The 57671-nt window shown below is 71.8% G+C and carries 49 protein-coding genes, 1 pseudogene and 1 riboswitch (1 of these 51 running past the window's edge); of the genes and pseudogenes, 24 read left to right on the top strand and 26 right to left on the bottom strand.

Going from position 1 to position 57671, the window contains the following annotated elements; translation table 11 throughout:
* From ACFC96_RS40005 to ACFC96_RS39985, 5 genes are all read right to left on the bottom strand, one after another.
* A protein-coding gene (locus ACFC96_RS40005) for a PadR family transcriptional regulator (protein WP_376617228.1) crosses the window boundary here: on the bottom strand, window positions 1-331 show its 5' portion. It extends 281 nt beyond the left edge of the window; only the first 331 of its 612 coding nucleotides appear in the window; the start codon lies at window positions 329-331; its stop codon lies off the left edge, out of view.
* Between the two features lie 134 nt (window positions 332-465).
* Window positions 466-921, bottom strand: coding sequence for a cyclic nucleotide-binding domain-containing protein (locus tag ACFC96_RS40000; protein ID WP_340458443.1), 456 nt, complete (start codon window positions 919-921; stop codon window positions 466-468).
* 677 nt (window positions 922-1598) lie between these two features.
* Window positions 1599-2255, bottom strand: a complete 657-nt coding sequence (locus tag ACFC96_RS39995) for a DUF3105 domain-containing protein (RefSeq protein ID WP_376253868.1) — start codon at window positions 2253-2255, stop codon at window positions 1599-1601.
* A 120-nt stretch (window positions 2256-2375) separates the two neighbouring features.
* The gene (locus ACFC96_RS39990) at window positions 2376-2828 is read right to left on the bottom strand and encodes a hypothetical protein (protein ID WP_340458440.1); all 453 of its coding nucleotides are present in this window, start codon (window positions 2826-2828) and stop codon (window positions 2376-2378) included.
* Window positions 2829-2892: 64 nt separating this feature from the next.
* Window positions 2893-3966, bottom strand: a complete 1074-nt coding sequence (locus tag ACFC96_RS39985) for a cation diffusion facilitator family transporter (protein ID WP_376617226.1) — start codon at window positions 3964-3966, stop codon at window positions 2893-2895.
* Between the two features lie 113 nt (window positions 3967-4079).
* Between ACFC96_RS39985 and ACFC96_RS39980 the strand changes: the two genes are divergently transcribed.
* Together ACFC96_RS39980 and ACFC96_RS39975 are read left to right on the top strand one after the other, a co-directional pair.
* Window positions 4080-4451, top strand: coding sequence for a metalloregulator ArsR/SmtB family transcription factor (locus ACFC96_RS39980; protein WP_340458438.1), 372 nt, complete (start codon window positions 4080-4082; stop codon window positions 4449-4451).
* 28 nt (window positions 4452-4479) lie between these two features.
* Entirely contained in the window at window positions 4480-4944 is a 465-nt protein-coding gene (locus ACFC96_RS39975; protein WP_376253857.1) for an HIT family protein, read from the top strand.
* A 19-nt stretch (window positions 4945-4963) separates the two neighbouring features.
* On the opposite strand, the gene ACFC96_RS39970 is transcribed toward ACFC96_RS39975, so the two are convergent.
* Entirely contained in the window at window positions 4964-5485 is a 522-nt protein-coding gene (locus ACFC96_RS39970; RefSeq protein ID WP_340458436.1) for a cupin domain-containing protein, read from the bottom strand.
* Window positions 5486-6405: 920 nt separating this feature from the next.
* Window positions 6406-7035 (bottom strand): alpha-ketoglutarate-dependent dioxygenase AlkB, encoded by a 630-nt coding sequence (locus tag ACFC96_RS39965; RefSeq protein ID WP_376253854.1) that lies wholly within the window; start codon window positions 7033-7035, stop codon window positions 6406-6408.
* Window positions 7036-7124: 89 nt separating this feature from the next.
* Here ACFC96_RS39965 and ACFC96_RS39960 point away from each other — a divergent pair, with 89 nt between their 5' ends.
* Entirely contained in the window at window positions 7125-7775 is a 651-nt protein-coding gene (locus tag ACFC96_RS39960; protein ID WP_376617295.1) for a TOPRIM nucleotidyl transferase/hydrolase domain-containing protein, read from the top strand.
* A 115-nt stretch (window positions 7776-7890) separates the two neighbouring features.
* On the opposite strand, the gene ACFC96_RS39955 is transcribed toward ACFC96_RS39960, so the two are convergent.
* Entirely contained in the window at window positions 7891-9333 is a 1443-nt protein-coding gene (locus ACFC96_RS39955) for a VWA domain-containing protein (RefSeq protein ID WP_340458434.1), read from the bottom strand.
* Window positions 9330-10199, bottom strand: coding sequence for an AAA family ATPase (locus ACFC96_RS39950; protein WP_376253845.1), 870 nt, complete (start codon window positions 10197-10199; stop codon window positions 9330-9332). The genes ACFC96_RS39955 and ACFC96_RS39950 overlap by 4 nt, the downstream gene beginning before the upstream one ends.
* A gap of 195 nt (window positions 10200-10394) precedes the next feature.
* Between ACFC96_RS39950 and ACFC96_RS39945 the strand changes: the two genes are divergently transcribed.
* The 3 genes from ACFC96_RS39945 to ACFC96_RS39935 all read left to right on the top strand — a co-directional run bounded on the left by ACFC96_RS39945 (window position 10395) and on the right by ACFC96_RS39935 (window position 12613).
* Window positions 10395-10892 (top strand): helix-turn-helix domain-containing protein, encoded by a 498-nt coding sequence (locus ACFC96_RS39945; protein WP_340458241.1) that lies wholly within the window; start codon window positions 10395-10397, stop codon window positions 10890-10892.
* A gap of 126 nt (window positions 10893-11018) precedes the next feature.
* Window positions 11019-11555 carry an SRPBCC family protein gene (locus ACFC96_RS39940; RefSeq protein ID WP_376617224.1) on the top strand — a complete coding sequence of 179 codons (537 nt, stop codon included), beginning with the start codon at window positions 11019-11021 and terminating at the stop codon, window positions 11553-11555.
* A complete protein-coding gene (locus ACFC96_RS39935; RefSeq protein WP_376617222.1) occupies window positions 11555-12613 on the top strand; it encodes an LLM class flavin-dependent oxidoreductase in 1059 nt (352 codons plus the stop codon). The genes ACFC96_RS39940 and ACFC96_RS39935 overlap by 1 nt, the downstream gene beginning before the upstream one ends.
* A 184-nt stretch (window positions 12614-12797) precedes the next feature.
* On the opposite strand, the gene ACFC96_RS39930 is transcribed toward ACFC96_RS39935, so the two are convergent.
* The 5 genes from ACFC96_RS39930 to ACFC96_RS39910 all read right to left on the bottom strand — a co-directional run bounded on the left by ACFC96_RS39930 (window position 12798) and on the right by ACFC96_RS39910 (window position 17240).
* Window positions 12798-13178 carry a VOC family protein gene (locus ACFC96_RS39930; RefSeq protein WP_376617220.1) on the bottom strand — a complete coding sequence of 127 codons (381 nt, stop codon included), beginning with the start codon at window positions 13176-13178 and terminating at the stop codon, window positions 12798-12800.
* A gap of 206 nt (window positions 13179-13384) precedes the next feature.
* Window positions 13385-14608, bottom strand: a complete 1224-nt coding sequence (rocD, locus tag ACFC96_RS39925) for an ornithine--oxo-acid transaminase (protein ID WP_376617218.1) — start codon at window positions 14606-14608, stop codon at window positions 13385-13387.
* Complete coding sequence (gene ddaH / locus ACFC96_RS39920) at window positions 14605-15396, bottom strand: dimethylargininase (protein WP_376253833.1); 792 nt, start codon at window positions 15394-15396, stop codon at window positions 14605-14607. The genes rocD and ddaH overlap by 4 nt, the downstream gene beginning before the upstream one ends.
* A 144-nt stretch (window positions 15397-15540) precedes the next feature.
* On the bottom strand, window positions 15541-16044 hold the full coding sequence (locus ACFC96_RS39915; protein WP_340458233.1) for an Lrp/AsnC family transcriptional regulator: 504 nt from the start codon (window positions 16042-16044) through the stop codon (window positions 15541-15543).
* Window positions 16041-17240, bottom strand: a complete 1200-nt coding sequence (locus ACFC96_RS39910) for a PucR family transcriptional regulator (protein WP_376617216.1) — start codon at window positions 17238-17240, stop codon at window positions 16041-16043. The genes ACFC96_RS39915 and ACFC96_RS39910 overlap by 4 nt, the downstream gene beginning before the upstream one ends.
* A 123-nt stretch (window positions 17241-17363) precedes the next feature.
* Between ACFC96_RS39910 and ACFC96_RS39905 the strand changes: the two genes are divergently transcribed.
* From ACFC96_RS39905 to ACFC96_RS39880, 6 genes are all read left to right on the top strand, one after another.
* Complete coding sequence (locus tag ACFC96_RS39905) at window positions 17364-17957, top strand: urease subunit gamma (RefSeq protein ID WP_376617214.1); 594 nt, start codon at window positions 17364-17366, stop codon at window positions 17955-17957.
* The gene (locus ACFC96_RS39900; protein WP_376617212.1) at window positions 17954-19639 is read left to right on the top strand and encodes an urease subunit alpha; all 1686 of its coding nucleotides are present in this window, start codon (window positions 17954-17956) and stop codon (window positions 19637-19639) included. Before ACFC96_RS39905 ends, ACFC96_RS39900 begins: the two co-directional genes overlap by 4 nt.
* Window positions 19640-19654: 15 nt before the next feature.
* Window positions 19655-21310 (top strand): amidohydrolase, encoded by a 1656-nt coding sequence (locus tag ACFC96_RS39895; protein ID WP_376617210.1) that lies wholly within the window; start codon window positions 19655-19657, stop codon window positions 21308-21310.
* 62 nt (window positions 21311-21372) lie between these two features.
* Window positions 21373-22734: an MFS transporter gene (locus ACFC96_RS39890; RefSeq protein WP_376253823.1), complete on the top strand. Its 1362-nt coding sequence runs from the start codon at window positions 21373-21375 to the stop codon at window positions 22732-22734.
* Entirely contained in the window at window positions 22731-24404 is a 1674-nt protein-coding gene (locus ACFC96_RS39885; protein ID WP_376617208.1) for a thiamine pyrophosphate-dependent enzyme, read from the top strand. The genes ACFC96_RS39890 and ACFC96_RS39885 overlap by 4 nt, the downstream gene beginning before the upstream one ends.
* A complete protein-coding gene (locus ACFC96_RS39880) occupies window positions 24397-25824 on the top strand; it encodes an aminobutyraldehyde dehydrogenase (RefSeq protein ID WP_376617206.1) in 1428 nt (475 codons plus the stop codon). The genes ACFC96_RS39885 and ACFC96_RS39880 overlap by 8 nt, the downstream gene beginning before the upstream one ends.
* 29 nt (window positions 25825-25853) lie before the next feature.
* Here the strand turns inward: ACFC96_RS39880 and ACFC96_RS39875 are convergent, their stop codons facing one another.
* A complete protein-coding gene (locus ACFC96_RS39875; protein WP_340458224.1) occupies window positions 25854-26384 on the bottom strand; it encodes a hypothetical protein in 531 nt (176 codons plus the stop codon).
* Window positions 26385-26831: 447 nt separating this feature from the next.
* Here ACFC96_RS39875 and ACFC96_RS39870 point away from each other — a divergent pair, with 447 nt between their 5' ends.
* The 5 genes from ACFC96_RS39870 to nhaA all read left to right on the top strand — a co-directional run bounded on the left by ACFC96_RS39870 (window position 26832) and on the right by nhaA (window position 35124).
* Complete coding sequence (locus ACFC96_RS39870) at window positions 26832-27494, top strand: HAD family hydrolase (RefSeq protein WP_376617204.1); 663 nt, start codon at window positions 26832-26834, stop codon at window positions 27492-27494.
* An 80-nt stretch (window positions 27495-27574) separates the two neighbouring features.
* Complete coding sequence (locus ACFC96_RS39865; protein WP_340457655.1) at window positions 27575-28798, top strand: acyl-CoA dehydrogenase family protein; 1224 nt, start codon at window positions 27575-27577, stop codon at window positions 28796-28798.
* A 176-nt stretch (window positions 28799-28974) separates the two neighbouring features.
* On the top strand, window positions 28975-29658 hold the full coding sequence (locus ACFC96_RS39860) for a TetR/AcrR family transcriptional regulator (RefSeq protein ID WP_340457656.1): 684 nt from the start codon (window positions 28975-28977) through the stop codon (window positions 29656-29658).
* 250 nt (window positions 29659-29908) lie between these two features.
* The gene (locus ACFC96_RS39855; protein ID WP_376617202.1) at window positions 29909-33058 is read left to right on the top strand and encodes a GH92 family glycosyl hydrolase; all 3150 of its coding nucleotides are present in this window, start codon (window positions 29909-29911) and stop codon (window positions 33056-33058) included.
* Between the two features lie 164 nt (window positions 33059-33222).
* On the top strand, window positions 33223-35124 hold the full coding sequence (gene nhaA, locus ACFC96_RS39850) for a Na+/H+ antiporter NhaA (protein ID WP_376617200.1): 1902 nt from the start codon (window positions 33223-33225) through the stop codon (window positions 35122-35124).
* On the opposite strand, the gene ACFC96_RS39845 is transcribed toward nhaA, so the two are convergent.
* The 5 genes from ACFC96_RS39845 to ACFC96_RS39825 form a co-directional block, all read right to left on the bottom strand.
* Entirely contained in the window at window positions 35118-36281 is a 1164-nt protein-coding gene (locus tag ACFC96_RS39845; RefSeq protein WP_376617199.1) for an ADP-ribosylglycohydrolase family protein, read from the bottom strand. The two genes, nhaA and ACFC96_RS39845, sit on opposite strands and share 7 nt — an antisense overlap.
* A gap of 77 nt (window positions 36282-36358) precedes the next feature.
* Window positions 36359-37462 (bottom strand): serine/threonine-protein kinase, encoded by a 1104-nt coding sequence (locus ACFC96_RS39840; RefSeq protein ID WP_376268312.1) that lies wholly within the window; start codon window positions 37460-37462, stop codon window positions 36359-36361.
* 207 nt (window positions 37463-37669) lie between these two features.
* The gene (locus ACFC96_RS39835; protein ID WP_376617197.1) at window positions 37670-39640 is read right to left on the bottom strand and encodes an NAD-binding protein; all 1971 of its coding nucleotides are present in this window, start codon (window positions 39638-39640) and stop codon (window positions 37670-37672) included.
* A gap of 99 nt (window positions 39641-39739) precedes the next feature.
* Complete coding sequence (thiD, locus tag ACFC96_RS39830) at window positions 39740-40585, bottom strand: bifunctional hydroxymethylpyrimidine kinase/phosphomethylpyrimidine kinase (protein WP_376268315.1); 846 nt, start codon at window positions 40583-40585, stop codon at window positions 39740-39742.
* Window positions 40582-42021, bottom strand: a complete 1440-nt coding sequence (locus ACFC96_RS39825) for a purine-cytosine permease family protein (protein WP_376617195.1) — start codon at window positions 42019-42021, stop codon at window positions 40582-40584. The genes thiD and ACFC96_RS39825 overlap by 4 nt, the downstream gene beginning before the upstream one ends.
* A riboswitch (TPP riboswitch) is annotated at window positions 42014-42108 on the bottom strand. Its footprint overlaps the gene before it by 8 nt.
* A 213-nt stretch (window positions 42109-42321) precedes the next feature.
* Between ACFC96_RS39825 and ACFC96_RS39820 the strand changes: the two genes are divergently transcribed.
* Entirely contained in the window at window positions 42322-43467 is a 1146-nt protein-coding gene (locus ACFC96_RS39820) for a serine hydrolase domain-containing protein (RefSeq protein ID WP_376617193.1), read from the top strand.
* Window positions 43468-43712: 245 nt separating this feature from the next.
* Here the strand turns inward: ACFC96_RS39820 and tnpA are convergent, their stop codons facing one another.
* Complete coding sequence (gene tnpA, locus ACFC96_RS39815) at window positions 43713-44045, bottom strand: IS200/IS605 family transposase (protein WP_376227931.1); 333 nt, start codon at window positions 44043-44045, stop codon at window positions 43713-43715.
* 47 nt (window positions 44046-44092) lie between these two features.
* Here tnpA and ACFC96_RS39810 point away from each other — a divergent pair, with 47 nt between their 5' ends.
* The gene (locus tag ACFC96_RS39810) at window positions 44093-45223 is read left to right on the top strand and encodes an RNA-guided endonuclease InsQ/TnpB family protein (protein WP_376617293.1); all 1131 of its coding nucleotides are present in this window, start codon (window positions 44093-44095) and stop codon (window positions 45221-45223) included.
* A 73-nt stretch (window positions 45224-45296) separates the two neighbouring features.
* On the opposite strand, the gene ACFC96_RS39805 is transcribed toward ACFC96_RS39810, so the two are convergent.
* Window positions 45297-46625, bottom strand: coding sequence for an MFS transporter (locus tag ACFC96_RS39805; RefSeq protein WP_376617191.1), 1329 nt, complete (start codon window positions 46623-46625; stop codon window positions 45297-45299).
* A 153-nt stretch (window positions 46626-46778) separates the two neighbouring features.
* On the opposite strand from ACFC96_RS39805, the gene ACFC96_RS39800 reads away from it, so the two are divergent.
* From ACFC96_RS39800 to ACFC96_RS39785, 4 genes are all read left to right on the top strand, one after another.
* The gene (locus ACFC96_RS39800) at window positions 46779-48527 is read left to right on the top strand and encodes an IlvD/Edd family dehydratase (protein ID WP_376617189.1); all 1749 of its coding nucleotides are present in this window, start codon (window positions 46779-46781) and stop codon (window positions 48525-48527) included.
* A gap of 55 nt (window positions 48528-48582) precedes the next feature.
* Window positions 48583-49515 (top strand): dihydrodipicolinate synthase family protein, encoded by a 933-nt coding sequence (locus ACFC96_RS39795; protein WP_376617187.1) that lies wholly within the window; start codon window positions 48583-48585, stop codon window positions 49513-49515.
* A gap of 113 nt (window positions 49516-49628) precedes the next feature.
* A complete protein-coding gene (locus tag ACFC96_RS39790; RefSeq protein WP_376617185.1) occupies window positions 49629-50348 on the top strand; it encodes a FadR/GntR family transcriptional regulator in 720 nt (239 codons plus the stop codon).
* Window positions 50349-50476: 128 nt separating this feature from the next.
* A complete protein-coding gene (locus ACFC96_RS39785) occupies window positions 50477-51571 on the top strand; it encodes a pentapeptide repeat-containing protein (protein ID WP_376617183.1) in 1095 nt (364 codons plus the stop codon).
* A gap of 106 nt (window positions 51572-51677) precedes the next feature.
* Here ACFC96_RS39785 and ACFC96_RS39780 read toward each other — a convergent pair whose 3' ends face one another.
* Window positions 51678-52643: a TauD/TfdA dioxygenase family protein gene (locus ACFC96_RS39780; protein ID WP_376617182.1), complete on the bottom strand. Its 966-nt coding sequence runs from the start codon at window positions 52641-52643 to the stop codon at window positions 51678-51680.
* Between the two features lie 631 nt (window positions 52644-53274).
* Between ACFC96_RS39780 and ACFC96_RS39775 the strand changes: the two are divergent.
* A pseudogene (locus ACFC96_RS39775) lies at window positions 53275-53701 on the top strand (arylsulfatase); the annotation flags it as partial.
* A 14-nt stretch (window positions 53702-53715) separates the two neighbouring features.
* On the opposite strand, the gene glgB reads toward ACFC96_RS39775, so the two are convergent.
* The 3 genes from glgB to ACFC96_RS39760 all read right to left on the bottom strand — a co-directional run.
* Window positions 53716-55977 (bottom strand): 1,4-alpha-glucan branching enzyme, encoded by a 2262-nt coding sequence (gene glgB / locus ACFC96_RS39770; RefSeq protein WP_340457671.1) that lies wholly within the window; start codon window positions 55975-55977, stop codon window positions 53716-53718.
* A 64-nt stretch (window positions 55978-56041) separates the two neighbouring features.
* Window positions 56042-57412 carry a phosphotransferase gene (locus tag ACFC96_RS39765; protein ID WP_340457672.1) on the bottom strand — a complete coding sequence of 457 codons (1371 nt, stop codon included), beginning with the start codon at window positions 57410-57412 and terminating at the stop codon, window positions 56042-56044.
* A 55-nt stretch (window positions 57413-57467) separates the two neighbouring features.
* Window positions 57468-57671: alpha-glucosidase C-terminal domain-containing protein (locus tag ACFC96_RS39760; RefSeq protein WP_376617180.1), on the bottom strand; the 204-nt coding region annotated here is incomplete at its 5' end.

Genomic DNA, 57671 nt, shown 5'->3' with positions numbered 1-57671 from the left:
TGTCGAGCGGGGCGGCGAAGCTGAACCTGGCCAGGAAGTCGGCGTCCTGGAAGCGGCTGGGCGGGTCGTAGGGGGAGTGCACCCACTCCATCAGGACGTCGCGCCCCCGTGGTGTCAGCCGGTACAGCTTCGCGTCCGGCCGCCCCTCGCGCGGATCGACCTCGTACGCCACCCAGCCGTCGTCGACCATGCGCCCGAGCAGCCGGTAGATCTGACTGTGATGGGCGCGCGAACGGAGGAACTGCCCTTCTGTCTCCACCCACTTGCGCAGGTCGTAACCGCTGAACGGGCGGTACGACAGCAACGCGAGCAGGACGTACTCGAACTTCACGACCCTCACCCCTATGTGCACAATCACCTATGTGCAGAGATTCATATCGCCGGGGGTGTGGGCAGTCAACAGATCCGGCACGCTCTTGTCGAGGCGTTCACAATCGGCCGGAGGTACGTAAGGGCGCGGCACCGTCAGATCGGCTGCGTCCGGTGGATGGAGTACTGCTCCATGAGCTTGGCGCGCGTCGCCCCGAGCCGGTACGCGAGGATCTCGGCGACGGTGCGGATCAGGGTCATGCCCAGCGCGGGATCGGCATCGCAGAGATTGCGCACCGCACGTGCGTCGAACTCGTAGGCGCGCACGGGGCTGAACGCCTCGGCGCCGAAGTCCCACTGGTGCGGCGGGAACAGCCATGACCAGCCGAGCAGATCACCCGCGCCCAGCGAGGCGACGGTCACCCGCCTGAGCTCCGTGACCTGCTGGTCCAGCGAGACCGCGCCCGAACGTACGACCCAGAACCGGTCGGCGATATGGCCCTCTTCGAAGATCCGCTCGTCCTCGTCGAACGACACTTCCTTGGCGAGCGTCATCAGCCGCTCGCGGTGCTCGTGAGGAAGAGCGGACAGCAGTCGCGTGGCGTTCGTCATGGACAGGCCTCCTCGCCGAGGTTCCCCACCTTCCATTGGAGCCGCCACGGGCCGATTGAGCACCCCGGGGGCGGCACCGAATTCCGGGAAACACGTGGAGCGACCCACCGGCTTCGCAGCGCAGCGGAAAGCCGCTCGACGACACCGGTGGCGTCCTGCGCGCACACGATGAGTGGCCGGGTCGGTCGGTCGCGACGTGCGACAGCGTGCGGACTCCGGAGCAGTCCGGGCCGGCGGTGTCCCGGAAACGGGAGTCCGGCCCCCGGAATGGCGGCGAGCGACCGCCGCAGGGCCGGACATACGTCCTGGCGGATCGCTCGCGCGACCGCGACAGCGAATCGGTCGCGCGGGTCGACGGTCGCCGTCGTGGCGACGCATTCTCCCGGGACGGGACGGGACGGGGCGGGGCGGGGCGAGCCTGGCCCGCCGGGGCGCTGCCGGAGCGGCCGTGACCCGGCGGGCCGTCCCGCGGTCGGCGAGACGACCCCACCCGTGTCAGCGAGGCGACGAACCGGGCGCTCGTGGCAGGTCGGCCATGCGCCTCATCCCCGACTCCTGCGCGTCGACGAAGCCCCGCGCGAGGGTGACGAGGACGGCCGCGCCGACGAAGAGGAGCCGGACCGGAGCGCACCGCCCGGCCGCCTCACCGGTTTCGGCGGTCTCCGCCGACGCCGTCGTCAGCTCCCCTCCAGACCGTTCGTGCAGGCGGCGCCGGGCTCGGGGGTCTGCGCACCCTGCACGTACTTGGTGAAGAACTGCTCGACCCGCGGGTCGGACGCCTTGTCCACGCTGAGCTGGTGGCCCCACGCGGAGAGCATGATCGGCCCCGTCTGGTCGTCGACCGGACTCATCAGCGAGTAGGGGGTCCTGGCGACCTTCTCACCGAGCTTCGCGACGTCGGCGTCACCGGCCTTGCCGTTGTACGTCACCCACACCGCGCCGTGTTCGAGCGAGTGCACGGCGTTCTCGTTCGCTATGGCCTTGGTGTAGACAGTGCCGTCGCACGTCATCCAGGCCTGGTTGTGGTCCCCGCCGACGGGCGGGTTCATCTGGTAGGCGACGGCCTCGGTGACGTGGTCGCGGCCGAGCTTCTTCGCGTCCCAGCTCTTCTCGCCCCGCACGGGCTTCTTCGCCGCGGCTGTGCGCTGCTCGTCCTTGTCGTTCGCGCTGCCGATGGCGTACGCGCCGAAGCCGACGAGCCCGGCGACGATGACCGTGCTGAGCGTGATGGTGATGACGCGGTTGCGCCGGTCGCGGACCTGCTGGGCGCGGCGCATCTCGTCGATACGGGCCTTGCGCGCGGTGGCCGCTGCCTTCTTGCTGGTTCTGCTCATGGGGATGACTCCTCGCCGCCGCGCGGTGTCGTGGCGCGGCGGTTCTGCGGGACGGACGATGGCGTGCGCGAGCGCGCGTGCTGCACGGCGGGGCGATGAGCGCCCCAGCCCGGCATCGGCCTAGGTCCGCTGAATCTGGAGGACGTGGAGGTCAGGGGCGGTGCCGGAGGGCGGGACGCCCGAGGGGCCCTGAGGTGGGATCTCCGGCCGCGCGGCGGCGGGCATCCGGGGCAGCACCGCCGAATGCGGCTGCACGGGAGCGGAGAGCACGGCGCGTACACCACGGGAGGCCGGGTCGCAGCACCTGTCCCCGGCCGGGCAGTCGCCCCGTCGCGCGACGGTCTCCACCGCGTGCGGGTACACGGATTGCGCATGATGGTGCGCCGCGCCGCCGGCCGTGACAGAGGTCGCCGTGGGAAGAGTGCCGTCCGCCATGCCGTCGGCGCCGTGGGCCGCGGGGCCCAGGCACATCACCAGTGCCGCCAGCAGCACGCTCAGGGCAGGGCAGAGCGCGGCGATCCGCGTGGCCCACCACGCGCCGCGCCTCGCACGCTGCGTCCTGCTCCCGGTCATCACCGGTGATGTTAAGTGGTGCCTGTGAAAGCCCTGTTGGGCAGGGGGCGAACCTCCGGGTTCTCTACGCGGAGTGGTGGGCGAGGACCGCGTGGGGGTCGGGGACGCCGGGGTCGGGTGCCGGGTCGGCGTGCACCAGTGCGCCGGTGAGCTTGGGCACGGCGTGCAGCAGGGCGTGCTCCGCGGCGACCGCGACCTCGTGGGCGGCCCGCACGCTGAGCGCGCCGTCGACGACGATGGCGACCTCGGCGCGCAGCCGGTGCCCGATCCAGCGCATCCGCAGTTCGCCGACGGCGAGGACACCGGGTACGTGTTCCAGGGCGTGCTCGGCGCCGTCGACGACGGCCGGGTCCACGGCATCCATCACGCGCCGGAAGACCTCACGGCAGGCGTCGCGCAGCACCAGAAGGATGGCGGCGGTGATGGCCAGTCCCACGAGCGGGTCGGCGAGCCGCCAGCCGACGGCGGCCCCGCCCGCCCCGATGAGCACGGCGAGAGAGGTGAACCCGTCCGTACGCGCGTGCAGTCCGTCGGCGACCAGCGCCGCGGATCCGATGTCACGGCCGACGCGGATGCGGTAGCGGGCGACCCATTCGTTGCCGAGGAACCCGATCACGGCGGCCGCGGCCACGGCCGGCAGGTACGTGATGTCGCGCGGGTTGACGAGCCGGTCGACCGCCGTCCACGCGGCGAAGGCAGCGGAGGCGGCGATGGTGAGGACGATGACGAGCCCGGCGATGTCCTCGGCGCGTCCGTATCCGTAGGTGAAGCGGCGGTTGGCGGCCCGCCGGCCCAGGACGAAGGCGACGCCGAGCGGCAGCGCGGTGAGGGCGTCCGCCGCGTTGTGGACGGTGTCGCCGAGCAGCGCGACCGAACCCGAGAGGACGACGACGACCGCCTGGGCCGCCGCGGTCGCGCCCAGCACGGCCAGCGAGATCCACAGGGCACGCAGGCCCCGGGCCGACGCTTCCAGTGCCCGGTCGGTCTTGTCGGCGGTCTCGTGGGAGTGCGGGGTGAGGACATGCGCGAGCCGGTGCCGCCACCGGGCCGCCGCCGGTGCGGGGCCGTGGTCGTGGTGGTGACCGCCGCCGTGGTGATGCGGGCCGTCGTGGGCTGCGTGTCCGTGCTGAGGGCTCAAGAGTCGGGCCTTCCTGGACGGGGCGGAGTGTGGAGGTCGGCGTCTGGAGGTCGGAGGCTGTGGGATCGGGGCCGTGCTGGACACCGGAAGGCGTCCCGTTCCATTATGTGCGTATGAGCGCACGCATGCACCTGTCACCTGCGCACGGTGCGCACCCGCAAGATCCGAGCGGCGAGCAGCTCGCCTACGCCGCCGACCTCCTCGGCCTCCTCGCCGACCGCACCCGTCTCGTACTGCTGCACACGCTCGGCAGGGGCGAGGCGGATGTCACGACGCTCACCGAGACGTGCGGCGCGGCCCGCCCCGCCGTGAGCCAGCACCTGGCGAAACTCCGTCTCGCGGGCCTGGTGACCGCCCGCAAGGAGGGCCGCCGCATGGTCTACGCGCAGCCCGACGGGCATCTGCGGCGCCTGGTGAGCGAGGCGCTGAACCTCGCGGACCATCACCTCGGCCCCCGGCGCGGCGTCACGGCGCCACGGGCCTAGCGCCGTTCGGGATCCTAGGATCCCCGGTATGACGGATCCCGACTGTTACGCGTGCGGCAAGGAAGCGCGGTTCGCCGGCCTGCCGCCACGCGAGCGCATCGCCTTCGACGAGCACTGGCGAGTGGTCCACGCCATCGGAACGGCGCTGCCCGGCTGGCTGGTGCTGCTGCCGCGACGTCATGTGACGGCCGTCCATGACCTGACCGACGCGGAGGCCGGGACGCTGGGCACCTGGCAGGTCGGGCTCTCCCGCGCGCTGCGCAGTGTGACCGGCTGCGAGAAGACTTACGTGGCACAGTTCGCGGAGGCCGAAGGCTTCTCGCACGTGCACTTTCACGTGGTGCCCCGATCGCCCGACCTTCCGCGGGAGCAGCGTGGTCCAGGTGTCTTCGCGATGCTCGGCCGGCCGGAGGAGGAGTGGGTGACGGACGGCGAGGCGGACCGGATGGCGCGTGCGCTGCGGGCTTGTCTCCGCCCCGATCCGCTCATGTGACCGCGATGGTGACGTGGTGTCAGTTCCCCGTCGGGGAATCCTGGTCGAGTACGTACAGCTCCGGCAGGTTGACGACGATGGCCTCCTGCGTGCTGCGCGCGATGACGACGACCGCCTCCTCGTCGGGGCTCGGGTTCTCCTCGCGGTGCGGGACGTAGGGCGGCACGAAGATGTAGTCGCCGGGTGCCGTGCGGAGCCGGACCTCTTCAGGGGTGCCGGTGGAGTCGTCCAGGAACACGAACTCCGGGTGGCCCTTCACGACATGGATCGCCGTCTCCGAAGCGCCGTGGTGGTGGTTGGAGGAGGCCGTGTCGGGGGCCACGTGTGTCTGGCCCATCCAGATGCGCTCGGAGCCGACCGTGCTGCCGCTGATCGCCGCGAACCGCCGCATGCCCCCGGTCTGCGCGGTGTCGCCGTCCAGTTCGCCCGCGCGGATGTGGTGGAGCCGGGCGCGCAGTGGCGGCTGTGCGCCATGGTCCGGGAGGTCGGGGTGGAACGCGTCGCGCTCGGGGGAGTCGCCGGCGTGTGAAGGTGTGGCCATGGCAGTCCTGCTCGTCGTGGGCGGGCCGTCGGCGGTGGCCCGGCGTGGAATGCGGGGGTGCGCGCCGGTGTTCGGTGCCGATGACGACGGAGACCGAGGTGCTCACGGCTCGCTCGGTGCCGTGAACGCTCAAGATCTTCGGCCGACGGTAGAGACCCGGTCGAATGGATGTCAAGGTTTGTCCGTTGCCGCGGCTTCGGGTCCTGATTCCCGGCCGGAGCTGTGTCTGATGGTGGCCCGGCAGGGGCGACCGATGGGTGGATCTCGAAGTTTCTGACGACTGTTTGATGTGTCGTCAGGAGATGTTGAAGCACGAGGAGTTCAAGGGGGGCGCGGCAGGGGCGACGTACGCTCGCAGCCGGGCGAGCCGGCCGTCGGCGGTGGTCCGGTCGGCGGTGGACGTGGCGGGGGTCTCGACGCGGCGGGGCGCTCGTACAGTCCGATGGTGATGCGCGCGGCCGACTCGGTCCCCAGCGCCGGTGTCTGCTCGCACCCCGCGCCGGTCCTGTTCGCCCGGTCGAGCAGCAGCGCGGCCACTCCGCGTCGCCGGGCGCGCGTGCTGACGAAGTGCCGCTCCGTGGCAGGCACGCGCCGCTCGGGCAGCCGGCGGCCGTGGCCAGGGCGAGTTCTGGCGGGGTGAGTGCCATGTGTCCGACGGCATGGGTGCCCTCTGCGCGACCCCGGCGTCGGTCGTGCCGTGGGGAGTCAGCCGGGTCGGCGGGCCGGCCCACCGGGCAGCGGTCGGGCACCTGGACCCGGCGAGGGCCTCGACGCGGCGGGCGGGTCGGCTTCGGCGCGCGGGCGCACCGTGAGTTCGTTGTGTCGGTCACGCCCGAGATCCCGGCATCCGGTCACCTCGCGGGATCACCGCACCCCGTGCGGGCCCGCCGGATCATCGCACTCCGGGGCGCGCCGGGCGGTCACCGCACCCCGTGCGGCCGGAACTGGATGCTGATCCGGCCGCCGGCGGCCCGCGTCGTCTTCGGGACGGCGTGTTCCCACGTCCGCTGGCAGGAGCCGCCCATCACGATCAGGTCGCCGTGGCCCAGCGGCCTGCGGATCACGTCGCCGCCGTCGCGCGGGCGCAGCAGCAGGTCGCGCGGCGCGCCGACGGAGAGGATGGCGACCATGGTGTCCTCCCGGGCGCCGCGGCCGATGCGGTCGCCGTGCCAGGCGACGCTGTCGCGGCCGTCGCGGTAGTGGCACAGCCCGGCTGTCGCGAAGGGTTCCCCGAGTTCGGCCGCGTAGTGCGCAGACAGCGTCTGCCGGGCCTCGTCGAGGACTGGGTGGGGGAGTGGCTCGCCGGCGCCGTAGAAGGCGAGCAGGCGCGGCACGTCCACGACCCGCTCGTACATCTGTCGCCGCTCGGCCTTCCACGGCACCTCCGAGGCCAGCTGCTCGAACAGGGCGTCGGCGCCACCGAGCCAGCCCGGCAGCAGGTCGATCCAGGCGCCGTCGCCGAGCACCGTCCTGCGGATCCCGTCCAGCGGGCGCAGTCGCACGTCGTCGCTCTGGTCGAACAGGGACCCCTGGAGTTGGTGCGTTGCCATGTGGCCAGCGTACTCCTAGATTCGAACGTATGAGCTAATTGGCTGGACGCGGGCACCGTGTGCCCTGCGAAACTGGGCGTGTGGACGAGATGAGACGGTTCCGTCGGGCGGCCGGAGCGTGGGCGGCGCACGGAGGTGACGACGGGCCGGCCGCGGAGGCGGCCCGTGCGCTGGCCGTCGCGGCCGGTGTGCGCAAGGTCGTCCTGGTCGAGGGCGAGAGCGACCTGGTCGCGGTCGAGGTGCTGGCCCGGCGGCGCGGGCGCAGCCTCGACGAGGAGGGCGTCGCGGTGCTGCCGCTCGGCGGCGCCATGAGCATCGGGAGATTCCTCGCCGTGTGTGGCCCGGACGGGCTCGACGTCACCGTCGCCGGGCTGTGCGACGCGGGGGAGGAGCATTACTTCCGCAGCGTTCTGGAGCGGACCGGCCCGAGCCCCCACCTCACCCACGCGGACATGGAGCAGCTCGGCTTCTACGTGTGTGTCGCGGATCTGGAGGACGAGCTGATCCGCGGCCTCGGCGCGGACACCGTGCAGGAAGTCCTGGGTATCGAGGGCGACTTGAGGTCCTTCCGCACCTTCCAGAAGCAGCCGGCGCAGCGGGACCGGGGCGTGGAGCGGCAGTTGCGCCGTTTCATGGGCACGCACAGCGGCCGCAAGGCCCAGTACGCACGCTCGCTCGTGGAGCGGCTCGACCTCGACCGGGTGCCACGCCCTCTGGACCGGCTCCTCGCGCATGTCTGACTCCGGCGCGTACGTCTGACGCCGGCACGCCACGCACCCCGCTCGGCGCGCACCCCGGCCCCGGAATGCGTGTCGGGCCCCGGCGCACACAACTGCACCGCCGCCGTGAGAGCGGTCAAACGGGCAGCAGCCGCGCGATCAGCGCGCTCAGCTGCTGGGCGTTGCGGCACTCATGCATCTCGACGATCTCCGCGTACGTGTCGGCCGCCGAGTCGCCGGTGTCCCACAGCGAGCGCCGTTCGGGATTGAGCCAGTACACCTTGCGGGCGCGCCCGGCGACGTCCCGCAGCGCCCCCGTGTTGGGGTCGCTCATGTTCGTGCGGGCGTCGCCCAGGACGAACACGGTGCTGCGCGGGCCGACCGCGTCCGCGTACCGCTCGGCGAACTCGCCCAGTGACGTGCCGTAGTCGCTGCTCCCGTGCCAGCCGGTCACCGCCGCCGCCGAGAGGATGCGCGCGCTGAGACCCTCGGGCCCGGCCGCGTCGCGGCCGATGAGGTCGGTCACCTCGTCGACGCGGTTGACGAAGGCGAACACCCGCACCTTGCTGAACTGGTCGTGCAGTGCCTGCACCAGCAGCATCGTGAAGTTGGCGAACCCCGCGACCGAGCCGGACACATCGCACAGGAGGACGAGTTCGGGGCGCGCGGGACGGCGGCGGCGCAGCACGGGCCGCATCGGGACGCCGCCCGTCGACAGGGACCCGCGGAGCGTGCGGCGCAGATCGATCCGCCCGCGCGCTGCCCGGCGCCGGCGGGCCGCGAGGCGGGTGGCCAGCTTGCGGGCCAGCGGCTGAACCGCCCGGCGCAGCTCGTCCAGCTGGGCGCGTCCCGCGATGAGGAAGTCGACACGGTCGGCGGTGGGTGCGATGGCGCGGCGGGCGATCTCATCGGTGCCGCGACGCTCGGCGACCCGGCGCCGCGCCTCGACGCCCACGCGTCCGCGGAACGCCTGGATGCGGCGGCGGATCTCGTCCGCCTGGAGCCGGTCGGTGAACTCGTCCTCGCCGGAGGCCCCGGCCCTGATCCCGGCGAGGATCCGGGCGAGCAGGGTCTCCGGACGCAGCCGGGCCAGCGTCTGGTGCGAGGACCAGCCGTCGGGGCGGTCCGGCCGGCCCGACCCTCCGGACCCGCCCGAGCCGCCCGCCCCGTTCGACGTGCCGTAGCCGCCGAGGCCGTCCACCGCCTCGGCCGCCAACTGGTCCAGCAGTGCCTGGTCGTCGGCGGCGAGCGCGGCGGCGAGCCGCTCGCGCAGGTCGGCCGTGTCGGAGTCCCGCCACGCACGCCCGGCGCCCGGCTCGTGCCGGGTGTCCTGCGGGGCGCCGACACTCCGGGGGAAGTACAGGTCGAAGACGGGATCGAAGACGGACCGCTGCCCCTCGCTGTGCAGCAGTGCCGCCGCCAGGCCCTCCCGCAGGTGCTCGCGGTCGGTGAGGCCGAGCGCCTCGACGGCGAGCCCGGCGTCGACGGTCTCGCCGGTGCCGATCCGGACGCCGTGTGAGCGCAGCGCCTGCACGAGCGCGGTGAGCCGCTCCGGGACGCCGGCCGCCGTCGCGCTCACACGGCGTCCAGATCCAGCTTGGCCGCCGCCTTCAGCACGTCCTCCTGATGCTTGAGGACGACGCCGAGCGTGTCGCGGACGACCTCCTCGTCGAGGGTTCCGGCGCCGAGGGCGAGGAGGGTGCGGGCCCAGTCGATGGTCTCCGCGACCGACGGCACCTTCCGCAGGTCCATCGCGCGCAGCGCACCGACCACCCGCACCACGGCCTGCGCCAGCGCCTCGTCGAGCCCGGGCACCTTGAGACGTACGATCCGGCGCTCCAACTCCTCCTCGGGGAAGCCGATATGGAGGAACAGGCAGCGGCGGCGCAGGGCCTCGGACAGCTCGCGGCTCGCGTTGGAGGTGAGGACGGTGAACGGGCGGCGCGTCGCGGTGATCGTGCCGAGCTCGGGCACCGTCACCTGGAAGTCGCTGAGCACCTCCAGGAGCAGGCCCTCCACCTCGACGTCGGCCTTGTCGGTCTCGTCGATCAGGAGGACCTTGGGGTCGCTGCCGCGGATCGCCGTCAGCAGCGGGCGCGGCAGCAGGAACTCCTCACTGAAGATGTCCGTACGGGTCTCGTCCCACGACTCGTCGCGGCCCGCCGTGATGCGCAGGAGCTGCTTGGCGTGGTTCCACTCGTACAGGGCGCGCGACTCGTCCACGCCCTCGTAGCACTGGAGCCGGACGAGGGTGGCGCCCGCGACCTCGGCGACCGCCTTGGCCAGTTCGGTCTTGCCGACGCCCGCGGGGCCCTCGACGAGGAGCGGCTTGCCGAGGCGGTCGGCGAGGAAGACGGTGGTGGCCACCGCGGGGGACGCCAGGTAGCCCCTCGCGGCGAGCCGCGCGGACACATCGTCGACGGACGTGAAGTACCCGGACGTCATGGGTGAGCCCCTCCTCGTGCGGCGCCTCGCGCCGGTCGGTCCCTGCCACTGGATCAGTTCCGCGACGGGCTCCACAACAAAGACGCGGAGTTTGCGTCGTAGGTCACGTGCCACAGCCGTACGGAACGCCCGAACCGACCTCTCGTCGGGCCCGAACTGCTGGGTCTCAATCCGAGACCCTCGTATGCTGACGGCATGAGGCGGACCTCCTTTGCCAACTGGCCCTGCTCCATCGCCCGCACCATGGACCTGCTCGGCGACTGGTGGACGCCGCTCGTCCTGCGTGAGGCGTTCTACGGGATCAAGCGGTTCGACGTGTTCCAGGAGGAGCTCGGCATCGCGCGCAACACCCTGGCCGACCGGCTCCGGCGCCTCGTGGACGAAGGGCTCATGGAGAAGCGGGCCTATCAGCAGGAGCCCGTCCGCTACGACTACGTCCTCACGGACATGGGGCGCGACTTCTTCGGCGTGCTCGCCGCCATGAACAGGTGGGGCGACCGCTGGCTCGCGGAGGAGGCCGGACCGCCCGTCGTGTTCCACCACGACCGGTGCGGCCGGGAAGGCCACGCCGAGGTCGTGTGCAGCGAGTGCAAGGAGCCGATGACGGCCGACAACACGCGGCCACGTCTCGGGCCGGGTTACCCGCCCCGGCTGGCCGAACGCCCCGACATCAAGGCGCGGTTCGCCGACTGACTTCCTGTGCTCCCGTCCCGGTCCCGCCCTCTTGACGAGTGAGTCTATCTACGCAACTCTCATGCTCAGGGCCGGTTTCCACGGACCGGCACAGTGAACTTCCCGCAGACGGAGAGGCAACCGGCAATGGAGTGGACGGGCGCGCGCTACGCCGACAAACCGACGGTCGAGGTCCGCAGAAGGATCCTCGCGTCGCCGGAGCGGGTGTGGGAGTTCGTCTCCGACATCGACCTGATGCCCACGCTCAGCGCCGAACTCCAGTCGGTCGCCTGGCTGGACGGGGCGGCGGGACCGACGCTCGGCGCGCGGTTCGCCGGACGCAGCAAGCACGAGTCGCTCGGGGAGTGGCAGACCACCTCGTACGTCGTGCGGTGCGAGGTGCCCCGAGTGTTCGCCTGGGCGGTCGAGGACCCCGAACAGCCCAGTGCGCTGTGGAAGTTCACCCTGACACCGCTCGACGACGGCGGCACCGAGCTGGCCCAGTGGATGCAGCTCGGCCCCGGCCGGTCCGGGCTCTCCCATGCGATCGACCGGATGCCGGAGAAGGAGCAGAAGATCGTGTTCGTGCGGCTGCGGGAGTTCGAGCGGAGCATCACCGCCACGCTCGACGCGATCAAGGACCTGGCCGAAGGTGGCCCGGCCCCGGAAGGGCGGGGTGAGTGATGCGTACGTCCACGACGATCGAGGCCTCGGGCGGCAGCTGGCGCGAGACGGTCGACTTCGTGACCGAGGCCGAACGGCTCGGGATGGACATCTGCTGGGTGGCCGAGGCGTGGGGCTCGGAGGCCCCCTCGCCGCTCGGATACCTGGCGGCTCGCACGAAGAGGATGCTGCTCGGCTCCGGGATCATCCAGCTGGCCACCCGCACCCCGGCCGCGATCGCCCGCGCGGCGATCACCCTCTCCAACATCTCCGAAGGCCGCTTCCTGCTCGGACTTGGACCGTCGGGACCACAGGTGATCGAAGGGCTGCACGGGGTCCCCTTCGCGCGGCCCCTGTCCCGTACGCGGGAGACCGTCGAGATCGTCCGGCAGGCCGCGGCGGGAGAGAAACTCGCCTACGAGGGGCGGGAGTTCACCCTCCCGCTGCCCGGCGGCGAGGCGAAGCCGATGCGCCTGTCGATGCGGGCCGAGCACGAACTGCCCGTCTATCTGGCCACGCTCTCCCCCAAAATGCTGCGGCTGACCGGCGAGATCGCGGACGGCTGGCTCGGCACGAGCTTCGTGCCCGAGGGGGCGCAGGGTGCCTACTTCGACCATCTGGACGCCGGGCTCGCCGCGGCCGGCCGTAAGCGGTCCGACCTGGACATCTGCCAGGGCGCGGAGGTGGCGTTCGCCGACGACGAGGACGCGCTGCGCGCGATGGTCGCGGGACGCAAGAAGGAACTGGCCTTCAGCCTGGGCGGCATGGGATCCGCGACCACCAACTACTACAACAGCGCCTACAGCAGGCAGGGCTGGGCCGACACGGCGGCCGAGGTCCGCGCCCGCTGGCAGGCGGGCGACCGCGACGGCGCCGCGGAACTGGTCACCGACGACATGGTCCTGGCCACCACTCTCATCGGCACCGAGCCCATGGTCCGCGAACGCCTGAGGGTCTGGAGCGCCGCGGGCGTCGACACGGTCCGCCTCTACCCGGCCGGCGACACACTGGAGGAGCGCCTGACCACACTGGGCAGGGCGCTGGATCTCGTACGGGACGTGGGGCGCGAGGAGCGCTAGGGTCTTTCGTTTGTCTCAGGCCGGATCAGGGAGCGGGTGCCGGTGCCGTGCGTCGCAAGGGGGAAGAAGGAGCCCATGCGGAGTGTCGGCGACTGACGACCACGCCGCGCGGCGCGGTGCCGGCACTCGCGAGCCCGGCGTGATCCAAACGACAGGTCCTGGTCGGGGCGTGCGGGTCGATCGGCTACGCGTAGTTGCTGAGCTCGATCAGGTTGTCGTCCGGGTCCCGCACGTACACGCTGAGGATGGGGCCGGTGGCGCCGGTGCGCTCCACCGGTCCTTCCTCCAACGGGACGCCGTGGCATGCCAGTTCGGCGATGATCCGGTCGACAGGCTCGTCGACGATCAGGCACAGGTCCGCGCTGCCGGGCGTGGGGCGGGCCGCCTTCGGCTCGAACTCGTGGCCCGCCTCGTGGAGGTTGATCTTGCTGTGGCCGAAGGCCAGGGCGCGGCGCCCGCCCCGGAAGGTGACCGCATCCATACCCAGGACCTTCGTGTAGAAGGCCACTGTGGCGTCGAGGTCGTGCACGGTGAGGACGAGGTTGTCGAGCCGGTCGATGCGCATGGTGCCACCCAATCAAGCAGCGGGCGGCGTGTCGACACGCGCCCGAACACCGTTCGTCCGCTGCGGCGGGCGGCACACCGTGTTCGATCGGGGAGAGCGGAGAGCGGTCCTCACCCACGCCACGTCCGAGGTCATGGACCGGCCACCGGTGACGGCGACCGGGCCACGACCTCGATTCCCAGGGGCCGGCCCAGGGGATCTTCGGGCTAGCCCAGCACCCTCCCCAGTGCGGCGAGCGCCGACTCCAGTTCCTCGCGGGTGATGGTCAGGGGCGGGGCCAGACGGATCGTCGAGCCATGGGTGTCCTTCACCAACACGCCCTCGGCCAGCAGGAGTTCGCTGATCCGGCGGCCTGTGCCGATGGCCGGGTCGATGTCGACGCCCGCCCACAGCCCCCGGGCCCGGAAGCCCGTGACACCCTTGCCGGTGAGGGCTTCGAGCCCGGTGCGCAGCGCCTCGCCCAGATCGGCCGCCCGGCGCTGGAACTCGCCGGTGGCGAGCAGGTCGACGACGGCGGAGCCGACCGCCGCGGACAGCGGGTTCCCGCCGAACGTGGAACCGTGCTCGCCCGGCCGCAGCACCCCCAGGACGTCCCGGCCCGCGACGACCGCCGACACCGGCACGATGCCGCCGCCGAGCGCCTTGCCGAGCAGCAGCATGTCGGGGCGTACCGCTTCGTGGTCGACGGCGAGCGTGCGTCCCGTGCGGCCGAGGCCCGACTGGATCTCGTCGGCGATGAACAGGCAGCCGGCCCGCCGCGTCAGATCGCGTACCCCGGTGAGATAGCCGTCGTCCGGGATGACGACTCCTGCCTCGCCCTGGATGGGTTCGAGCAGGACAGCAGCCGTCGTCTCGTCGACCGCCGCTTCGAGCGCAGCCAGGTCGTTGTAGGGGACCACGCGGAAGCCCGGCGTGAACGGCCCGAACCCGGCGCGGGCCGACTCGTCGGTGGAGAAGCTGACGATCGTGGTCGTCCGGCCGTGGAAGTTGCCGTCGGCCACGACGATCGTCGCCCGGTCCGCGGGGACGCCCTTGATCTCGTACGCCCACTTGCGGGCGACCTTGACGGCGCTCTCCACGGCCTCGGCGCCCGTGTTCATCGGCAGGACCATGTCGAGGCCGGTCAGTTCCGCGAGGCCCTCGGCGAAGCCGGCCAGACGGTCGTTGTGGAAGGCGCGCGACGTGAGCGTGAGCTGGTCGAGCTGACGGTGGGCGGCCTCGACCAGGGCCGGGTGGCGGTGGCCGAAGTTGAGGGCCGAGTAGCCGGCGAGGAGGTCGAGGTAGCGGCGGCCCTCGACGTCCTCGACCCAGGTGCCCTCGGCGCGGGCGACGACCACGGGCAAGGGGTGGTAGTTGTGCGCGAGCACCGGCGTCTCGGCGCTGATGAGCTCGGCCGAGGTACGCGGGGCCTTGACGGGGGCGACGGTCATGAACGGATCTCCTGGGTGCAGCACTTGATGCCTCCGCCGGCCTTGTGGAACTCGGACAGGTCGACGGGGACGGGGACGTATCCGCGGTGGCCGAGCTGGTCGATGAGCCCGGTGGCCCGCGGGGCGACGAACACGTGGCGACCGTCGGAGACGGAGTTGAGGCCGAAGGCCATGGCGTCGTCGCGAGTGGCGAGCACGGCCTGCGGGAAGAGGCGCGCCAGCACCTCGCGGCTCCCGGCCGAGAACGCCTCCGGGTAGTAGGCGACGGTGCCGCCGTCGGGATCGTCGGGGTCGTCGAGGGCGAACAGCGCGGTGTCCAGGTGGTAGAAGTACGGGTCGACCAGACGCAGTCCGATGACCGGCACGCCGAAGTACTCCTGCGCCTCGTCGTGCGCGGCACGCGTCGTACGGAACCCGCTGCCCGCGAGTACGTAGCGGCCCGCCGGTACGAGATCGCCCTCGCCCTCGCAGACCGACGCCGGGTGGTGGACGTCGTAGCCCGCCGCCTTGAACCACGTCTCGTACTCCGCCGACTCCGGGCGGCGCTGTTCTGCGTGGAAGTTCGAGCCGAGGACGCGCCCGCCCACGACGAGCGCCGAGTTCGCGGCGAAGACCATGTCCGGCAGGCCCGGGACCGGCGGCACGGTCTCGACCGTGTGACCGTGCGCGCGGTAGGTGTCGATCAGGTTCTGCCACTGCGCGAGGGCGAGCGCGGTGTCGACCCGCACGTCGTCGCGCATCCACGGGTTGATGGCGTAGTGAACGTCGAAGTATCTGGGCTCACACACCAGATAGCGCCTGGGCACAGACGGGTACCTCCGCTTCCTGCGGGACGACGACCAGAGGGTGTCTCCACGGTAGGAAGCGGCGGTCGCGCTCGACAAGACCAGTTGAATGCGTGTGCCCGCAGTAATGCTGCGTAGAACGTCAGGTCAGCGCTGGATCGCTGCGTCGTCCGGGGCGGCCTCGCGGGCCCCGGCCTCCGCGCTGTCCGGCAGCAGGTGGGAAAGCACCATGTAACTGATCGTCTTGCGGATGAACGGCTCGGCCCTGATGCGTTCGAGCACCTCTTCGAAGTGGCCGACGTCCGTGGCCCTGACGTGCAGCAACGCGTCGGCGCCGCCCGTCACGGTCATGGCGGAGGTGATCTCCGGATGGTTGCGCACGACTTCGGCGAGCCGACGGGGCGGCGCTGCCCCGTCGCAGTACACCTCGACGAACGCCTCGGTGCTCCAGCCGAGCGCGGCCGGCCGGACCGTGGCGGTGTATCCGGTGATGACGTCGTTCTCGCGCAGCCGGTCGGCGCGCCGCTTGACGGCGGTGGCGGAGAGGCCGATGTCCGCGCCGATCTCCGCGAAACTCGTCCTGGCGTTGGCGATCAGGGCCGCGACGATCTTTCGGTCGAGGTCGTCGAACGCCACATGCTTGCTGTTCATGGCCGGAGGTCCTTCTCGTGCTGGTCACGGGCGCGCAGGGCGAGGGCCACCAGGGCGGCGTCCTCGGGACGCCGCACATCGCGGCCGGTCACCTCGGCGAACCGGTTGATCCGCTGCTGGATCGTGTTGCGATGGCAGTACAGGGCGGCCGCGGTGTCCGCCACGGACCCGGTGCCGGCCAGATGCGACCGTACGGTATCGAGGAGGCGCCTCCTCTCACCGGCGGGAACCGCTTCCGCGTCGAGCCCGCTGAGGACGTCGTCGGCGAGATCCCGTCCGAAGCCCTCGGCGCGCTGTACCAGGACGTCGAGCCAGCTGTCCTCGAGTCGTCGGGGCCCCGCCGCGTCCGACGGCAGCACACGCGCCGTGGCCGTCGCGAGAACCACCGCGCGAGGCACCGCGGCAAGGCCCGTCGCGGCGGAAGCGACCCCGCACGGGGTCTCCTGGAGGAGCGCGAGCACGGACTCCGCCGTGCTGCGCCGGCCCAGCTGCACGGCGAGCACCAGATCCGAGGCGACCTCCTGCAACTGGACCGGCGTCTCCGCCGTGCGCAGCGCCGTGGCGGCCCTGCGCAGGCCCGCCCCGTGCTGCGGCGGGGCCACCGCGCACAGGAACCGGTCGTCGGCCTGGAAGCCGAGGGCGAGCGCCGCGTCCCGCACCACCGTCGGATTGCGGCCCTCGCTGTCCAGGAGCCGGGCGAACCACATGCGCCGCTCGTCCGCCGCGCGGCGCCCCATGTCCAGGATGGTGCGCTGATACGCGGTCATGATGCCGGTGACGTGCTTCTCCACGGCTTCCCACACGTGGTAGGCCGACGTGACCAGTTCGGCCTTGTCCTTCTCGCCCGCCTTGTCGACGAGAGCCGCCCAGACGACGCGGAAGTCGAGGCGCGCCGCCGCGAGCAGGGAGTCCAGCGGGACACCCTGGCGGGCGCGCCGCTCCCCGACCTGTTCGGAGACGGAGGCGATGCGCTCGGACAGGGGCAGCCCGGCGACCGTGCGCAGCAGGAACTCGAACGCCTCCCACGCCGTGGCGCGGAAGTCCTCCTCCGAGACGCGCTCCGCGTAGGAGGCGCGGACCGGCCGCACGCACTCCACCCAGAGGCCGACAAGGCTGTCGATGTCCTCCAGGCAGCGCCGGGCCAGCTCGGTCACCCGGGGATCCGGGGGCGGGAAGAGAATGGACTCACTGTTCATGTGCACAATCCTGGCCGTCCCATCGGCGCCAAATCAACGTTGGCTTCGCGCCACACCCCGTGAATTCTTGGAGTGTCCGGCAGGCCGTGGCCGGAATTCCACCGCATGGAGGGCCGGGAAACTGTGCATTTGACCCCTCGCGAGCTGGAGCGGATCCAGCTGTTCACCGTCGCGGAACTCGCGCGCCGCCGCAGGGCGCGCGGGCGGAGGCTGAACGCCCCGGAGGCGATCGCCCTGATCTGCGACGAGGTTCTCGAAGCCGCCTGGGACGGCCTGACCCTCGACGAAGTGATCGCGGCGGGCCGCAAGGTCCTCACCGAGGACGACGTCATGGACGGGGTGCCGCAGATGGTCACCACGATCCAGGTCGAGGCGCTGTTCCCGAGCGGTACGTCGCTGGTGGCCATCGACCACCCGATCCCCACCGCGGGCGGGAGCGGCGAGCCGGGGCCGGGCGCCGTGCACACCGCACCCGACCCGGTCCTGATCAACACGGGCAGGCTCCGCTCGAGGCTGACCGTCCGCAACAACGGAGACCGCACCGTCTACCTGTCCTCGCACTACCCGCTCGCCGAGGCGAACGCGGCCCTGGAGCTCGACCGCGAGGCCGCCGCGGGAATGCGGCTCGACATCCCGGCAGGCACCGCACTGTCCTTCGAACCCGGCGCCGTACGCGAAGTCGACGTGGTGACCGCACGCCATGAGGAGACGTCATGACACAGGTCGACCGCCGTACGTACAACGCCCTCTACGGGCCCACGACCGGCGACCGGATCCGGCTCGGTGACACCTGCCTGTGGGTCGAGGTGGAGCAGGACGACGGCACCCCCGGCGACGAACTGCTCGGCGGCTGCGGCAAGACGGTCCGCGACGGGCTGCTGGCGTCGCCGCGCTCCGACCGGGACTCCGCGCTGGACATGGTGGTCGCCGGAGTGGTCCTGATGGACCCGGTGCTCGGCGTCCGCAAGACCGACATCGGCATCAAGGACGGCCGGATCGTCGCCGTCGGCGGCGTCGGCAACCCGGACGTCATGGACGTCGACTTCGCCATCGACTCGCACACCTCCGTCATCCCGGGCGAGGGCCTGATCGCCACCCCCGGCATCGTGGACAGCCACGTCCACCTCTCCTCGCCCGAGGTGGCACCCGCGGCGCTGTCCGCCGGAGTCACCACGCTCGTCGGCATGGGCCTGGGCGGCGTGTGGGAGATCGGCTGCAACCCGGCGCACAACCTGCACACCCTGATGGCGTCCTGGCGCGGCACCCCGCTCAACATCGCCTTCCTCGCCCGGGGTTCCTCCACCTCGCGCGCCCTGCTCGACGAATCCGTGCTCGCGGGCGCCGGCGGCTTCAAGATCCATGAGGACTTCGGGGCCACCCCGCGCATCATCGAGACGTGCCTGGGCACCGCGGAACAGGCGGACCTGCCCGTCGCCATGCACACCGACTCCATGAACGAGTCCGGCTATCTGTGCGACACCATCGGCGCCACCCGAGGCCGCACCGTGCACGCCTATCACGTGGAGGGCGGCGGCGGTCACCCCGACCTCCTGGAGATCCTCTCCGAGCCCAACGTGCTTCCCTCGTCGACCACCCCGACGGTTCCGTACACCGCCAACACCGTCGGCGAGCTCTTCCCGATGACGATGACGGTGCACCGGCAGAACCACCATTCGCCCAGCGACATCGAGATCTCCAAGGGCCGCATCCGAGGCCACGCCATCGCCGCCGAGAACGCCCTGCACGACCTGGGCGCGATCAGCATCGTCAACTCCGACTCCATGGGCATGGGCCGGATGGCCGAGACCGTGCGCAGGACCTGGCAGCTCGCCCATGTGCAGGCCCTCGCGAACGGCGCCGGGGGAGTGGAACACCCCGCCAACGCACGGGCGTTGCGCTATCTGGCGAAGATCACTCTGAATCCGGCGATCGCGCACGGCCTGGCCCACGAGGTGGGATCCCTCCAGCCGGGCCGCATGGCCGATCTCGTGCTGTGGCACCCCGCGTGGTTCGGCACCAAGCCCGAACTCGTCGTCAAGGGCGGCTTCGTGGCCTGGGGCAACACCGGATCGGGCTCCGGCTCCACCCGACTGACCCAGCCCCGCACCTACCGCCCCTACTTCGGGGCACTCGGCGACGCCCCCGCACGCCTGTCACGGATCTTCGTCGCGCAGGCCGCACTGGAGGACCGGGCCGCCCGCGCCGCGCTCCCGCAAGGTCTGCAGTACGCGCCGATCGCCGGCGCACGCGGCCTGACCCGGGCCGACATGCTCTACAACACCGCAACGCCGCGTGTCCACGTGCCGCGCCACCCCGCGCCCGTCCTGGTCGACGACGTCCCCACCGGAACCGACGCCGTCACCGAACTGCCCCTCGCCCAACTGCACCACTTCGCCTGAGGGACGGACCGCCCCATGCTCCTCGACCTGCTGGTGCGCAACGCGCGCATCCTCACCCTCGACGACGACCGGCCCACCGCCCGCACCCTGGGAGTCCTGCACGGCAGGATCGCGGGACTCGACGACGACGTCGAAGACCTGCCCGCGCGCCGCGTCCTGGACGCGGGTGGCGCCACCCTCGTCCCCGGCTTCAACGACGCCCACTGCCACACCGCGTGGTTCGGCCTCACCCTCGCCCAGCTCGACCTGTCCAAGGCCCGGTCGGTGGACGAGGTGTACGCCGCCGTCGCCGACCACGCGGAAGGAATGCCACCGGACGCGTGGGTGATCGGCGCCGGGCTGGACCACCACAAACTCGGTGGCGTCCAGCCGCACCGCGACGCCCTCGACCGTGCGGCGGGCGGCCGCCCCGTGTGGCTCAAGCACACCTCCGGACACGCCTGCGTCGTCAACTCACCCGTTCTGGAGAAGGCCGGCGCGCTCGCCGTCGGGTTCGCCGACCCCACCGGCGGCGTCGTCTCCCGCGACGCGGACGGGCGGCCCGACGGACTCCTCGAAGAGACCGCGCAGCAGCTCGTGCAACGCCAGGTGCTGCCCTACCCCGTGGCCACCCTCGCCGACGCCATCGGCGCCGCCACCCGGCACTACCTCGCCGAGGGCATCACCAGCTTCACCGAGGCAGGCATCGGGGGCGGCTGGATCGGGCACAGCCCGGTGGAGCTCGCCGCCTACCAACTCGCCCGCGACAGCGGCGCGTTGCACACCCGGGCCCAGGTGATGGCCGCCTCCGACGTGCTGCACCCGCTCACCGCTCACGCCGACGACGCCATCACCCTCGGCCTCGACCTCGGCATGCGCACCGGCTTCGGCGACGACCGGCTCTCGCTGGGCCCCGTCAAGATCTTCCTCGACGGCTCGCTGCTCGGCCGCACCGCCGCCGTGACCGAACCCTTCTGCGGCTGCCCCCACGACACCTGCGCCACCGGATACTTCCAGGGCGATCCCGAGGCCATGGCCGACACCGTGGTGGCCGCCCACCGGGCCGGCTGGACCGTGGCGGCCCACGCCATCGGAGACCGGGCCGTCGACCTCGCGCTCGACACCTTCGCCCGCGCCCAACGTACCCACCCACGCCCCGACGTCCGGCACCGGATCGAACACGCCGGAGTCGTACGCCCCGATCAGCTGGCCCGCTTCGCCGAGCTGCGCGCCGTGCCCGTGCCGCAGCACAACTTCCTGTACGCCTTCGGCGACGCGATGTCGGCGGCGCTCGGGCCGGAGCGCACCCCGTGGTCGTACCGGCTGCGTTCGCTGCTCGACCTGGGCATCGTCGTACCCGGCAGCAGCGACCGGCCGGTCGCTCCCGGCGCCCCGCTGCCCGCGATGCAGTCCATGGTGGAACGCCTCACCGAGACCGGCGCGGCCTACGGCGCGGACGAGAGCGTCACGGCACTCGCCGCCCTGCGTGCCTGGACCGTCGGCTCCGCGCACGCCACCGGCCACGGCGACCGCAAGGGCGTCCTCCGCCCCGGACACCTGGCCGACTTCACCGTCCTGGACGCCGACCCCACCCGCGTCCCGCCGGACCGCATCGGTGCGATCCGGGTCCTGGCCACGTCCGTCGGCGGCACCGTCGCCCACGACCCGCTGGGCCTGACCGCCTCCCCTTGAAGCACCCTCCCCGCTCCACCGTCCCCCGACCGCCCAGCGGTCGCCGTCCCCCGGGAGATTCCGTGAGCTCCAACAGCACGACGCCGCCAACAGGCCGCACCCTGGCAGGTACCGCAGACATCAAGCGCCTCCTGTCCGCCGCGTTCATCGGCACCGCCCTCGAGTGGTACGACTACTTCCTCTACGGCACCGCGGCCGCGCTCGTCTTCAACAAACTCTTCTTCCCCTCGCTCGACGCCACGACGGCGACCATCGCCTCCTTCGTGACCTTCGCCGTCGGCTTCGCGGCCCGGCCCATCGGCGCCGCGGTCTTCGGCCACATCGGCGACCGCTACGGACGCAAGGCCGCGCTGATCATCACGGTCGTCCTGATGGGCGTGGCGACCGGCTGCATCGGCCTCCTCCCGTCGTACGACACCATCGGCATCTGGGCCCCCGTCCTGCTCGCCGTACTCCGCTTCGTGCAGGGCATCTCGGTCGGCGGTGAGTGGAGCGGCGCGATGCTCCTCACCCTGGAACACACCCCGAAGGAGAAGCACGGAACCTACTCGGCCGTGCCCCAACTCGGCTCACCCGTCGGCACGTTGCTCTCCAGTGGCGCCTTCGCCCTCGTCGGCCTGCTGCCGGACGACGCCTTCTACGCGTGGGGCTGGCGCATCCCGTTCCTCGCCGCCTTCGGCCTGCTCGTCTTCGCGCTCTACCTGCGCCTGCGCATCGAGGAGTCCCCGGTCTTCCGCGCCATGATCGAGGACGCCGAGAAGAACGGCCCCGCGCCCGCGCCCCTCGTCGAGGCCTTCCGCCAGACCTGGGGCCGGATGATCATCAGTGTGCTCGCGGCCTTCCTCGGCATCGGCGGCTTCTTCCTGCTGACCACCTTCATGATCTCGTACGGCACCGAACAGCTGGGCGTCGCCAAGTCCGTGATGCTCAACGCCACCCTCCTCGCCGCCGTGGCCGAGATGGTCGTGATCTACATCGGCGGCCGGATCGCCGACCGCGTCGGCCCCTGGAAGGTGTGTGCCGTCGGCGGTGTGCTGTCCGTCCTGGTGGCCTTCCCCGTCTTCTGGCTCGTCGACACCGGCCGGACCGCCCTCGTCGTCTTCGGTGTGACGCTCGGCGTCGCCGTCATCTCCATCCCGTACGCCACCATCGGCGCCGTCGTCACGGGCCTGTTCCCGGAGACCTTCCGCTACAGCGCCGTCGCCATGTCGTACAACCTCTCCGGTGTCCTCGGCGGCTTCGTCCCGCTCGTGGCCGCCTGGCTCACCGGCGTCACCGACGGCGCGTCCTGGGGTGTCGCCCTCCTCCTCGTCCTCATCGCCGCCTGCACCGCGGCCGGCTCCTTCCTGGCCGGCCCGCTGCTCGGCAGCCGGTCCGCCACCCCGTCCGAGAACACCTCCGCACCTCAGAAGGCCACCGCATGACCCAGCACCACCCCGCCCGTCCCGGCGGCCAGGTCCTCATCGACCAGTTGTCCGCCCACGGCGTCGAGACCGTCTACGGCGTGCCCGGCGAGAGCTACCTCGCCGCGCTCGACGCTCTGCACGACGCCCCTGTCCACATGGTCGTCTGCCGCCACGAAGGCGGCGCCGCCTACATGGCGGAGGCCCATGGAAAGCTCACCGGGCGCCCCGGAGTCTGCTTCACGACCCGTGGCCCCGGGGCCACCAACGCGCTGGTCGCCCTGCACACCGCGTTCCAGGACGCCACGCCGATGGTCCTCTTCATCGGCCTGGTGCCGCGCGGCCACACCGACCGCGCCTCCTTCCAGGAGCTCGATCTGCGCGGCACGTTCGGCGCGAGCGCCAAGCTCGTCGAGACCGTCGACGACGCCGCACGCATCCCCGAGTACGTCGCCCGCGCCTTCGCCGTCGCGAGCGGCGGCCGGCCGGGACCCGTGGTCCTGGGCCTGCCGGAGGACATGCTCACGGACGTCGTCCGCGTCGCCGACGCGACCCCGCTGCCCGTCCCCGGTGGCGGCGTGACCCCGGACGAACTCACGTGCTTGGAAAGGCTGTTGACGACGGCCGAACGTCCCCTCCTCTTCCTCGGTGGCGGCCGCTGGACCCCGGACGCCCGCACGGCCGTGCGGGACTGGGCCGAGGCGTGGTCCCTTCCTGTGGCGGTGGACTTCCGCTGCCAGGACCTCATCGACAACGAGTCCGAGGTGTACGTCGGCCCGCTCGGCTACGGACGCGACGACGCGCTCGCCCGGCGGGCGCGCGAGGCCGACCTGCTGCTGGCCGTCGGGACCGCGCCGGGTGACGTCGCCACCGACGGATTCACGCTGCTCCCCACCGACGGCACGGGACCGCGGCTCGTCCAGGTGCTGCCCGAACCGCAGCCGCCGGGCGCCCTGTACCCCGCCGAACTCAGCCTGCTCGCCGCCCCCGAGGCGTTCGCCGACGCGGTACGCACCCTGCGCCCTGGAAGCCCCCTGCCGTGGGCCGTGCGGACCAAGCAGGACAGGGCCGCCCATCTGGCGTTCCGCACCCCGGTCCCGGAGGAGGATCCGCTCGACCTCGCCACCGTCTTCGCCACGCTCGACGACCGGCTCCCCGAGGACGCCGTCATCACCTTCGGCGCCGGCAACCACGCCATCTGGGCGCAGCGCTTCCTCACCTACCACGACGGCACACGCCAACTCGCCCCGCGCAACGGGTCCATGGGCTACGGCATACCCGCCGCCGTGGCCGCCGCGATCCACGATCCGGACCGCCGGGTCGTCTCCGTCGCGGGCGACGGCTGCTTCCTGATGAACGGCCAGGAGCTCGCCACCGCCGTGGCCGAGGGTGTCAAGCCACTGATCATCGTGCTGAACAACGCCAAGTACGGCACCATCCGCCAGCACCAGGAACAGGCCTACCCGGGACGGGTCAGCGGCACCGGCCTCGGCAACCCCGACTTCGCCGCCTACGCCCGTGCCTTCGGCGCCCACGGCGAAACCGTCACCGTCACGGACGAGTTCGGGCCCGCGCTCCAGCGGTCCCTCGACAGCGGCAAGGCCGCCCTCATCGAGCTGAAGGTGACCGACGGGCGCCTCGCCCCCGGCGTCACCGTCGCCTCCCTGCGCAAGGAGAGCTGCCATGTCTGACCTGACCCTGCACAACATCGTCGACGGCCGCAGCGCCGAGGTCGCCGACCGCATGGAGCTGACCGACCCCGCCACGGGAGAGGTCTACGGCACCGCGCCGCGCTCCTCCGCCACGCACGTGGACGCGGCCGTCGCCGCCGCACGGCGCGCCCTGCCCGCCTGGCGCCGGAGCACCCCGGCCCGGAGGCAGGAGGCACTCCTGCGCCTGGCCGACCTGGTGACCGAGCACGCGGAGCGGCTGGTCGACGCCGAGGTGCGCAGCACCGGTAAGCCACGCGAGGCGACCCGGACCCTCGAAGTCGGCCGTGGCGCGGACCAGTTGCGCTTCTTCGCGGGCGCCGCCCGGGTCCTGGAGGGCGTCGCCGCCGGCGAGTACGCGGAGAACCACACCTCGTACGTCCGGCGCGAGGCCGTGGGGGTCGTCGCTCAGGTCACGCCCTGGAACTATCCGCTGATGATGGCCGTGTGGAAGCTCGGGCCCGCGCTCGCCGCGGGCAACACGGTGGTCCTCAAGCCGTCCGACACCACACCCTGGTCGACCGTCCTGCTGGGCGAACTCGCCGCGCGGGTCTTCCCGCCGGGCGTCGTCAACATCGTGTGCGGAGACCGGGACACCGGACGCGCGCTCGTCGCCCACCCGGACGTCGACATGGTGGCCATCACCGGCAGCACCCGGGCCGGGTCCGAGGTCATGGCCGAGGCCTCCCGCGAGGTCAGGAACGTCCACCTGGAGCTCGGCGGCAAGGCCCCGGCCGTCGTCTTCGCCGACGTCGACCCCGTCCGCACGGCCCGCGCCCTCGCCGACGCCGCCTTCTTCAACGGCGGCCAGGACTGCACCGCCGTCACCCGGATCCTGGTCCAACGGGAATCCCACGACGCCCTGCTCACGGCTCTCGTCGACGCCGCACGCGCCACGACGACCGGCGCGCCGGACGAGGACGCCTTCTACGGCCCCCTCAACAGCGCCGCCCACGCGGCACGCGTCGAGTCCGTCATCGCGACGCTCCCCGAACACGCCCACGTCGAGACAGGGGGCACGCGTCTCGACCGACCCGGGTACTTCTTCCCGCCCACCGTCATCTCCGGCGTCCGGCAGGACGACGACGTGGTCCAGGGAGAGATCTTCGGCCCCGTCGTCACCGTCCAGCCCTTCGACACCGAGGAAGAGGCCGTGGCCCTGGCCAACGGCGTCGACTTCGGTCTGGCATCCAGCGTCTGGACCGCCGATCTGGGGCGCGCCATGCGGCTGAGCGCCGAGCTGGACTTCGGCTGCGTCTGGCTGAACTGCCACCAGGTGGTCCTGGCCGAGATGCCCCACGGCGGATACAAGCAGTCCGGCATCGGCCGCGATCTGAGCCGCTACGGCTTCGACGACTACACGCGGATCAAGCACGTCATGGCCGCGCACGCCGCGCCCTGACACGCACCGCCGTCGCCGCGCTCGGCCTGCTACTTGATCAGTGCGTTCGCCACGACGACGATCAGGCCGAGCAGCGCGTCGCCCAGACCGAGGAACAGCGACCGGGCCCATGTCCGGCCGCTGACCCGCGCCGCCGTCAGACCCCAGCCGAAGAGCAGGGCGACGTTGAAGCCGAGGGCGACGTACTCGATCCCCGAGTAGTTCCACCAGTCGAGCCCCGCCCCGAACAGCATCACGAGCGTCGGCAGCGTGCCGAGGAGCAGCGGCCACTCCTCGGCGAGCGCCCGCACCGCGGCGACCGCCCCGTGGTGGGTCTCGTCCCCGCGCTGGGCGATCAGGTGCGCGTACCCGTGCGCCAGGGCCGAGGCCAAGGCGGTGATCAGGAGCCACTTGGCGTCGTACAGGCGGTCCGCGCGTGACGAGCGCCCGTACTGGGTGAGGGCGGCGACCATGGAACTGGCGAGGACGGCTCCGTAGACGCCGCCGAACAGCACGTTGGGCCGGGCGGCGCCACGGCTCAGGGCGCGGCAGCAACGGCGGAGGTTCTGGCGGGTGTTCATGGCGGGATCCTCGGGGGCGTCCGTGGGGCGCTTGGCTGGGCGACGGTGCGGGCGGAGGAGTGGGAGGGGGCCCGGCGGCCAGGGCCGGTCGTCACATTCCCGTCTGCCCGGCGGCGTCTGGCACGCACGCTCGCGGCGTTGCCGAAAAGCCCTGGTAGCTCCGCTACAAAGACTCTCCGGCGCCTTGCGATCGCACGCACCGGACGCCGCCGGGCCCGCCCCTCGGGCGGACGACGGGAATGTGACGACAGGCCCTAGAGGTGGCAGGTCGGCTGTCCGGCCACTTTCGCCCGGATCCGGTGGGGGCGGGCCGGAGCGACACGCGTGGAATGCGCCGGTTTCTCCAGATTTCCGGGGCGCCCGGGCCGGGGTGCGTGTCATTGAAGTTGAGTCCGGGTTCAGGTACGTTGCGCAGGCCTGCCGAATCCGCGACCAGGAGGCTGCCTCTTGAGTACCCGAATCAGCGCCGTCCTCTTCGACTTCGGGGGAGTGCTGACCACCAGCCTGATCGAGGCGTTCGAGGCCTTCGGCGCCACACTCGGCGTGGATCCGCGGCTCCCGCTCCGGCTGCTCGCGAAGGACGAGCGCTCCAGCGCCCTCCTCGTCGAGCACGAAGAAGGCCGGCTCGGCCAGCGTGCGTTCGAGGACGGCTTCGCCGAGCGGCTGCGCGCGCACGGTGCGGATGTCCAGGGGCCCGGCCTCCTGGCCCTGATGCAGGCCGGACTGCGCCCCGACCGGGCGATGCTCGACCTCGTCGCCGAGGTGCGCGGCGCGGGCCACCGCGTGGGCCTGCTCTCCAACTCCCTGGGTGACGACTGCTACGCGGGCTTCGACCTGGAGTCCATGTTCGACGCCGTGGTCATCTCCGGCGAGATCGGCGTACGCAAACCGTCCCGACGCGCGTACGCCATCGCATGCGAGCGCCTGGGCGCCGAGCCCGCCGAGACCGTCATGGTCGACGACCTCGAACACAACATCGTCGCGGCACGACGCGCCGGCCTCGCAGGCATCCTCCACCGTGAAGCGGCCACGACCGCAGCGGAGTTGAGGGCCTTGCTGCGGCCGGACGTGACGACGACGCCAACGCACGCAGCACAGGCAGACGCGTAGTACGGCCCCCGTTCCCGTCGGCCGGCCGCGCCGCGCGCTGCCGCGCCGGACTCTGAAATCCATTCCGTGAGGAGAACCACGTGTTCGAGCTGACCGACAGGGCCAAGGAGTACCAGGAGAAGCTGCTCGCCTTCATGGACGAGCGGATCTACCCGGCGGAGCCGGTCTACGAGGCGCAGATGGCGGAGTCGGGCGATCCGCACTTCCACCCGCCCATCCTCGAAGACCTCAAGGCGGACGCGAAGAAGCGCGGGCTGTGGAATCTCTTCCACCCCCACCCCGAGTGGGGCCCCGGACTCACCAACCTCGAATACGCCCCGCTCGCCGAAATCATGGGCCGCAGCGCGCATCTGGCCCCCGAGGCCACCAACTGCAACGCGCCGGACACCGGCAACATGGAGGTGCTGACGCTCTTCGGCACCGACGAGCACAAGGAGAAGTGGCTCAAGCCGCTCCTCGACGGCGAGATAGCCTCCGCCTTCGCGATGACCGAGCCCGCCGTGGCGAGCTCCGACGCCACCAACATCCAGCTCCGGATGGAGCGGGACGGCGACGACTACGTCCTCAACGGACGCAAGTGGTGGACCTCCAACGCCCTGCACAAGAACTGCAAGGTGCTCATCGTGATGGGCAAGACGGAGCCGGAGGCCGCCACGCACCGTCAGCAGAGCATGATGGTGGTGCCCATCGACACCCCCGGTGTCACCGTCCTGCGCAACCTCCCGGTCTTCGGGTACAAGGACCGCGAGGGGCACGCGGAGGTCGTCTTCGAGAACGTCCGGGTGCCGGTCACCGCGCTGCTCGCCGGAGAGGGCGACGGCTTCATGATCAGCCAGGCCCGGCTCGGCCCCGGCCGCATCCACCACTGCATGCGCGCCGTCGGCATGGCCGAGCGTGCCCTCGACCTGATGATCGACCGCGCACAGGCCCGCACCACCTTCGGCGAGCCCGTCGCCAACCGCGCCAACATCCAGGACTGGATCGCGGAGGCCCGCATCGAGATCGACATGGTCCGCCTGCTCACCCTCAAGGCCGCGTACCTGATGGACACCGTGGGGAACCGGCACGCGCGCACCGAGATCGCCGCGATCAAGGTGGCGGCACCGGAGGTCGCGCTCAAGGTGGTCGACCGGGCCATCCAGGTGCACGGTGGGGGCGGCGTCTCCGACGACTTCCCGCTCGCCAGCATGTACGCGCATCTGCGCACCCTGCGCCTCGCCGACGGCCCCGACGAGGTCCACAAGCGCACCATCGCCATGCGGGAGCTGCGCCGCCGGGAGCCGCAGTGGGGCCGCACCCGCTGACCGTCCGGCCCCCGGTGCGGGGCCCTGCCAAGCCGAGGGGGAACGGAGGCGATCGGCGCACGCGGGTGTGCGAAGATCGCCTCGCTCCCGTACGGCCGGTCACAGGTGAGGCACGGCCCGGCGGGCAGAACCGGCGAGCAGCAGCACGAGCCAGCAGCAGAGGAAGGCCCTACGACATGACCACCCGCGGCCACGCATCCGACGGGGAGGGTATCCCCTCGCTCGCGGACACCTCCGCCCTGCGTGAACCGCCCGCCACGGCGCGCGGCGCCCGGACCCGCGCCGCGCTCGTGGCCGCGGCCCGCGTCGTGTTCGAACGGGACGGTTATCTGGACTCGCGTCTCACCGACATCACCGCCGAGGCGGCCTGCTCGACCGGCACCTTCTACACGTATTTCGCCGGCAAGGAGGAAATCTTCCAGGCCGTGCTCGAAGTCGCGCAGGACGACATGCTGCACCCGGGCATGCCGCGCCTCGACCCCGAGGACAGCTCGCCCGTCGGCGTGATCGAGGCCAGTAACCGGGCCTACTTCGAGGCGTACAAGCGCAACGCGAAGCTGATGCTGATCCTCGACCAGGTCGCCGCCGGCGACTCCGGGTTCCGGGAGGTGAGGCGACGACGGAGCCGCGCGTTCGCCGACCGCAACGCCCGCGCCATCAAGGACCTCCAGGACCGTGGGCTCGCGGACCGCGACCTCGACCCCCTCATGGCGGCGCGGGCGCTCTCGGGCATGGTGAGCCGCATGGCCTACTACGCGTACGGGCTCGGTGAGGACCACACGCTCGACGAGCTGGTCGAGACGTCCACCGCGCTCTGGGCCAACGCCCTCAAGCTCGACAGGAACGCCGAGCGGGCGTGAGAGGAGCGCCGGGCAAGGAGAGCCGCGGCGGCCCAAGGGGCAATCGCGGCAGGCCCCTTGACCGAACGGCACCCGCTCCCGGAGTGTGTGGTGGCTGAGCCGTCCATCTTCCACGGAGGCATGTGTGACCCGTCCGAGAAGTCGTAGAACCCGTAGTGCGGCGGCCGCCGCACTGGCTGCCGGGTTGTTGATGGGGGCGTCGACGGTGGCCTCCGCTGATCCGACAACGTTGTCAGCAGCCAAGACAACGTTGTCCACGTCAGTCGGCTCCCCTGCCTCCGCCGCGAAGCCGTCACTGGTGGACGATCCCGCCGCCTACGTGGACCCGCTCATCGGCACGGGCCGGGGCGGCGAGAGCGTCGGCGAGATCAACAACTTCCCGGGCCCCGCAGCCCCGTTCGGCATGATGCAGTTCTCGCCGGACACGGCAGGCTCGTACGCCGGGTACCAGTACCACAGCGACAAGATCCGCGGCTTCAGCCTCGACCACGCCTCGGTCGGCTGCACGGCCTTCGGCGACGTGCCGATCCTGCCCGTGACCGGAGACGTCGGCCCGGCCCCGTGGGACCGCACCGAGTCCTTCTCGCACGACGACGAGAAGGCCGAACCCGGCTACTACGCGGTCACGCTGGGGGACTCGAAGGTGCGGGCCGAACTGGCCGCCACCACGCGTACGGGACTGGCGCAGTTCACGTTCCCCGAAGGGGCGGACACGGCCCAGGTGCTCGTGAAGGGCGGCGCCAGTCTTGCCGGCGACAAGCGCGCCGACCTGCGCGTCGTCGGCGACCGGCAGGTGACCGGGTCCGCGACGACCGGCAACTTCTGCGGCAAGGGCAACGAGTACACGGTCCACTACGCGATCACCTTCGACCGCCCGTTCACCGCGCACGGCACCTGGGACGGCAAGACCGTCTTCAAGGACAGCGACACCGTGGACGCCCCCAAGGCCGGCGCCTACCTCACCTTCGGCACGGCCGACTCGCGCACGGTGCGGGCCAAGGTCTCCATGTCCTACGTCTCCGTGGACGGCGCCGAGGCCAACATGGCGGCCGAGGTGCCCGGCTGGAGCCTGGACGCCCTGCACCGGCAGACCCGCGACCAGTGGGCCGCCGCGCTGGGCAGGATCCGCGTCGCCGGGCGCGACACCGGTGAGCTCAAGACGTTCTACACCGCGCTGTACCACTCGCTGATGCACCCGAACACGTTCAACGACGCCGACGGACGCTACATCGGCTTCGACGACAAGGTGCGCACACTGCCCTCGGGCCACAACCAGTACGCCAACTTCTCCGACTGGGACACCTACCGCTCGCTGGCGCCCCTCCAGGCGATGCTGTGGCCGAAGCAGGCCAGTGACATGGCGCAGTCGCTCGTCAACGACGCCGAACAGGGCGGCTGGTGGCCCCGCTGGCCCCTGGCCAACGACTACACCGGGCAGATGACGGGCGACAACTCCGTCCCTCTCATCGCGAACCTGTACGCCTTCGGCGCCCGCGACTTCGACCTCAAGAAGGCGCTGAAGTACCTGGTCAAGGGCGCCACTTCGGTGGACGACACCCCGGGCGCGTACAAGGAGCGGCCGGGGATCGGCGAGTACGTCGAGCGCGGCTACATGCCCAACAACGACGCCTCGCGCGGCGACCACCAGCGGGTGGGCGGCTCCGTCACCCTGGAGTGGGCGATCGACGACTTCGCCATCGCGCAGCTCGCGAAGGCCGCGGGTGACAAGGACACCGCCGCGACCTTCACCCGCCGGGGCCAGAACTGGCAGAACATCCTCAACCCCGCCACCGGCTACCTCCAGCCCCGCGGCGAGGACGGCCGCTTCCCGGACGGCCCGGCCTACCAGCCGCCGCCCCCGGGCAAGTTCGGCCAGGACGGCTTCGACGAGGGCAACGCGGCGCAGTACAACTGGCTCGTCCCGCAGAACACCGAGGGCCTGATCGCGGCCATGGGCGGGCGCGACGCGGCCGCCGACCGTCTCGACACCTTCTTCACCAAGCTGAACGCGGGTCCGAACGAGCCCTACATGTGGGCGGGGAACGAGGTCGACTTCGGCGTGCCGTGGGTGTACAACCACCTGGGCATGCCGTGGAAGACGCAGAAGGCCGTGCGTGACGTGGCCACCACCCTGTTCAGCCCCACGCCCGACGGCGAACCCGGCAACGACGACCTCGGAGCCCAGTCCTCCTGGTACGTGTGGGCCGCGCTCGGCCTGTACCCGTCGACACCCGGCACTGCCGATCTCGCCGTGCACAGCCCGCTCTTCGAGCGCGCGGTCCTCGATCTGCCCGCCGAGGGAAGGGAGTTGGACATTCGCGCCCCGCAGGCGTCCGCCGACGCGCCGTACGTCCACGGGCTCGCGCTCGACGGACGCACCTGGGAGCGCACCTACCTCCCGCAGTCCGCGGTGAAGAACGGGGCGCGCCTGGACTTCACCCTGTCCGGCACGCCGGACAAGACCTGGGCGACGTCGGCGAAGGCCGCGCCGCCCTCGTACCGCTCGGGCGAGCGTTCCTTCCTCGCGAGCGCGACGCCCAACGCGGCGTCGGCCGTTCCCGGCGGCGACGGGGCGAAGGTCACCGTCCACGGGCAGCGTCTGGCCGGCCACGACAAGACGCTGACCGTCACCACGAAGGCCCCCGAAGGGCTGACCGTCTCTCCCGCGGGCGGGCCGCTCGGCCTCGACGCGAAGACCGGATCAGGCGCGCTCACCCTGTCCGTGAAGGCCGCGGCCGGCACCGCCGAGGGCTACCACGAGATCCCGGTGACCGTCCGTGGGAAGGGCGGAGCGGACAAGCCCGTTCAGCTCTCCGTGTTCGTGCTCGTCGCCCCTGAGGGCGGTCTCGCGGCCGCGTACGACAACACCGGTTCCTCCGACGACGCCGACCGCGGCCAGGGTGACTACGACGGCGACGGCAACACCTACTCGCGCCAGGGTCTCGAAGCCGCCGGTCTCAAGGGCGGCACGCGCGTCGAGGTGGCCGGCACGTCCTTCGAGTGGCCCGCCGCGCCGCAGGGACGGCCCGACAACGTCGCCGCCGCGGGTCAGCGCATCGACCTGGCGGACCGGGCGAAGGACGCCGGGAAGCTGCTGTTCGTGGGTTCGGCGACGCACGGCGACCAGCGCGGCAGCGCCACGGTGACCTTCACCGACGGCTCCACCGCGACCGCGGACCTGTCGTTCGGCGACTGGACGCTGCCGGGTGGCGGTACGGACCCCGTCTTCGGCAACACCACCGTGGCCCGGACCGACCACCGCAACCAGTCCGGGGGCGCCGGGCCCGCCGCGTACGTCTTCGCCACCAAGCCCTACGACGTACCGGAAGGCAAGCACATCAAGAGCGTGACGCTGCCGGACAACGGCAACCTGCACGTCTTCGCGGTCGGCCTCGGCTGAGGTCACCGGTCCGATCGAGTGCCCGCCTCACGAGGCGGGCACTCGAACGCGGCCGCCGTGTCGATTCGTCCGCGCCGCCGTGCGTCAACTACCGTCGCACCGCGCTCGGGCGCCCGCCCGGGACGCCGCCGGCCATGGTCCGCGCGGGCCATCGAGAGACGGGAATGCCGCCGATGAGCTCGGGGTTCGACGGGCAGACAACGTGCGGTGACGAGCTGCGCACGCCGCTGCGCGACTTCCTGCGCACCGAGACCGGCAGTGCCTCCGTGCTGCTCGTCGCGGCCCTCGCAGCGCTGGCCTGGGCGAACATCGGCCCCGGCACGTACGAGGCGTTCTGGGCAACACACTTCTCCGTGCGGATCGGTACCGCCGGGGTGTCGCTGGAACTGAGGGAGTGGGTCAACAGCGGCCTGATGACGTTGTTCTTCTTCGTCGTCGGCCTGGAGGCGCGGCGCGAGTTCGACATGGGGGAGCTGCGCGAACGCCGCCGCGTCACGCTGCCCCTCGTCGCGGGACTCAGCGGCATGCTCGTCCCCGTCGCCGTCTACCTGGCCGTCAACGCAGGACAGGGCACGGCCCACGGCTGGGGCGCCGCGATGTCCACCGACACGGCGTTCGCCCTCGGCATGCTGGCCCTGTTCGGCAACCGGCTGCCGGGCGGCCTGCGCATCTTCATCCTGACCGTGGCCGTCGTCGACGACTTCGTGGCGCTGATCGTCATCGCCGTCGCCTACAGCGGCCACATCGACGTTCCGGCCCTCCTGGTGGCACTCGGACTGTTCGGCGTGATCCTGCTGGTACGGGCCACCGGCACCCGGCGCGGCTGGGTGTTCGCGCTGTTGGCCGTCGCGACCTGGGTGGCGCTGCTGGAGTCGGGGGTGGACCCCGTCGTGATCGGCCTCGCCATGGGGCTGCTGACCTTCGCGTACCCCGCGAGCCGTACCGCGCTGGAGCGGGCGAGCGGCCTGTTCCGGCTCTTCCGCGAGCAGCCGACCCCCGAACTGGAGCGATCGGTACGCGCCGGCATCGCCTCGGCCCTGTCCCCCAACGAGCGGCTTCAGCGCCTGTACCACCCGTGGACCAGCTATGTGATCGTGCCGCTGTTCGCCCTCGCCAACGCCGGCATCGAGATCAGCGGCGGCGTACTGGCCCGCGCGTTCAGCTCGCCGATCACCCTGGGCATCCTCATCGGCTACGTCCTGGGCAAGCCGCTCGGCATCGTCGGCTCCTCCTGGCTGACGACCCGGCTCAGCCGAGGCCGGCTGCGCCCGTCCGTCGGCTGGGGCGCCACCGCGGCCGGGGGAGCCATCGCGGGCGTCGGGTTCACCGTGGCGCTCCTGATCGCCACCCTCGCCTTCGACGGCGACCAGCTGGCCGAGGCGAAGATCGGCATCCTCAGCGCGGTGGCCGGCGCGTTCCTCATGACCTGGCTGGTCTCCTGGGTCATCGGAACCCTGCCCCGCCCCGTCCGGATGCGTGCCCTGCTCGGAACGGCCGAGGGCATCGTCGACCTGGCCGTGCCGGTCGACCCGGACCGCGATCACGTGCGCGGACCACGGCACGCACCGGTGACGGTCGTCGAGTACGGCGACTTCGAGTGCCCCTACTGCGGACAGGCCGAACCCGTCGTGCGGGAACTGCTCGCCGGCTTCGGCGACATCCGCTACGTGTGGCGGCATCTGCCCCTGAACGACGTGCACCCGCACGCCCAGCTCGCCGCGGAGGCGGCCGAGGCGGCGGGGGAGCAGGGTGCGTACTGGGAGATGCACGACCTGCTGTTCAGCCACCAGGACGCCCTGCGGGCCGCCGACCTCCTGAAGTACGCGGGCGAACTCGGCCTGGACACCGACCGGTTCCACAAGGACCTGCGGGCGCACAGCGGCGGGGGACGGGTCGCGGAGGACCTCGAGTCGGCCGACCTCAGCAGCGTCTCGGGCACACCCACGTTCTTCGTCAACGGACGGCGCCACCACGGGGCGTACGACATCGAAGGGCTGTCGGCGTCGGTGCGGGCGGCCAAGGAGCGGGCGGTGCTGGCCGGCAGGCGGGGGCGCGGGCGTCAGTAGTTCCAGGGACGCTTCTCGCCGGGCCGGATCTCGGCCGCGATGTCGTCGCCGAGCCGGGCGACGGCGGTCCGTCCCTCGATCTCGGTCAGCCACCGGGGTGGCAGGTGTACGTCGCCGTGCAGCGCGCCGAGGATGTTGCCGCACACGGAGCCCGTGGAGTCGCTGTCGCCCGAGTGGTTGACCGAGAGCAGGAACGCGGCCTCGATCGGTGTGCGCGGCGGCTTCGGGTCGCACACCGTGCCCTGCTTGCCGACGTGGAAGGTCTGCGGCCGGGTGCGGGCGAGCGCCGCGTACACGCCGATGGCGAGGGCCTCCTCCGCCACCCAGCCGGCGCCGAGCGTCTCCACCTTCTCGGGAGTCGCCTCGCCCTCTTCCTCGGCGAGCGCGACGGCCCGGCTCAGCGCGGCCGTGGTCTCCTCGTGGCCCCGGTAGCCGGAGAGCAGACGCAGCGTCCGCAGTACCGCGCCCTCCAGGGACTCGCCGTCGACGAGGTGGCTGATGAGGGCGGCGAAGGCGCCGGAGGCGAGATAGCCGGTGGGGTGACCGTGCGTGATCTGGGCGCACTGGGCGGCGAGTTCGAACGACCGGCGGGCGCCCAGGTCCGTCAGCCCGAAGGGCGCGGAGCGCATCACGGCGCCGCAGCCCTTGGAGTCCGGATTCACCGGCCCCGGCTCACCGGTGGGCTTCCCGTACGGATCGGGGGTGAATCCCGCTTCGACGCCGCTCAGGCAGGCGTTGCCCGGCGCGCGGCGCGCGTACAGCCAGGGCTCGTGCCGCAGCCACCCGATGCGGTGGCGCAGGTACTCCTCGGGCGGCGGCCCGGGGTGGTTCTGCGTCTCCAGCCACCGCAGGTACGCGTCGTGCACGATGGCCGCCTCGGCGCCGCCGATGCCCCGGTCCCGGGCGCGGCAGTACCCCCGCAGATGCCCCTCGGCGGTGAACAAAGTCATCTGAGTGTCGTCGCTGACCCGGCCCGTCACACCGTCCGCGTCGGCCACCAGGCCGGTGACCCCGGCCGCGCCGTGCGTGGCGCGGATGGCGTCGAGGGAGAGGAACTCGACGGGGTACCCGAGCGCGTCACCGATCGCGCCGCCGAGGAGACAGCCGCGGACGCGGCTGCGGTGGACGGCGAGATCGGCCCAGGAACGTGTGTGCACGGTGAGCTCCATGGTGGTCGGTCGAAGGCGTCGCACCCATCATCGCCGCAGCGTGTCCCGCGGGGCCGAGCGCCCCGTCAGCGCGCGGACGCGGACGGCGAAGGGGCGCCCGTCGGTGCGTTCGCGGCGCTGTCGTCGGGGGAGAACCACGCCATGCCGATCAGAAGGGACGCGACGAACAGGGCGGCCGCGGCGACGGCCCCGATGACTCTCGGTCTGCGTCTCGCCGCCTCCAGGACGCCGCCGCGCCGGGCCGCCCCGCGGCGCGCCGCCCGGCCGGACGACGGCAGCTGGTAGGTCGTGGACGTGGTCCGGATCTCCGGGGAGGTCTGGAAGTGGGGGGCGGGTGTCGGCGCAGGGGCCACCGGCACAGGCTCCGGGAGGGGTTCGGGGCGGCCCTGCCAGGAGCCCGCACGGAACCAGTCCGTGACCTCCTGGGCCGTCGGCCGGTCCTCCGGCTGCTTGGCCAGCAGGCCGAGCAGATAGTTCTCGAACGACGGAGGCAGCCGGACGCCGAGCCGGCCGGGGGCCACGGGCGCGGCGTCCACGTGCTGGTAGAGCAGGCTGGTCGCGGTGTCGGCCCGGAAGGGAGGGTTTCCGGTCAGGAGTTGATACAGCACGCAGCCCAGCGAGTACACGTCGGACGCCGGGCCCGCGTTCTTGCCGAGAGCGCGCTCGGGCGCGAGGTACAGGCCGGTCCCCACGATCTGACCGGTGGTGGTGAGCCCGGCGGCGGGATCGTCGAGGAAGCGGGCGATGCCGAAGTCGCCCAGCTTGACCGTGCCGTCGGGGGTGAGCAGCAGATTGCCCGGCTTGATGTCCCGGTGCACCACGCCCTGGCGGTGGGCGGCGGCGAGCCCGGCGGCAGCACCGGCCGCGATGTCCGCCACCCGCTCCGGCGCCAGCCGCGCGCCGCCCCCGGTCTCCTGGGCCAGGCTGCCGCCCTCGACGAGTTCCATGACGAGGTAGAAACGGTGCTCCCAGGAGCCGAAGTCGTAGACACCCACCACGTGCGGGTGGCTGAGCGACGCCGAAGTCTGCGCCTCCATACGGAACCTGGCCGCGGCCGAAGGGTCCGCGTCCTGGGTGATGAGCAGTTTCACGGCCACGGGCCGGCCGAGCATCTCGTCGGTCGCCTGCCACACCTCACCCATACCGCCGCGGCCTATGGCCTTGTGCAACCGGTATCGATCCGCCAGCAACAACCTGCGCACCACCCTTGAAAGACAGCCCCGTCAAATTGGTTGCCACGGAACGTAGTTCGCCCCGCGCGAGCGCGAGGACGAGCGGGAGGGGTGTGGCGGGATCAAGGATAAGGCGCGCGGAGAGCCGATGATCACATCGGGCCCGGTGGCTCGTACCGAAGGCGAGAGGCAGTGAGCACACCTTCACGGTGCCTCGTCGGAGCCCCCTGCGCGGGTACGGGCCAAAGGGCCGTGTCGCAGGAGTTCCGCCAGGCCCTGGCGCGTGGCGGCCAGCACCACGCGGTCCTGCGGGCGCAGCACGTACCCGGGGTGGAGGTCCCACACGAGGCCGGCCGGGCGGTCGGGGTCGTCGTCGTCAGGCGACGCGGCCAGGTCGGGGCGGCGCTCGCTCGGCGCCGTGGCGTCGAGCGCGATCACACGCCAGGAGCCGGCCCGGAACGAGTCGGCGACGGTCCGGCCGTCGAGCAGCGGATGTCCCGCCACGTCGAGGGCGGCGAAGAGCAGGACGCTGCGCTCGACGGGGATCGCGCCGAGGATCTGGCGGCCCATCATGGCGCCGGCGAACGCGGGCGCGGCCAGGGTGGAGACACTCCGGCTGCGGGTCAGGGCGAGCGGATGCGCGGAGCGCAGCGTGCGGTAGACGGCGGTCGCGAAACCGTCGTCGAACAGGCGCAGCGCCACCCGCAGGTCGGGCTTGACCGACCGCGCGTGCAGCGCGGCCTCGAGATTGGTGATGTCGCTGCTGGTGAGGGCGAGCAGGGCGTGGGCGCGGTGCACCTTCGCCGCTTCCAGGACGCCTTCCTGCGTGACGTCACCGATGACAGTCGGTACGCGCAGGCGCCGGGCCAGGGCGACGCCGCGTGCCTCGGGGTCCTCCTCCACGCACACGACGGGAATGCCGAGTTCACGCAGGCGGGCAAGGACCCGAGTACCGATCTTGCCGAGGCCCAGCAGCACGACGTGGCCCGACAGCCCGCGCGGCGGGCGGCGCAGGGCCGACGCCGTCCGGAAGGTGCCGAGGGCTTCGAGCACCGCCGCGAGCAGCACGGGCAGCAGGAGCAGCCCGGCGAGCCCCGTCAGGAGTTGGAGGAGCTGGCGGGCGAGCGGCTCCCCGATCGCCGGGTCGTCGATGGCGAACAGGTCCAGGAGCGTGAGGTATCCGGCGTGCAGCGGGTGGTCGCCGGTGGTGGCCCAGGACGCCACGGCCAGACCGAGGACGCTCGTGACGAGTCCGGCGAGGGACCAGCGCAGCCGACGCGAGAACAACGAGCTGAGAGGCATACGGCGGCTGGTCGTGCGGCCGTTGGGTGCGGCGACGGCGGGGGAGACGGCTTCCAGGACCACCGTGCCGCGCCCGGTGGCCGCGGCGACCGTGCGTTCGTCGGGCAGCAGCAGAGGGCCCTCCGCGCCGCCCACGTCCGAACCCTCCGCGCCCGCCGGATCGTTGGCGGTCGCGGACAGCAGGGCGAGGGTGCACAGGCCCGGGTCGGCGACCTCGCCCCGGCCCGGCGGCGTGCGCTCCACGGCGCGCAGCAGGAGCCCGTCGGCCTGGACGACCTTGCTGGTACCGGCGACGGCGGTGGCCGCGAGCGCCGGCGCCGCGGTGTCGGCGTCGGACAGGACGGTCGTCGTGGTGTCCAGTGCCTCGGGGTCGACGCCGGGGGCGGAGAGCGCGGCTGCCTGATCGAGGAGGTGTTCCAGGTGCTGGCCGAGCTTGCGGTTGTAGAGCCGGATGACCAGGCGCAGCTGGGGGTTGAGACGGCGGGCGGCCAGGGCGGCCCGGATGTTGGTCTCGTCGTCGCCGTGGACGAGGGCCAGCGCGGCGGCGTCGGACACGCCCGCCTCGGCCAGCGCCTCCTCGTCGAGTTCCGGTGCCTCCAGGACCCGTGGCGGCGGAACGCTGTCGTCGGCCACGGCGGACACCGTACGGTTCACGACCGCCTGCATCCGCGAGAGCAGGGTGGCCGCCCGCGCCCGCCCGACGGGACCGGCACCCTGTCTGGTGACGCGCACGGAGGGCACGACGACCGTGACCCGCTCGCCGTACACGGCGCGCAGTTCGGCGGCGAGCCGCTCGGCGAGCGCGTCACCACCGCACACGATCATGTGGCCGGTCGGCGGGGCCTGTTGAGGCTGGCGGGGCAGGGTGGTCATGGCAACAGTCAAGTGGACGGGAGCGCCGGGTCACACATCGGGCCCCGATTTGTGTGCGTGCGGGCGTGTCGCGCGTGTGCCAGGAGGACCCGGCGGCTCTCAGTCCGTACGCCCCGTGGCCCCGGACCGGTCGCCCGGCAGGCGCCACCCGTGGTCGACCGGGCCGATGCCCGACCCCAGCGCGAACCCGGCGGCGATCGCCCCCGTGACGTACTCCTTCGCCAGACGGACGGACTCCGGAACGGGCAGGCCGTGGGCGAGACCCACGGCGACGGCCGACGCCAGGGTGCATCCGGTGCCGTGCGTGTGCCGGTTGTCGTGGCGGGGAGCGCGCAGCCAGTGCTCCTCGGTGCCGTCGGTGAGCAGATCCACGGCCGCCCCGGGCAGATGGCCGCCCTTGACGACCACCCAGCGCGGGCCGAACGCGAGGAGCCGTTCCGCGGCACGGCGCATGCCCGCGTCGTCGGCGACGGCGAGGCCGGTCAGCTGAGCCACCTCGTCCAGGTTCGGCGTGGCCACCGTCGCGACCGGCAGCAGCTTGGTGCGCACCGCGTCGAGCGCGTCCTCGGCGAGCAGCGGATCGCCGTGCTTGGAGACACTCACCGGGTCCACCACCACGGGGGCGTCCGTACCGGCGAGCAGTTCTGCCACCGTCTCGACGAGCACCGGCGACGAGAGCATCCCCGTCTTGACCGCCTGGACGCCGATGTCGTCCACGACGCTGCGGTACTGCGCGCGCACCGCGTCGACGGGGAGCTCCCACGCTCCCTGGACCCCCAGGGAGTTCTGCGCGGTGACGGCGGTCAGGACGCTCATGCCGTGGGCGCCGAGCGCCAGCATCGTCTTGAGGTCGGCCTGGATCCCGGCGCCACCGCCCGAGTCCGAACCGGCGACGGTCAGGACGCGGGGCGGCGCGACGCGTCGGGTGCTCACGGGCACGGTCATGTGCGGGCCTCCTCGTGCGGTGCGGTCCGGGTGTCGGCGGTCGGGCGGCGCAGCCTGAGGGGCGCGTACACGACGAGTGCGGCGACGAAGGCCACGTAGTACGCGAGGTCGGCGCCGTGCAGGGCCTTCGCGACCGGCCCCACGTACAGGCCGCTGTCCATGAACGGGACCGCGGCGGCGAAGGCGGCGACGAAGGCGAGGAGTCCGGGCCACCAGGGCTGCGGCCGTGCGCTCTCGGCGGCGAGGTCGACCGGCGCGCCGCCCCGGGCCCTGGCGCGCGCGAACCAGTCGACGGCCACGACCGCGACGAAGCCGGGGATCCAGTAGCCGACGAACAGCAGGACGTTCTGGAAGCGGGCCGCGGTGTCGGCCGCGTGCATCCACAGCACCAGCGGGAAGCCGAGCACCGCGGCGAGCGCCGCGGCGAGCGGCCGCGGGACCCGGACGCCGATCGTCTGCAGGGCCAGCGAGCCGCTGTAGTCGTTCATGGCGTTGCTGCACAGGGCCGCGAGCGCCACGGCCAGCAGCCCGAAGGAGCCGAGCACGCCCCCGCCGAGAAGCTCGTCGACCCCGCGCGCGGTCTGGTCGGTGAACACGGAGGCGCCCCACAGCCCGAGCGCCTGGACGGCGACGAAGGAGACCGTGACGCCGAGGAGCGTGAACCAGAACATGCGCTGACGGGAGGTGGCGGCCGGAAGATAGCGGCTGAAGTCGCTGGCGTAGGGGGCCCAGGACAGGGACAGGCTGAGCGCGATCGTGCTCGTCAGGACGAACGCGCCGGCCCGGTCGGCGCCGTGCGCGGCCCCGGTGGTGACCGGATGGACACCGTCGAGAAGCTTGACGGCCAGGACCACGAACGCGGCGGCCAGGACGAAGGTCATCAGCTTCTGCAGGCGGTGGACGGCCTCGTAGCCGAGCACACCGAGCGCACCCTGCGCCAGCATCATCACGAGCACGCCGACCCAGAAGGGCCAGCCGCACAGCCTGGCGAGCGCGTCGCCGCCGAACAGGCCGATCAGCGCGTCCCAGGCGACCGACGACAGCCACTGCAGGGCGCCGGGCACCGCGACGGCCCGGCCGAACGCGAGCCGCGCCAGCGGAAGCTGTCCCGCGCCGGTCGCGCTGCCCCACGTACCGAGATACGCGGTGGGCACGGCGCCGACGAGCGTGCCGAAGACGACGGCGGCCAGCGCGGTGGCGAAGTCCAGGCCGAGTGCGATGCCGACGGTGCCGGTGAAGACCCCGGTCATGGTCAGGTTCGGGGCGAACCACACGGTGAACAGGCGCCCGGCGCCGCCGTAGCGGTGGCTCTCGGGGACCGGCGCGATCCCGCGCGCCTCGACCCGCAGGTCACCGGGCGCGGCGGGCATCCGCCCGTCGAAGACGGAGCGCGGTCCGGTGGACCCGGTGCTGCTCGGGGCATGGGGCAACGACATTGGCTGACATCCCTCCGCCAGTGCTAACTGGTTCAGGTTCGACGGGTGTGATCTCAGCCCTCGTGCGGGGCACCCCGTGTCCGGTACGTCGGCAAGGGTAGCTTCCCTGTCCCGGGAGGCAACCCCGGGGGGAGGGGCGACGTCCGCTGCGTGGGTGGCGCGCACCCGCCGCGTGAAATTCGTTCGAGGAGTGCCGCACACCCCCGTACCGTGATCGATTCGAATGATCGCGGACGGTCCGGGCACCCCTGCCCGGCGGTCCGCGTCCCCAGGGACATGCGAAGGAAAGGACGGGACACGATGGAGCAGCGCCACGGTGAGGCCGACGAACGGTTCGGGGCCGTCGCCGACGCGTTCGCGCGGAACTTCACGGAGTTCCCCGAACTCGGCGCCGCCGTCACGGTGTTCGCCGAGGGACGCAAGGTCGTCGACCTGTGGGGCGGAGTCGCGGACGAGCGGACCGGGCGTGCCTGGGAACAGGACACCACCGTCCCCGTCTTCTCCGTGGCCAAGGGCCTGGTGAGCGTCAGCGCGCAGCTCCTCGCCCAGGAGGGGCGGCTCGACCTCGACGCGCCGGTCGGCCGGTACTGGCCCGAGTTCGCACAGCACGGCAAGGAGACCGTCACCACGCGCATGGTGCTCGGGCACCGGGCGGGAGTCCCCGCCCTCGACCCGGTGCTCTCCTTCGAGGAGATCGCCGCGTGGACGCCGGTGATCCGCGCGATCGAGGAGCAGAAGCCGCTGTGGGAGCCCGGCACCGCGTACGAGTACCACGGCCATGTCTTCGGCTTCCTCGTCGGCGAGGTGATCCGGCGGATCACGGGCCTCACCCCGGGCGCGTACTTCCGCCGCGCGGTCGGTGACCCGCTCGGGCTGCGTGCCTGGATCGGGCTGCCCGCCGGAGAGTCGGCACGCGTGGCCCGGCTCGCCGAGGCCGAGGGGCGTCCCGCGATGCCGGGGCCCGAGCATCTGCTCACGCGCATCGTGACGATGAACGGCGCGCTGGCCTTTCCGGGCCTCGACGAGCCGCACGGCTGGAACGACCCCGAGCTGCACGCCGTGGAACTGCCCGGGGCCGGCGCCGTCGCCTCCGCGAGCGGTCTCGCCCGTCTCTACGCGGCGGCCGTCACCGGGGTCGGGGGCCGCGAACGGCTGCTCACGGCGGACACGGTGACCGACGCGCTGCGCGAGCTGTCCTCCGGCGAGGGCTGGCTCGGCTTCGACGCCGGAGCGGGCTGGGGCTCGGGCTTCCTGCTCGACTCGCCGTCCTTCCGCCCGATGCTCGGCGCCCGCAGCTTCGGGAACGACGGAGCCGGAGGCCAATTCGCCTTCGGTGACGACGAGTTCGGGGTGGGCTTCGCCTATGTGGCCAATCGCATGATCGGCCACGGCGACGCCCGAGCCAACCGCCTGATCGCGGCGGTGCGCGCGTGCCTCGGCGCGTGACGCCGTCGCGGTGGGGACGTCCCGTCGTCCCCACCGCGTTCAGCTGGTCTAGCCGTATTGAGCATGAGCGTTGTTGATACGCGCGGGAGGAAGCGGTTGTCTGGACTGTTCTGACCTGCCGGTTCCCGCGGGCCCGCATGGTCGGCCTCAGCTGGGATGTCTCTGGTTGTCGAGGTATTCCTTGTTGCTCGACGGCGGGGCGCCTCCGCACGTGGCGGCAAAGTTTTGAGGGTGACCAGATGTGGTCACCTCAGAGGTACGTGCGGATATGCCGGGGAAGCTCCTGGCGGAGTCTGCGGGCGGAGATGCCCCTTGGGGGGAGCCGACCAGCTGGGACCGGAGACCTTGGGCGGGTGGTGCACCAGCAGGTGCACGTGGTCGGTCGCACTGTTGAACTTGGCCAACTCTGTTTCGAAGTCCGCGCAGACGGCGCGCATGACTTCCTCGCGGCGTTCAAGGATCTCGTCGGTGAACGGTCCGCGCCGATACTTGAGTGTGAAGACCAAGTGGGCGTGGAGAGTGTGGACGACCGTGCAACCCCTACGAATATTGGGATTTGGCTCCCAGTGTGGTGACATAGATCGTTACGATCGCCCGTGTGAAGGTCGTGACGCAGGTCAAACTCATGCCGGATGCCGTGCAGGTATCCGCGCTTAAGCGCACCCTGCGCACGGTCAATGACGCCGCGAACTGGGTTTCGGCGGTGGCGTTCGAGCGCGGTGTGCCGCGTGAGTATGAGCTGCGCAGGCACACCTACGCCGAACTGCGGTCGCGAGGGCTGGGGGCGCAGGCAGCGCAGCACGTGATCAAGAAGACCCGCGATGCCTACACGACGCTCAGGGCCAGCATCCGCGCTGGGAATCTCGGCAGGCCTGGATCGAAGCGTCGTACCAAGGCTGAGTCCAAGCCCATCGTCTTTAGGCCCCAGGCTGCGCAGCCGTATGACGACCGGTGTTTGAGCTGGCAGTACGAAGCGCAGACGGTGAGTATCTGGACAATCTCCGGGCGTATCAAGAACGTCCGCTTTGCCTGTTCGGCTGGCGCACTCAAGACGCTGCAGGAGCACCGGCAGGGTGAATCGGACCTGGTCGAACGCGACGGCGTGTTCTATCTGCTGGCGACCTGCGAGGTGCCCGAGACCGAGCAGTACGAGCCCGCCCATTTCATCGGCGTGGATCTGGGAATCGTCAACATCGCCACTACGTCCACCGGCCACAAGAGTGCCGGGCGGGACCTGAACCGGCACCGTAAGCGGCACCTCGATCTGCGCAGGAAGCTGCAGGCCAAGGGCAGCAAGTCCGCCAAGCGGCTGTTGAAGAAGCGTAACCGGCGTGAACAGCGTCACGCGAAGAACCAGAACCACATCATCGCGAAGACGATCGTGACCGAGGCTGAACGCACCTCGGCCGGGATCTCCCTGGAGGAACTCAAGGGAATCCGGCAGAGGGTACGGCTCCGCAAGCCCCAACGGGTCGCACTGCACTCCTGGGCGTTTGCCCAGCTCGCAGGCTTCATCGTCTACAAGGCCCGCAGGGCCGGTGTCCCCGTGGTCTTCGTCGATCCCGCCTACACCTCGCAGCAGTGCTGCGAGTGCGGCCACATCGACAAGAAGAACCGGGCAAGCCAGGCCCTGTTCACGTGCCGGAACTGCGGGGTCGTTGCCCACGCAGACCGGAATGCTTCCCGCAACATCGCCCGCAAGGGCGAGGCTGTGTGGACTGCGGGGCGTGAGTCACGCGTCCCTGCCACCCTGTAAGGGTGGCTGGACGGAGGAGCCCACCCGACAGCCAGTCGGGCGCTACCTCCAAACCCGGTCCCATAGGGCCGGGTCAAGTTGACACCTTCGTACTCCCCGTGGCCGTGGCCGGCGCGTCGGGCGTGTGGGCGACCACGGGCCCGCCCTCGACGAGCCGCCGGATGCCCGGTGTGGCGACGGCCGCGACGGCCATGGCGGCGACCAGGAACCACAGGCCGCCCACGGCCGACCCCGTGCGGTCGACGACCACGCCGATGCCCATCGGTCCGAAGCCGCCGCCCAGATTGCCCACGGCGTTGATCACCGCGATGCCGGAGGCCGCCTGAATTCCCGTCAGGAAGCGTGAGGGGAGCGTCCACAGCACCGGCTGCCCCGCGAAGATGCACATCGCGGCCACGCTGATGAAGGCCATCTGCAGCACGTGGTTGCCGGTCAGGGCGCTGGCCGCGAGGCCGAGGGCGCCGGCGGCGGCGGTGCCCGCGATCCACGGGTAGCGCGCACCGCTTCGGTCCGCGAGTTTCGGCACGACGTACAGGCCGACGGCCACGAAGACGTACGGGATGGCGGTGATGAAGCCGGTGGCCGTCGTGGAGAGGCCGCCGAAGCCGTCGACGATCGTCGGCAGCCAGAAGCTCAGCCCGTAGGCGCCGAGCGGGAAGCACAGGTAGAAGAGCGACAGCAGGACCACTCGCCTGTCGCGCAGCGCGCGCAGCGGACTTCCGTGTCCGCGCTCGCCCAACGCGTCGGCCTCTGCGGCGAGTTCACCGGCGATCCAGGCCCGTTCCTCGGCCGTGAGCCGGCGGACGCCTTCGGGGCCGTCGGGCAGGAAGCGCAGGGTCACGAAGCCGAGCACGATCGCCGGCACGCCCGTCGCGATGAAGATCCACTGCCACCCCTCGAGCCCGAACGTGCCGTCGAGGTCGTCGAGCGCGCCCATCACGGGGTTGCCGATGATGAAGGCGAGGGGCGCGGACATCATGAACCAGCCGGTCATGCGTGCCCGGTAGCGGCACGGATACCACTTGGTGAGGTAGTAGAGGACTCCCGGGTAGAAGCCGGCCTCGGCGACGCCGAGCAGGAAGCGCGCGGCGTAGAACTGCCAGTCGTTGCCGACCAGCGCCGTCAGGACGGTCACCACGCCCCAGCTGAGCATGATGCGGGTGAACCAGCGGCGCGCGCCGAATCGGTCGAGGTAGACGTTGCTGGGCACCTCGAAGATCGCGTACGCGATGAAGAAAGCGACCTGGCCGAAGGTGAACGCGGCGTTCGACAGGCCGAGTTGGTCCTGGAGCGTCAGCTTGGCGAAGCCGACGTTCGACCGGTCTATGTACGCCACCAGATACAGCAGGACCAGGAACGGCATCAGCCGCCGGGTCACCGCCTTCATGACTGTCGATTCCACGGCTCTCCCAGGTCGTTCGTGCCGGATCCGCGTCGATCCTCTGGACACGCCGGGACCGTATCGTGATTTGATAGCACCATTGAAGGGGTGCGTCGGACACGGCTTGATCACGGCCGCGGTCACGGCCCTGGCATCGCACCGGAAGGACTACACATGGCCGCGCTCGAACCCACACCCGACGACAGCGAGGCGCCGCTGCGCTCCCGCGCCTGGTTCGGCGACGGCGGCAAGAACGGCTTCATCTCCCGCCACCATCTGCGCGCGATGGGCCGCGGCGGTCACAACTTCGACGGCCGCCCGGTCATCGGCATCTGCAACACCTTCTCCGAACTGACGCCTTGCAACGGCCACCTCCAGCTCATCGCGGACGCCGTGAAGCGCGGCGTCCTCCAGGCCGGCGGCTTCCCCCTCGAATTCCCCGCCATGTCCCTGGGCGAGCCGTTCCTGCGCCCCACCTCGATGCTCTACCGCAACCTCGCCGCGATGGAGATCGAGGAACAGATACGGGCCAACCCCCTGGACGCCGTCGTCCTGCTCACCGGCTGCGACAAGACCACCCCCGCCGCCCTCATGGGCGCCGCGAGCGCGGGTGTCCCCGCGATCGTCTTCACCGGCGGCCCGATGCTCAACGGACGTTTCCAGGGCCGCAACGTCGGCTCCGGCACGGACATCTGGCGCATGACCGAGGAACTGCGGGCCGGGACCGTCACCCAGGAGGAGTTCACCGAGTTCGAGAGCTCCCTCAACCGCAGCGCCGGTCATTGCATGACGATGGGCACCGCCTCCACCATGGCGTGCCTGACCGAGGCCCTCGGCATGATGCTCCCCGGCGGCTCGGGCCTGCCCGCGGTCGACGCACGCCGCGGCACCCTCGCCGAGGAGACCGGCGCCCGCGCCGTCGCACTCGCCGGCAGCGACCTCACCCCGGCGCGCATCATGACGCGCGCGGCCTTCGAGAACGCCGTCCGGATCAACGCGGCCATCGGCGGCTCCACCAACGCCGTCGTCCACCTCCTCGCCATCGCGGGCCGGCTCGGCGTGCCGCTCGCCCTCGACGACTTCGACCGTCTCGGCGCCGAACTCCCGCTGCTCATCGACCTGATGCCGTCGGGGCGCTTCCTCATGGAGGAGTTCGCGTACGCCGGCGGACTGCCCGCGCTCGTCAACGACCTGCGCGACCAGCTCCACCGCGACACGGTCACCGTCACCGGACGCGGCCTCGTCGACAACTGCGAGGGCGCGCAGGTCCATGACCGCGAGGTGATCCGCCCCATGGACCGCCCGGTGCAGCCCGCCGGCACCGGCACCGCCGTCCTGTGCGGCAACCTCGCGCCGAACGGCGCCGTCATCAAGCAGTCGGCCGCCGACCCGAAGCTGCTCAGCCACACCGGGCCCGCGCTCGTCTTCGACTCGCTGGAGGACTACCTCGCCGTCGCCGAGGACCCCGACCTGGACGTCACCGCCGACACCGTCCTCATCGTCCGCAACACCGGCCCCAAGGGCTACCCCGGTATGCCCGAGGTCGGCAACCTCCAGCTCCCGAAGAAGCTCCTGGACGCCGGGGTGCGCGACATGGTCCGCATCTCCGACGCCCGCATGTCCGGCACCGCCTTCGGCACCTGCGTCCTGCACGTCGCGCCCGAGGCCGCGGTCGGCGGCCCGCTCGCCCTCGTGCGCACGGGGGACGACGTACGCCTCGACGTGCCCGCGCGACGCCTCGACGTGCTGGTCGAGGACGCCGAACTGGAGCGGCGCCGCAGCGAGTGGCAGCCGCCGACGCCGCCCGCCGACCGTGGCTGGACGTACCTCTACACCCAGCACGTCACCCAGGCCGACACCGGCGTGGACCTCGACTTCCTGGTGGGCGCCAGCGACTCCGCCCCGCCCCGCCAGGCGTTCTGAGGGCCCCGTCATGAGTACCGAAGAATCAGAGAAGCAGGCGAAAGGTGCACAGCAGGTGACGAAGGACGTCGACTCCCTCGTTCGCGGTGTCTCACCCGTACTCGAAGTCCCCTTCCGCGACGACGGCGCCCTCGACCCCGACGGCTTCGCCACGGTGGTCGACCGCGTCCTCGCCACCGGCGTCGGATCCGTGATGTTCCCCGGCTTCGCAAGCGAGTTCCACAAGCTCGACGCGGGTGAGCGGGACCTGCTCACCGGCCTTCTCCTGGAGCGCACGCGCGGCCGGACGGACGTCGCCGCGATCGTGTCCGTCCCCGACCACGCCACCCGGCACGCCGTCGCCCAGGCCGTCAGCGCCGCCGAGCGAGGCGCCGACGCGGTCAACGTCCTGCCGCCGCATTTCCTCGGCCCCTCACGGGACGCGGTGCTCACCCACGTACGGTCCGTGCTCGCCGCCGTGGACCCGCTGCCCGTCGTCGTCCAGTACGCCCCCGCCCAGACAGGCACCGCCCTGGACGCACCCACCCTGCACACCCTCGCCGCGGAACACCGCAACCTCCGCTGGGTGAAGGTCGAGTCGGCCCCGCCCGGACGCCTCATCGCGGCGCTGGCCCAGGGAGAGCGCCCGCTGCCCGCCCTGGTCGGATACGCCGGACTCCAGCTCCCCGACGCCCTGCGCCGCGGCGCGGTCGGCGTCCAACCGGGCTGCTCCTTCACGGAGTTGTACGTGGAACTGTGGCGCCGCTGGGAGCGCGGCGACGAGACCGGCGCCGTCGCCCTGCACACCCGTATGACGCCGTACCTCTCCTACTGGATGCAGGGCGTCGAGCTGATCGTCGCCGCGGAGAAGGAGATCTCCGTGCGCCGAGGCTGGTTCGGCTCCGCGCACTGCCGGGCACCCGGGCACACCCTGGACAGCGAGGAGTTCGCCATGATCGACCGGTTCTGCGCCGAGTTCGCCGAAATGATGCCTGAGCTGCTGCGATGATCCCGCGGGAAGCGTCACACCCGGTGCTCCGATTCCCGCCGCAGATGTGACAATCGACAACGCACCGGGCGGGACCGCCGGCACACGATGCACACGACGACACAGGGAGTGGCGTGGAACTTCAGGGCCTGCACGGGCAGGTGGTCGACCGGATCGGCCTGTCCCTCGCGGCGGACGAGATCCGCGCCGGGGAGGTCCTGCGCCTGGAGGACGTCCAGGAGCGGTACGGCGTCTCGCGCACGGTCGCGCGCGAGGCCGTCCGGGTGCTGGAGTCCAAGCGGGCGGTGACCAGCCGCCCGCGCATCGGCATCACGGTCCGGCCGATGCCCGAGTGGAACCTCTACGACCCCCAGGTCATCCGCTGGCGCCTGGCCTCGCCCCGGCGCGAGGTCCAGCTGCGCGAACTGGCCGAGCTGCGCGCCGCCGTGGAGCCCTCCGCGGCGGCCCTGGCCGCGGCGAGCGGTGACGCCGAGGCCCGGCAGGCGCTGTCGGAGCACGCCCGCGCCATGGCGAGCGCGGCCCGGGCCGGCGACAGCGCCGGCTTCGTCGAGGCGGACGCGGCCTTCCACCGAGCGCTGCTCGGCGCCTCGGGCAACGGCATGTTCGCCCAGCTCGCGGAGGTGACGGAGGAACTCCTCGTGGCCCGCCGCGAGCTGTCCCTGATGCCGCACGACATCGACATGGCGGCAGTACGCCGCCATCAGGAAGTGGCCGACGCGGTAGCCGCGGGCCGCCCGGCCAAAGCGGCGCAAGCGGTGACGGCCATCGTCGACGCCGCCCACAGCGAGGTCGAAGACCTCCTGGCGGGCGGATCCTGCGGGTACGGGGTCTGAGGGTGGGGCGCGGCCGGTCCCTTGATCGCTTACTGGACGGCGCCTAGGCTTCCGTGCCCATGGGGACGGGGGAGCAGGGCAGCGGGCGGCAGGCGTGGCACGACCGCTTGATCAGTCGTCGTGGAGCCGTGGCGCTACTGGCCGGGGCGGCGGGGCTCGTCGTTCTGGGTGCGGTGTTCGTCCTGTTGCCGGGGCTGGTGGTCGACCACGACCTCGCCGGGGCGAGCGTCGCCGCTCAGGACCGCCTGAAGGCGGTGAACGATGTCCGTACGGCGCTTCTGCAGGCGATCGGCGGTCTCGTCGTACTTTTCGGCGCTTATGCGACATGGCGGCAACTGCGGGTGAGTCAGGACGGTCTGCGTGCCACCCAGGAGGGCTACGTGACCGACCGGTTCAGCCGGGCGGTCGACCAGCTCGGCAGCGACAAACTGGATGTACGCATCGGCGGGCTGCACGCGCTGTGGCGGATCGCGGAGCAGTCGGCTCGCGATCGCGAGGCCGTCATCTCCATCCAGGCCGCGTATCTGCGTACGCACCTGCCCTGGCCGCTCACCGGTCCCGAATCGCCGGCGGCGGACGTGCCCATCAACGACATCGCGCCCCTGGAGACCCGCGCGGCCGACAGCCAGGTGGCGCTGACCGCGCTCGGTGTCCTGTGCCGGCACCGGGAGCAGTCCTGGGTCAACCTCAGCAGCACCGACCTGCGACGGGCCGACTGCGACGGCCTGTGGTTCCCCGAGGTCAACCTCGACCGTGCCTGCCTGGAGGCGGCGGGCCTGTACCGCGCCCATCTGACGCAGGCGTCCCTGGTCTCGGTCGACCTGCGGCACGCCGACCTCGCGACGGCGATCCTCCGCCGCGCTCGCTGCACCCTGGCCGACCTGCGGGGCGCGAGGCTGGTCGAGACCGATCTGCGTGACGCCGATTTCACCGAGACCGACCTGCGTGAGGCGAACCTGCGCAAGGCCGACGCCCGCGGCGCGGTGTTCCGCCGCGCCGACCTGCGCATGGCCGACCTGCGCGGCACGGACCTGACGACCGCCGACCTCGCCGAAGCACGCCTGACCGGCTCCGTGGCCAGCGAGCAGACGCGCTGGCCCGCGGGGTTCGACCTCTCCGCCGCCGGCGTCGTCGACTCCGAAGACCCCGGCCCCGAGCCCTCGCCCCTGCTCCAGCCACCGGGGATGACGCGGCAGGCACCGCCGCTGCGGTCCACTCCGTGACCCCAGGTTGCCGCGCCGGGGATCGCATTCACGTCGTGATGCTCACCGGCGGCCGGTGAGCATCACGGGAGCCCAATGGTGCGTGCGAACCCCGGGCCGGCAGGTCCTACGTCGCCGAGTTCCCCGAAGCGATGCCGAACGCCGGGTCCGGTACTGACTCGGGGGACAGGAGTACCGAGGAACGGCCGTCGACACCCACGGGCACGTCACCGTCGATCGTCACCCGGCGCAGCTTGCGCTCGTGGTCGTCGGAGTCGTCCACGCCGTAGTGCTGCGTGGCGCGGTTGTCCCAGATGGCCACGTCCCCGGCCCGCCACTGCCAGCGCACCGTGTTCTCAGGGCGCTCGACGTGCGACTGGAACAGGTCGACGAGCGCGCGCGAGTCCCGGCCGGTCAGCCCGACGACGCGCTGCACGAAATTGCCGAGCAGCAGCACGCGCTCACCGGTCTCCGGGTGCACGCGGACCACCGGGTGCTCGGTGAGGAACTTGGTCGACGCGAACACCTCACGGAACCGCTCGAGCTGCTCCGGCACGGCGTCCGGGCGCAGCGCCGCGTAGTCGTAGTCGTTCGAGTGCACGGCGCGCAGGCCGTCGGCGAGCGCGCGCAGCGACTCGGGCAGATGCGTGTAGGCGGTGGCGGTGTTGGCCCACAGGGTGTTGCCCCCGTAGGGCGGCACGGTCACGGCACGCAGGATGGAGAACGCCGGATAGGCGGGGACGAAGGTGACGTCCGTGTGCCACTGGTTGGCGCGTCCGCCGTGATCCGAGTCGATCGGGAACGAGTAACGGCCGTCCGCGGACGGGACGGTGGGGTGGGCGACCGGCGTGCCGAGGAGCCGGCCGAACGCTTCGTGGCTGTCCTCGTCCAGGTGGTCCTGGCCACGGAAGAAGACGACCTTGTGCCGCAACAGCGCGGAGCGGACCGCAGCGACTGTCGCGGGCGGCAGGTCGCCGCCGAGACGTACGCCGGAGAGGACGGCGCCGAGCCGGCCACCGACCTTCTCGACCGCGACGCCGGGGTCGTCGGAGTCCTGGGCGGGGCGGGTGTCGGTGGCGGGTGCGGGGGTCATGGTGAGAGTCCTTTCGGGAGGCGCGAAGGAGCGTTCGTAACCCGTCGCGGCCAATTGGCCTTGCAGCGGAAGCAATTGAGGCGGCAACGCACAGCCGCTACGGATGAGGTCCCGAGGGGGCGGGTGTCCCTGGGGCGACGGGTGTGGTGCCCGTCAGACCTGGTGCCGCGCCGGACGCGGAGTGCGTCGAACGCGGCGCGCGCCGAACGTGGCGTGTGTCGGATCCCGACGGGGTGCGTCAGATCCGGAAGGTGGCCGGACAGCGGCCCGTACACGCCACCGGCGCATCGCGCCGGGCATCGACGGGCCGTGACGTGGGAGCGGTCGTCGCGGACATGGTCCGGAGCGTCGCAGCGGCGGCGAGGCACCGTCAAGCGTGATCCGGGCCCCGCCACCGCGTCGCCTGATGGTTGCATCGGCGCCTGCGCACAAGGCGGCGTCCCATGCTCCGTCTCCCGTCAAACCCCATGTGACCAGCGGAGTTTCGCGCGAACCGCGCACGGTCACCCACCTGTGCGGGAGTGCACCCCGGACGGCGTCGGGCGCCCCGCGCGAATTCACGCCACCGCAATGTTGCCGCCGTCGCAACGGCGGAACCGCACGGAGAGGGACACGATGACGCACGCCACCCGTCGTCGTGGACGCGCCGGGCGACGGCGTCCTCGTCTCGCACGGGGACCAGGGCGGCGGCTACGTCCTCTATGTGGAGGACGGCCGACCGCACTTCGCGTACAACGAGTACGGCGTGCTCCAGGAGAGCGACGCGGGGCCTGTGCCCCGGGGTCCGCACGAGATCGCTGTCTCCGTGACCGCCGAGAAGGGCCCGCGCCGGCGGTTGTCGGTCGCCGTCGACGGAGTGGAGCGCGCCGCGCCGGACAGGGTGCACCAGCTCATCGGCATGGCTCCGTTCCAGGGCATCAGCGTCGGCGTCGACCGCGTCGCCGGTGTCCTGGCCGCTGCACCAGCGCCACGGCGGCTTCCGCCACACGGAGGGACTCAGGTCCGTGACCTACCGCCCGGGGGCTGCCGCGCCCGACTCCCCGGCGGCCTTCGAGTGACGTCCCGACGGTCCTCAGGCCGGACGCAGCCACACCGTCGCCAGTGGCGGCACCGTCAGACGGAGTGAGACGGGCCGGCCGTGGCTCGGTTCCGGGTCCGGCTTGAGGACACCGGAGTTGACGACGTCGCCGCCGCCGTACCGCGCCGCGTCCGTGTTGAGGACCTCGGACCAGCCGGGGACCGAGTCGGGCACACCGAGCCGGTAGCCCTCGCGGACCGCGGGGGAGAAGTTGCTCACGGCCAGCAGCGGCGTGCCGTCCGCCGCGTACCGCAGGAACGCGAGGACGTTGTCGTCGGCCGCGTCCGCGGTGATCCACGAGAATCCCGCGGGCGTGTTGTCCCGCTCCCAGAGGGCGGGAGCCGCCGCGTACTCGTGGTTGAGGTCGCGTACCAGGTCGAGCACCCCGCGGTGGTCCGGCTCGGCCTCGTAGGCCGGGTCGAGGAGCCACCAGTCCGGGCCGTGCGACTCCGACCACTCGGCTCCCTGCGCGAACTCCTGCCCCATGAACAGGAGTTGCTTGCCGGGGTGGGCCCACATGAAGCCCAGGTACGCGCGGTGGTCGGCGCGCCGTTGCCACCAGTCACCGGGCATCTTCGACACGAGGGCACGCTTGCCGTGCACCACTTCGTCGTGCGAGAGAGGGAGGAGGTAGTTCTCGCTGTAGGCGTACACCATCGAGAACGTCAGCTCGTTGTGGTGGTATTTGCGGTGAACGGGCTCGTGCACGATGTACGCCAGCGAGTCATGGCTCCAGCCCATGTTCCACTTCAGGCCGAAGCCGAGGCCGCCGAAACCGCCGGGTCCGATGTGGTGGGTCTGTCGTGTGACGCCGTCCCAGGCGGTCGACTCCTCGGCGATGGTGACGACACCCGGGCAGCGCCGGTACACCGTCGCGTTCATCTCCTGGAGGAAGGCCACAGCGTCGAGGTTCTCGCGGCCGCCGTGCTCGTTGGGAGACCACTGACCTTCCTCGCGCGAGTAGTCGAGGTAGAGCATGGAGGCCACGGCGTCGACCCGCAGGCCGTCGATGTGGAACTCCTCGCACCAGTAGACGGCGTTGGCCACCAGGAAGTTGCGGACCTCCTTGCGGCCGTAGTCGAACTCGAGGGTGCCCCAGTCGGGGTGCTCGGCGCGGCGCGGGTCCTGCGGCTCGTACAGGGCGGTGCCGTCGAAGCCCGCCAGCGCCCAGTCGTCCTTCGGGAAGTGGGCCGGGACCCAGTCCATGATCACGCCGATCCCCGCCCGGTGCAGGGTGTCGACGAGGTGGCGGAAGTCGTCGGGGGAGCCCATGCGGGACGTCGGGGCGTAGAAGCCGGTGACCTGGTAGCCCCACGACCCGCCGAAGGGGTGCTCCGCCACCGGCATGAACTCGACGTGGGTGAAGCCCAGATCGCTCACGTAGGCGGCGAGCTGGTCGGCGAGCTCGCGATAGTTCAGTCCCGGCCGCCACGACGGCAGATGCACCTCGTACACCGAGAAGGGCGCCTCGTGCACCGGACGCTGCCCACGCCGCTCCATCCACGCCGCGTCCTCCCACACGTGGGACGACTCCGTCACGACGGACGCGGTCGCGGGCGGCACCTCCGTACGCCGGGCCAGGGGGTCCGCGCGCACGGTGTGCGAACCGTCGGGGCAGGTGATGTCGAACTTGTACAGCGTTCCCTCGCCGATGCCCGGCAGGAACAGCTCCCACACGCCCGACGAACCGAGCGACCGCATCGGGAACGCGGTGCCGTCCCAGGCGCAGAAGTCACCGCAGACGCGCACGCCCCGGGCGTTCGGCGCCCACACCGTGAACCGGGTGCCCGCGACCCCTTCGTGCGTCATCGGCTGGGCGCCGAGAGCGGTCCACAGCTCCTCGTGCCGCCCCTCGCCGATCAGATGCAGGTCGAACTCCCCGAGCGCGGGCAGGAAGCGATAGGGGTCCTCGACCTCCCTCTCGTCCCCGTCGTACGTCACGAGCAGCGTGTACGCGGGAATCGCGTCGAGGGGCAGCACGGCGGTGAACAGACCGTCACCCTCGTCGAGCAGCTCCACGCGCCGGCCCTCGACCGACACGGCGACGGCCTGGGCGTACGGCCGCAGCACCCGGAACGCGACACCGCCGTCCACCGGGTGCGCGCCCAGCAGGGAGTGCGGGTCGTGATGCTCACCCCACAGGAGACGTCCGCGGTCCGCCCCGTCCAGCGCGGGGGCGGGCGGGACGGTGGAGCGACCGGGGCCGAGCTTGCCGGGCTTGGCAGTCTTGGGGGCGGTGGTCTTGCGAGCTGCCACGGTTCTGTCTCCTCGGGCGGGATGGGGGTTCGGCAGGCGGACGGCGGAGTTGCCGCCGCCTGGTTCAACGGGGTTCGGCGAGGCGGCTGATCGCCGCCATCGGCACGGGCAGCCAGTCGGGCCGGTGCCGTGCCTCGTACAGGACCTCGTAAAGGGCCCGGTCCGTCTCGTAGGCGCGGAGCAGGTCGGGTTCCTCGCGCGGGTCCGACTTGGACTCGGCCGCGTAGCCGGCGCAGTACGCGTCCCGGCAGCGCAGCGACCACTCCGGCCGCCAGGGCAGGCGGGTGCGGGCCGCGTAGTCGAAGGAGCGGAGCATGCCCGCGACATCGCGCACGGGAGACTGCGCGTGGCGGCGCTCGGCGAGCGGGCGGGCCGGCTCGCCCTCGAAGTCGATGACGAACCACTGCTGCCCCGACCACAGCACCTGCCCCAGATGGAGGTCGCCGTGGATGCGCTGCGCGGGCCGCGCCGAGTCGAGGAGCGCGAACGCGTCGAACGCGGCCCGCAGCCCCGGCGCGTGCGGGCGCAGTGCGGGCACGGAGCGGGTCGTGGAGTCGAGGCGCTCGGTCATCGCGGCGGCGAGGCGCCGGTTGCGGTGGGGTTCAGGTGCGTCGACGGGGAAGGCCGCGGTCAGCGCGAGATGGACCTCGGCGGTCGCCCGCCCCAGTTCGTACGCCTCGTCGGTGAAGTCCATGCCGGAGGAGAGGGACCGGAGCGCGAGGGTCCAGCCGTCGTCCGCGTCGGGCAGGAACGGCTGGAGGACGCCGAGGGTCGCCTGCTGGGGCTGCGACGTACGGAACCAGGCCACGGGTCCCGGCACGCGGGTGCAGCCCTGACGGGCGAGCGCCTGCGGCACCTCCAGATCCGGGTTGACGCCGGCCTGGACGCGCCGGAAGACCTTCAGGATGTACGCATCCCCGTACACCAGCGACGTGTTGGACTGCTCGGCGTCGAGGACGCGCGGCGTGAGCCCCGAGGGCACGGTGACCTGCGGGTCGCGTTCGAAGCGCAGGGGGCCCGCCACCCCCGGGTGGCGCAGCCGCTCGAGGAGCAGCCCGGCCGAGCGGGGCTCCTGGAGCGCGTCGTACACCATGAGCCCCGTCAGCGGGCCCTCGGTGGCGCGGCCGATGAAGGCGGGCGCGAGCGAGGGTGGCAGCATCTCCCGCACACCGAGCAGGAGTTGGTAGAGGTTGTCGGCCGGAGGTGTGCCCGAGCCGGAGCGGGTCACCTGCTCGGCGTGTTCGGCGCGCACCAGCAGGTGCAGGCAGCCCGGGTGCAGTTCGGTCATCGAGGCCAGGGTCAGCCCGGTGACGGGCCGGCCCTTTCCCGCGAACCAGCGCTGCCGGGGCAGCCATTCGTGCAGCAGACCGGCGAGTGAGTTCAGCAGCAGAGAGGGGCTGACGCCGGTCGGACTCTGCAGTGCGGCCTTGGGCATGGCGACGACTCCTTTCGAGGGCGGACAGACGGACCCAGGGGGGTGGGGCCGCCGGTCACCACGTGGTGCTGACGGCTTCCTTGCGGAGCCGGAACCAGTAGAAGCCGTGGCCCGCGAGGGTCAGCAGGTACGGGAGCCGGCCGATGGCGGGGAAGCGCACGCCACCGATGAGCTCGACCGGGTGGCGGCCGTCGAAGGTCTGGAGGTCGAGTTCGGTGGGCTGGGCGAAGCGGGAGAAGTTGTGCACGCACAGCACGAG

Origin of the sequence: Streptomyces sp. NPDC055955, assembly GCF_042270245.1 — a bacterium.
Lineage (GTDB): Bacteria > Actinomycetota > Actinomycetes > Streptomycetales > Streptomycetaceae > Streptomyces.
The sequence above is the reverse complement of the archived record's forward strand: the minus strand, read 5'-3'. Positions and strand labels throughout refer to the sequence as shown.

Coding starts and splice junctions, on each gene's coding strand:
- ACFC96_RS40000 (WP_340458443.1), bottom strand. CDS start 921: ATGACGAACGCCACGCGACTGCTGTCCGCTCTTCCTCACGAGCACCGC.
- ACFC96_RS39995 (WP_376253868.1), bottom strand. CDS start 2,255: ATGAGCAGAACCAGCAAGAAGGCAGCGGCCACCGCGCGCAAGGCCCGT.
- ACFC96_RS39990 (WP_340458440.1), bottom strand. CDS start 2,828: ATGACCGGGAGCAGGACGCAGCGTGCGAGGCGCGGCGCGTGGTGGGCC.
- ACFC96_RS39980 (WP_340458438.1), top strand. CDS start 4,080: ATGAGCGCACGCATGCACCTGTCACCTGCGCACGGTGCGCACCCGCAA.
- ACFC96_RS39975 (WP_376253857.1), top strand. CDS start 4,480: ATGACGGATCCCGACTGTTACGCGTGCGGCAAGGAAGCGCGGTTCGCC.
- ACFC96_RS39970 (WP_340458436.1), bottom strand. CDS start 5,485: ATGGCCACACCTTCACACGCCGGCGACTCCCCCGAGCGCGACGCGTTC.
- ACFC96_RS39965 (WP_376253854.1), bottom strand. CDS start 7,035: ATGGCAACGCACCAACTCCAGGGGTCCCTGTTCGACCAGAGCGACGAC.
- ACFC96_RS39960 (WP_376617295.1), top strand. CDS start 7,125: ATGAGACGGTTCCGTCGGGCGGCCGGAGCGTGGGCGGCGCACGGAGGT.
- ACFC96_RS39950 (WP_376253845.1), bottom strand. CDS start 10,199: ATGACGTCCGGGTACTTCACGTCCGTCGACGATGTGTCCGCGCGGCTC.
- ACFC96_RS39945 (WP_340458241.1), top strand. CDS start 10,395: ATGAGGCGGACCTCCTTTGCCAACTGGCCCTGCTCCATCGCCCGCACC.
- ACFC96_RS39940 (WP_376617224.1), top strand. CDS start 11,019: ATGGAGTGGACGGGCGCGCGCTACGCCGACAAACCGACGGTCGAGGTC.
- ACFC96_RS39935 (WP_376617222.1), top strand. CDS start 11,555: ATGCGTACGTCCACGACGATCGAGGCCTCGGGCGGCAGCTGGCGCGAG.
- ACFC96_RS39930 (WP_376617220.1), bottom strand. CDS start 13,178: ATGCGCATCGACCGGCTCGACAACCTCGTCCTCACCGTGCACGACCTC.
- rocD (WP_376617218.1), bottom strand. CDS start 14,608: ATGACCGTCGCCCCCGTCAAGGCCCCGCGTACCTCGGCCGAGCTCATC.
- ACFC96_RS39915 (WP_340458233.1), bottom strand. CDS start 16,044: ATGAACAGCAAGCATGTGGCGTTCGACGACCTCGACCGAAAGATCGTC.
- ACFC96_RS39910 (WP_376617216.1), bottom strand. CDS start 17,240: ATGAACAGTGAGTCCATTCTCTTCCCGCCCCCGGATCCCCGGGTGACC.
- ACFC96_RS39900 (WP_376617212.1), top strand. CDS start 17,954: ATGACACAGGTCGACCGCCGTACGTACAACGCCCTCTACGGGCCCACG.
- ACFC96_RS39895 (WP_376617210.1), top strand. CDS start 19,655: ATGCTCCTCGACCTGCTGGTGCGCAACGCGCGCATCCTCACCCTCGAC.
- ACFC96_RS39885 (WP_376617208.1), top strand. CDS start 22,731: ATGACCCAGCACCACCCCGCCCGTCCCGGCGGCCAGGTCCTCATCGAC.
- ACFC96_RS39880 (WP_376617206.1), top strand. CDS start 24,397: ATGTCTGACCTGACCCTGCACAACATCGTCGACGGCCGCAGCGCCGAG.
- ACFC96_RS39875 (WP_340458224.1), bottom strand. CDS start 26,384: ATGAACACCCGCCAGAACCTCCGCCGTTGCTGCCGCGCCCTGAGCCGT.
- ACFC96_RS39860 (WP_340457656.1), top strand. CDS start 28,975: ATGACCACCCGCGGCCACGCATCCGACGGGGAGGGTATCCCCTCGCTC.
- nhaA (WP_376617200.1), top strand. CDS start 33,223: ATGCCGCCGATGAGCTCGGGGTTCGACGGGCAGACAACGTGCGGTGAC.
- ACFC96_RS39835 (WP_376617197.1), bottom strand. CDS start 39,640: ATGACCACCCTGCCCCGCCAGCCTCAACAGGCCCCGCCGACCGGCCAC.
- thiD (WP_376268315.1), bottom strand. CDS start 40,585: ATGACCGTGCCCGTGAGCACCCGACGCGTCGCGCCGCCCCGCGTCCTG.
- ACFC96_RS39825 (WP_376617195.1), bottom strand. CDS start 42,021: ATGTCGTTGCCCCATGCCCCGAGCAGCACCGGGTCCACCGGACCGCGC.
- ACFC96_RS39820 (WP_376617193.1), top strand. CDS start 42,322: ATGGAGCAGCGCCACGGTGAGGCCGACGAACGGTTCGGGGCCGTCGCC.
- tnpA (WP_376227931.1), bottom strand. CDS start 44,045: ATGTCACCACACTGGGAGCCAAATCCCAATATTCGTAGGGGTTGCACG.
- ACFC96_RS39810 (WP_376617293.1), top strand. CDS start 44,093: ATGCCGGATGCCGTGCAGGTATCCGCGCTTAAGCGCACCCTGCGCACG.
- ACFC96_RS39800 (WP_376617189.1), top strand. CDS start 46,779: ATGGCCGCGCTCGAACCCACACCCGACGACAGCGAGGCGCCGCTGCGC.
- ACFC96_RS39780 (WP_376617182.1), bottom strand. CDS start 52,643: ATGACCCCCGCACCCGCCACCGACACCCGCCCCGCCCAGGACTCCGAC.
- ACFC96_RS39765 (WP_340457672.1), bottom strand. CDS start 57,412: ATGCCCAAGGCCGCACTGCAGAGTCCGACCGGCGTCAGCCCCTCTCTG.